The 54,578-nt window shown below is 63.2% G+C and carries 64 protein-coding genes and 1 tRNA gene (1 of these 65 cut by a window edge); 6 read left to right on the top strand and 59 right to left on the bottom strand.

The genetic code is table 11. The features are described from left to right. Window positions 1-259: the beginning of a glycosyl hydrolase family 28-related protein gene (locus C8N34_RS07855; RefSeq protein WP_108128410.1), read on the bottom strand. The gene continues 2,027 nt to the left of window position 1, outside the view; 259 of the gene's 2,286 nt are visible here — the first part of the coding sequence; it begins with the start codon at window positions 257-259; its stop codon lies beyond the left edge, outside the window. Between the two features lie 219 nt (window positions 260-478). Here C8N34_RS07855 and C8N34_RS07850 point away from each other — a divergent pair, with 219 nt between their 5' ends. After that, complete coding sequence (locus C8N34_RS07850) at window positions 479-1,360, top strand: CHAD domain-containing protein (protein WP_054301588.1); 882 nt, start codon at window positions 479-481, stop codon at window positions 1,358-1,360. A 51-nt stretch (window positions 1,361-1,411) separates the two neighbouring features. Here C8N34_RS07850 and C8N34_RS07845 read toward each other — a convergent pair whose 3' ends face one another. After that, on the bottom strand, window positions 1,412-2,992 hold the full coding sequence (locus tag C8N34_RS07845) for a lysine--tRNA ligase (RefSeq protein ID WP_054301589.1): 1,581 nt from the start codon (window positions 2,990-2,992) through the stop codon (window positions 1,412-1,414). 115 nt (window positions 2,993-3,107) lie between these two features. Here C8N34_RS07845 and C8N34_RS07840 point away from each other — a divergent pair, with 115 nt between their 5' ends. Next, on the top strand, window positions 3,108-3,530 hold the full coding sequence (locus tag C8N34_RS07840) for a tellurite resistance TerB family protein (RefSeq protein ID WP_054301590.1): 423 nt from the start codon (window positions 3,108-3,110) through the stop codon (window positions 3,528-3,530). Between the two features lie 39 nt (window positions 3,531-3,569). Here the strand turns inward: C8N34_RS07840 and C8N34_RS27225 are convergent, their stop codons facing one another. The 4 genes from C8N34_RS27225 to C8N34_RS07820 all read right to left on the bottom strand — a co-directional run bounded on the left by C8N34_RS27225 (window position 3,570) and on the right by C8N34_RS07820 (window position 7,869). Beyond that, window positions 3,570-4,145, bottom strand: coding sequence for a hypothetical protein (locus C8N34_RS27225; RefSeq protein WP_108128409.1), 576 nt, complete (start codon window positions 4,143-4,145; stop codon window positions 3,570-3,572). A 21-nt stretch (window positions 4,146-4,166) separates the two neighbouring features. Then, entirely contained in the window at window positions 4,167-5,615 is a 1,449-nt protein-coding gene (locus tag C8N34_RS27110) for an OmpA family protein (RefSeq protein ID WP_145693592.1), read from the bottom strand. An 83-nt stretch (window positions 5,616-5,698) separates the two neighbouring features. After that, the gene (gene dacB / locus C8N34_RS07825; RefSeq protein ID WP_108128407.1) at window positions 5,699-7,180 is read right to left on the bottom strand and encodes a D-alanyl-D-alanine carboxypeptidase/D-alanyl-D-alanine endopeptidase; all 1,482 of its coding nucleotides are present in this window, start codon (window positions 7,178-7,180) and stop codon (window positions 5,699-5,701) included. Between the two features lie 65 nt (window positions 7,181-7,245). After that, the gene (locus tag C8N34_RS07820; RefSeq protein ID WP_054301594.1) at window positions 7,246-7,869 is read right to left on the bottom strand and encodes a nicotinate-nucleotide adenylyltransferase; all 624 of its coding nucleotides are present in this window, start codon (window positions 7,867-7,869) and stop codon (window positions 7,246-7,248) included. Window positions 7,870-7,945: 76 nt separating this feature from the next. On the opposite strand from C8N34_RS07820, the gene C8N34_RS07815 reads away from it, so the two are divergent. Next, window positions 7,946-8,425, top strand: a complete 480-nt coding sequence (locus tag C8N34_RS07815) for a GNAT family N-acetyltransferase (RefSeq protein ID WP_108128406.1) — start codon at window positions 7,946-7,948, stop codon at window positions 8,423-8,425. A gap of 135 nt (window positions 8,426-8,560) precedes the next feature. Continuing rightward, window positions 8,561-10,216 (top strand): energy-dependent translational throttle protein EttA, encoded by a 1,656-nt coding sequence (gene ettA / locus C8N34_RS07810; protein WP_054301596.1) that lies wholly within the window; start codon window positions 8,561-8,563, stop codon window positions 10,214-10,216. Between the two features lie 51 nt (window positions 10,217-10,267). On the opposite strand, the gene C8N34_RS07805 is transcribed toward ettA, so the two are convergent. The 10 genes from C8N34_RS07805 to rplO all read right to left on the bottom strand — a co-directional run bounded on the left by C8N34_RS07805 (window position 10,268) and on the right by rplO (window position 19,137). After that, window positions 10,268-10,975, bottom strand: a complete 708-nt coding sequence (locus tag C8N34_RS07805; RefSeq protein ID WP_054301597.1) for a VIT1/CCC1 transporter family protein — start codon at window positions 10,973-10,975, stop codon at window positions 10,268-10,270. Between the two features lie 65 nt (window positions 10,976-11,040). Beyond that, a complete protein-coding gene (locus C8N34_RS07800) occupies window positions 11,041-12,348 on the bottom strand; it encodes a replication-associated recombination protein A (RefSeq protein WP_108128405.1) in 1,308 nt (435 codons plus the stop codon). Between the two features lie 37 nt (window positions 12,349-12,385). Next, complete coding sequence (locus tag C8N34_RS07795; RefSeq protein ID WP_108128404.1) at window positions 12,386-13,774, bottom strand: trypsin-like peptidase domain-containing protein; 1,389 nt, start codon at window positions 13,772-13,774, stop codon at window positions 12,386-12,388. Window positions 13,775-13,929: 155 nt separating this feature from the next. Next, entirely contained in the window at window positions 13,930-14,349 is a 420-nt protein-coding gene (gene rplQ / locus C8N34_RS07790) for a 50S ribosomal protein L17 (RefSeq protein WP_054301600.1), read from the bottom strand. Window positions 14,350-14,475: 126 nt separating this feature from the next. After that, window positions 14,476-15,492, bottom strand: a complete 1,017-nt coding sequence (locus C8N34_RS07785; protein WP_054301601.1) for a DNA-directed RNA polymerase subunit alpha — start codon at window positions 15,490-15,492, stop codon at window positions 14,476-14,478. Between the two features lie 115 nt (window positions 15,493-15,607). After that, window positions 15,608-15,997: a 30S ribosomal protein S11 gene (rpsK, locus tag C8N34_RS07780; protein WP_054301602.1), complete on the bottom strand. Its 390-nt coding sequence runs from the start codon at window positions 15,995-15,997 to the stop codon at window positions 15,608-15,610. A gap of 14 nt (window positions 15,998-16,011) precedes the next feature. Further along, window positions 16,012-16,380, bottom strand: a complete 369-nt coding sequence (gene rpsM, locus C8N34_RS07775) for a 30S ribosomal protein S13 (protein WP_054301603.1) — start codon at window positions 16,378-16,380, stop codon at window positions 16,012-16,014. 209 nt (window positions 16,381-16,589) lie between these two features. Next, on the bottom strand, window positions 16,590-17,174 hold the full coding sequence (locus tag C8N34_RS07770) for an adenylate kinase (protein WP_054301604.1): 585 nt from the start codon (window positions 17,172-17,174) through the stop codon (window positions 16,590-16,592). A 22-nt stretch (window positions 17,175-17,196) separates the two neighbouring features. After that, window positions 17,197-18,555, bottom strand: a complete 1,359-nt coding sequence (gene secY / locus C8N34_RS07765) for a preprotein translocase subunit SecY (RefSeq protein ID WP_054301605.1) — start codon at window positions 18,553-18,555, stop codon at window positions 17,197-17,199. A 102-nt stretch (window positions 18,556-18,657) separates the two neighbouring features. Then, window positions 18,658-19,137, bottom strand: a complete 480-nt coding sequence (gene rplO, locus C8N34_RS07760) for a 50S ribosomal protein L15 (RefSeq protein ID WP_054301606.1) — start codon at window positions 19,135-19,137, stop codon at window positions 18,658-18,660. Window positions 19,138-19,333: 196 nt separating this feature from the next. On the opposite strand from rplO, the gene C8N34_RS07755 reads away from it, so the two are divergent. After that, window positions 19,334-19,933 carry a DUF998 domain-containing protein gene (locus C8N34_RS07755; RefSeq protein WP_108128403.1) on the top strand — a complete coding sequence of 200 codons (600 nt, stop codon included), beginning with the start codon at window positions 19,334-19,336 and terminating at the stop codon, window positions 19,931-19,933. Between the two features lie 50 nt (window positions 19,934-19,983). Here C8N34_RS07755 and rpmD read toward each other — a convergent pair whose 3' ends face one another. The 36 genes from rpmD to C8N34_RS07575 all read right to left on the bottom strand — a co-directional run bounded on the left by rpmD (window position 19,984) and on the right by C8N34_RS07575 (window position 49,098). Then, window positions 19,984-20,175, bottom strand: a complete 192-nt coding sequence (rpmD, locus tag C8N34_RS07750; RefSeq protein WP_054301608.1) for a 50S ribosomal protein L30 — start codon at window positions 20,173-20,175, stop codon at window positions 19,984-19,986. 10 nt (window positions 20,176-20,185) lie between these two features. Next, window positions 20,186-20,743 (bottom strand): 30S ribosomal protein S5, encoded by a 558-nt coding sequence (gene rpsE, locus C8N34_RS07745; RefSeq protein WP_082400730.1) that lies wholly within the window; start codon window positions 20,741-20,743, stop codon window positions 20,186-20,188. Window positions 20,744-20,753: 10 nt separating this feature from the next. Further along, the gene (gene rplR / locus C8N34_RS07740; RefSeq protein WP_054301630.1) at window positions 20,754-21,113 is read right to left on the bottom strand and encodes a 50S ribosomal protein L18; all 360 of its coding nucleotides are present in this window, start codon (window positions 21,111-21,113) and stop codon (window positions 20,754-20,756) included. Window positions 21,114-21,124: 11 nt separating this feature from the next. Then, a complete protein-coding gene (rplF, locus tag C8N34_RS07735; protein ID WP_054301610.1) occupies window positions 21,125-21,658 on the bottom strand; it encodes a 50S ribosomal protein L6 in 534 nt (177 codons plus the stop codon). Between the two features lie 10 nt (window positions 21,659-21,668). Then, the gene (rpsH, locus tag C8N34_RS07730) at window positions 21,669-22,067 is read right to left on the bottom strand and encodes a 30S ribosomal protein S8 (protein WP_054301611.1); all 399 of its coding nucleotides are present in this window, start codon (window positions 22,065-22,067) and stop codon (window positions 21,669-21,671) included. 12 nt (window positions 22,068-22,079) lie between these two features. Then, complete coding sequence (rpsN, locus tag C8N34_RS07725; RefSeq protein ID WP_054301612.1) at window positions 22,080-22,385, bottom strand: 30S ribosomal protein S14; 306 nt, start codon at window positions 22,383-22,385, stop codon at window positions 22,080-22,082. Window positions 22,386-22,403: 18 nt separating this feature from the next. Further along, entirely contained in the window at window positions 22,404-22,964 is a 561-nt protein-coding gene (gene rplE / locus C8N34_RS07720) for a 50S ribosomal protein L5 (protein WP_054301613.1), read from the bottom strand. Further along, window positions 22,964-23,269 carry a 50S ribosomal protein L24 gene (rplX, locus tag C8N34_RS07715; protein ID WP_054301614.1) on the bottom strand — a complete coding sequence of 102 codons (306 nt, stop codon included), beginning with the start codon at window positions 23,267-23,269 and terminating at the stop codon, window positions 22,964-22,966. The genes rplE and rplX overlap by 1 nt, the downstream gene beginning before the upstream one ends. Before the next feature lies 1 nt (window position 23,270). Continuing rightward, a complete protein-coding gene (rplN, locus tag C8N34_RS07710) occupies window positions 23,271-23,639 on the bottom strand; it encodes a 50S ribosomal protein L14 (protein ID WP_023666245.1) in 369 nt (122 codons plus the stop codon). Between the two features lie 85 nt (window positions 23,640-23,724). Next, the gene (gene rpsQ, locus C8N34_RS07705; protein WP_054301615.1) at window positions 23,725-23,958 is read right to left on the bottom strand and encodes a 30S ribosomal protein S17; all 234 of its coding nucleotides are present in this window, start codon (window positions 23,956-23,958) and stop codon (window positions 23,725-23,727) included. A gap of 11 nt (window positions 23,959-23,969) precedes the next feature. Continuing rightward, window positions 23,970-24,170, bottom strand: coding sequence for a 50S ribosomal protein L29 (rpmC, locus tag C8N34_RS07700; RefSeq protein ID WP_054301616.1), 201 nt, complete (start codon window positions 24,168-24,170; stop codon window positions 23,970-23,972). Between the two features lie 220 nt (window positions 24,171-24,390). Then, window positions 24,391-24,804, bottom strand: coding sequence for a 50S ribosomal protein L16 (rplP, locus tag C8N34_RS07695; protein WP_054301617.1), 414 nt, complete (start codon window positions 24,802-24,804; stop codon window positions 24,391-24,393). A gap of 14 nt (window positions 24,805-24,818) precedes the next feature. Then, window positions 24,819-25,529: a 30S ribosomal protein S3 gene (gene rpsC, locus C8N34_RS07690; protein WP_054301618.1), complete on the bottom strand. Its 711-nt coding sequence runs from the start codon at window positions 25,527-25,529 to the stop codon at window positions 24,819-24,821. After that, window positions 25,529-25,909, bottom strand: coding sequence for a 50S ribosomal protein L22 (gene rplV / locus C8N34_RS07685; RefSeq protein ID WP_054301619.1), 381 nt, complete (start codon window positions 25,907-25,909; stop codon window positions 25,529-25,531). The genes rpsC and rplV overlap by 1 nt, the downstream gene beginning before the upstream one ends. 3 nt (window positions 25,910-25,912) lie before the next feature. Next, window positions 25,913-26,191: a 30S ribosomal protein S19 gene (gene rpsS / locus C8N34_RS07680; protein WP_054301620.1), complete on the bottom strand. Its 279-nt coding sequence runs from the start codon at window positions 26,189-26,191 to the stop codon at window positions 25,913-25,915. Between the two features lie 3 nt (window positions 26,192-26,194). Then, entirely contained in the window at window positions 26,195-27,034 is an 840-nt protein-coding gene (rplB, locus tag C8N34_RS07675) for a 50S ribosomal protein L2 (RefSeq protein WP_054301621.1), read from the bottom strand. Between the two features lie 172 nt (window positions 27,035-27,206). Then, window positions 27,207-27,506 (bottom strand): 50S ribosomal protein L23, encoded by a 300-nt coding sequence (locus C8N34_RS07670; RefSeq protein WP_054301622.1) that lies wholly within the window; start codon window positions 27,504-27,506, stop codon window positions 27,207-27,209. Next, window positions 27,503-28,123, bottom strand: a complete 621-nt coding sequence (gene rplD / locus C8N34_RS07665; protein WP_108128402.1) for a 50S ribosomal protein L4 — start codon at window positions 28,121-28,123, stop codon at window positions 27,503-27,505. Before rplD ends, C8N34_RS07670 begins: the two co-directional genes overlap by 4 nt. Further along, window positions 28,120-28,836 carry a 50S ribosomal protein L3 gene (rplC, locus tag C8N34_RS07660; protein ID WP_108128401.1) on the bottom strand — a complete coding sequence of 239 codons (717 nt, stop codon included), beginning with the start codon at window positions 28,834-28,836 and terminating at the stop codon, window positions 28,120-28,122. Before rplC ends, rplD begins: the two co-directional genes overlap by 4 nt. Before the next feature lie 15 nt (window positions 28,837-28,851). Continuing rightward, window positions 28,852-29,157, bottom strand: coding sequence for a 30S ribosomal protein S10 (rpsJ, locus tag C8N34_RS07655; protein WP_054301625.1), 306 nt, complete (start codon window positions 29,155-29,157; stop codon window positions 28,852-28,854). 203 nt (window positions 29,158-29,360) lie between these two features. Further along, window positions 29,361-29,873, bottom strand: coding sequence for a hypothetical protein (locus C8N34_RS07650; RefSeq protein ID WP_145693591.1), 513 nt, complete (start codon window positions 29,871-29,873; stop codon window positions 29,361-29,363). A 178-nt stretch (window positions 29,874-30,051) separates the two neighbouring features. After that, window positions 30,052-31,227, bottom strand: coding sequence for an elongation factor Tu (tuf, locus tag C8N34_RS07645; protein ID WP_108128399.1), 1,176 nt, complete (start codon window positions 31,225-31,227; stop codon window positions 30,052-30,054). Between the two features lie 88 nt (window positions 31,228-31,315). Further along, window positions 31,316-33,433, bottom strand: a complete 2,118-nt coding sequence (gene fusA, locus C8N34_RS07640; protein WP_054303069.1) for an elongation factor G — start codon at window positions 33,431-33,433, stop codon at window positions 31,316-31,318. A gap of 12 nt (window positions 33,434-33,445) precedes the next feature. Continuing rightward, window positions 33,446-33,916, bottom strand: a complete 471-nt coding sequence (rpsG, locus tag C8N34_RS07635) for a 30S ribosomal protein S7 (protein WP_054303068.1) — start codon at window positions 33,914-33,916, stop codon at window positions 33,446-33,448. 11 nt (window positions 33,917-33,927) lie between these two features. Beyond that, window positions 33,928-34,299 (bottom strand): 30S ribosomal protein S12, encoded by a 372-nt coding sequence (gene rpsL / locus C8N34_RS07630; protein ID WP_054303067.1) that lies wholly within the window; start codon window positions 34,297-34,299, stop codon window positions 33,928-33,930. A gap of 269 nt (window positions 34,300-34,568) precedes the next feature. Then, complete coding sequence (locus C8N34_RS07625) at window positions 34,569-35,441, bottom strand: DMT family transporter (protein WP_338419733.1); 873 nt, start codon at window positions 35,439-35,441, stop codon at window positions 34,569-34,571. A 63-nt stretch (window positions 35,442-35,504) separates the two neighbouring features. Next, window positions 35,505-36,311, bottom strand: coding sequence for a glycosyltransferase (locus tag C8N34_RS07620; protein WP_054303065.1), 807 nt, complete (start codon window positions 36,309-36,311; stop codon window positions 35,505-35,507). Between the two features lie 115 nt (window positions 36,312-36,426). Further along, on the bottom strand, window positions 36,427-40,668 hold the full coding sequence (rpoC, locus tag C8N34_RS07615; RefSeq protein ID WP_054303064.1) for a DNA-directed RNA polymerase subunit beta': 4,242 nt from the start codon (window positions 40,666-40,668) through the stop codon (window positions 36,427-36,429). Between the two features lie 46 nt (window positions 40,669-40,714). Beyond that, window positions 40,715-44,848 (bottom strand): DNA-directed RNA polymerase subunit beta, encoded by a 4,134-nt coding sequence (rpoB, locus tag C8N34_RS07610; RefSeq protein ID WP_108128568.1) that lies wholly within the window; start codon window positions 44,846-44,848, stop codon window positions 40,715-40,717. A gap of 255 nt (window positions 44,849-45,103) precedes the next feature. Further along, the gene (gene rplL, locus C8N34_RS07605; protein WP_054303062.1) at window positions 45,104-45,481 is read right to left on the bottom strand and encodes a 50S ribosomal protein L7/L12; all 378 of its coding nucleotides are present in this window, start codon (window positions 45,479-45,481) and stop codon (window positions 45,104-45,106) included. A 68-nt stretch (window positions 45,482-45,549) separates the two neighbouring features. Beyond that, on the bottom strand, window positions 45,550-46,065 hold the full coding sequence (gene rplJ / locus C8N34_RS07600) for a 50S ribosomal protein L10 (protein ID WP_108128398.1): 516 nt from the start codon (window positions 46,063-46,065) through the stop codon (window positions 45,550-45,552). Window positions 46,066-46,295: 230 nt separating this feature from the next. After that, window positions 46,296-46,994, bottom strand: a complete 699-nt coding sequence (gene rplA / locus C8N34_RS07595; protein ID WP_054303060.1) for a 50S ribosomal protein L1 — start codon at window positions 46,992-46,994, stop codon at window positions 46,296-46,298. A gap of 4 nt (window positions 46,995-46,998) precedes the next feature. Beyond that, window positions 46,999-47,451 (bottom strand): 50S ribosomal protein L11, encoded by a 453-nt coding sequence (gene rplK, locus C8N34_RS07590; protein ID WP_054303059.1) that lies wholly within the window; start codon window positions 47,449-47,451, stop codon window positions 46,999-47,001. A gap of 89 nt (window positions 47,452-47,540) precedes the next feature. After that, window positions 47,541-48,074, bottom strand: a complete 534-nt coding sequence (nusG, locus tag C8N34_RS07585) for a transcription termination/antitermination protein NusG (protein WP_054303058.1) — start codon at window positions 48,072-48,074, stop codon at window positions 47,541-47,543. A 196-nt stretch (window positions 48,075-48,270) separates the two neighbouring features. Next, the gene (gene secE / locus C8N34_RS07580) at window positions 48,271-48,471 is read right to left on the bottom strand and encodes a preprotein translocase subunit SecE (protein ID WP_054303057.1); all 201 of its coding nucleotides are present in this window, start codon (window positions 48,469-48,471) and stop codon (window positions 48,271-48,273) included. A 90-nt stretch (window positions 48,472-48,561) separates the two neighbouring features. Then, the gene (locus C8N34_RS07575; protein WP_108128397.1) at window positions 48,562-49,098 is read right to left on the bottom strand and encodes a peroxiredoxin-like family protein; all 537 of its coding nucleotides are present in this window, start codon (window positions 49,096-49,098) and stop codon (window positions 48,562-48,564) included. 70 nt (window positions 49,099-49,168) lie between these two features. Between C8N34_RS07575 and C8N34_RS07570 the strand changes: the two genes are divergently transcribed. After that, window positions 49,169-49,927, top strand: coding sequence for a helix-turn-helix domain-containing protein (locus C8N34_RS07570; protein ID WP_199750776.1), 759 nt, complete (start codon window positions 49,169-49,171; stop codon window positions 49,925-49,927). 29 nt (window positions 49,928-49,956) lie between these two features. Here C8N34_RS07570 and C8N34_RS07565 read toward each other — a convergent pair. From C8N34_RS07565 to tuf (C8N34_RS07535), 7 genes are all read right to left on the bottom strand, one after another. Beyond that, window positions 49,957-50,032 (bottom strand) — tRNA-Trp (locus tag C8N34_RS07565). Between the two features lie 69 nt (window positions 50,033-50,101). Next, complete coding sequence (locus C8N34_RS07560) at window positions 50,102-50,743, bottom strand: CatB-related O-acetyltransferase (RefSeq protein WP_054303054.1); 642 nt, start codon at window positions 50,741-50,743, stop codon at window positions 50,102-50,104. A 75-nt stretch (window positions 50,744-50,818) separates the two neighbouring features. After that, window positions 50,819-51,061 carry a DUF6525 family protein gene (locus tag C8N34_RS07555; RefSeq protein WP_308430007.1) on the bottom strand — a complete coding sequence of 81 codons (243 nt, stop codon included), beginning with the start codon at window positions 51,059-51,061 and terminating at the stop codon, window positions 50,819-50,821. A 50-nt stretch (window positions 51,062-51,111) separates the two neighbouring features. Then, window positions 51,112-52,329: a GTP-binding protein gene (locus C8N34_RS07550; protein ID WP_108128566.1), complete on the bottom strand. Its 1,218-nt coding sequence runs from the start codon at window positions 52,327-52,329 to the stop codon at window positions 51,112-51,114. An 83-nt stretch (window positions 52,330-52,412) separates the two neighbouring features. Further along, entirely contained in the window at window positions 52,413-52,808 is a 396-nt protein-coding gene (locus C8N34_RS07545; RefSeq protein WP_108128396.1) for a VOC family protein, read from the bottom strand. 13 nt (window positions 52,809-52,821) lie between these two features. After that, window positions 52,822-53,250, bottom strand: a complete 429-nt coding sequence (locus C8N34_RS07540) for an HIT family protein (protein WP_108128395.1) — start codon at window positions 53,248-53,250, stop codon at window positions 52,822-52,824. A gap of 142 nt (window positions 53,251-53,392) precedes the next feature. After that, on the bottom strand, window positions 53,393-54,568 hold the full coding sequence (gene tuf, locus C8N34_RS07535; protein ID WP_054301627.1) for an elongation factor Tu: 1,176 nt from the start codon (window positions 54,566-54,568) through the stop codon (window positions 53,393-53,395). Window positions 54,569-54,578: the final 10 nt, after the last annotated feature.

Below are 54,578 nucleotides of genomic sequence, written 5' to 3'. Positions count from 1 at the left end.
CTTTCACCCGCGCGGTGACCCGCAGATACAGCCCCGGCTCGATGGGCGTCTGCCCCATGTAGCGCAGACGCTGAACCGTTTCGGCCTTCTGCAATTCCAGACAGCCTGCGAAATCCTGATCGGACGGCACCAGCGCCGCGTTGGGCTGCCCGGCATAGGTCGCGGTGCCCGGCGTGCCATCCTCGCGCGACCACTGGTTCAGCCCGGCCGAAAACGGCGGCGGCATCAGCACCAGACCATCGGTAATCGCCTTGTTCATCTCAGACCCTCGCCTTTGTTCCCGCGCCTGCCGCGCATACCGGGCACAGGGGTAGCAAGACGGGGTTAATCCGGGCTGTGGCCGCCGCGCGTAGCAGGCACCCCGCGCGCAACAGTCTGCATCGGCAGGGTTCCGCCGCCGTTACAAAACCGTCATATCATGGTTACAACTGCCGGTTAGGTCGGGGCGACAAGGCAGTTCTGCCGGACCGGAGCCCCCATGACGACCTATCAATTCGATCTCGCCGACGGATCGTTGCAGGACAGCCTGCGCCGCATCGCCCTGGCCGAGATCGCGCCCCTGCGCAGCCATCTGGACAGCGCGGAGCCGCTTGACCCCAAGGCAGTGCACGACATCCGCAAGCGGATCAAGAAGTTGCGCGCCCTGCTGCGGCTGACCCGCAGCGGCCTGCGCCGCGTGCAACCGGCCGAGAATGTGCTGCTGCGGGACGCCGCGCGCCAGCTTGCGGCCCAGCGCGATGCCGCAACCCGGCTGAAGACCTTCGACATGATCGCGGGCGATGATCCGTCCCCGGCGCTGGGGGCACTGCGCGCGCAGCTGGTGGCCGAAGCCGCCGTCGCCACCGCCCCGCCCCCGGATCTGGGTGAATTCTTCGCGTCGCTGTCCTTGCGCGTCGAAAACTGGGAGCTTTCGGGTTCAGATCGCAGCATCCTGACCACAGGGCTGGCCGACACACGCGAACGCGCCCGCCAGGCGATGCGCGAGGCCCGTGACAGCGGCGGGGCCGAGGCGCTGCACGACTGGCGCAAACGGGCCAAGGATTTCTGGTATCAGGCGCGGCTGTTCCAGCCGGTCTGGCGCGATGTCATGCGCCCTTTCGTCACCTCCGCCGATATGCTGGGGGAAATGCTGGGCCAGCACCATGATTTCGAGGTTCTGGCCGAACATGTCGCGGCCATGCCCGAGGGCGACGTCAAGCCCGAGGCGCGCGAGACCGTGGCGACCCGCTGCCGCGAGGCGCAGCTTGGTATCGAAGTCGAAGCCTATCCGCTGGGCGCCCGCCTGTTTGCCGGCGATCCCGAGGAAATGGCAGCGCTCTGGGTCAAATGGTGGCGGCTCTGGCGGGCGCAGGTCGCCTGAATGCAAAAGGGCACGCCAAGGCGTGCCCTTCCCGTTTGATAAACCGCGTCCTCAGGCCACCAGTTCGCCCGCAAGACCGCGGTCGATCAGCGCGACGGTCTCCCCGACACCGTAAAGTGCGACGAAACCCCCAAAGCGCGGCCCGTCCGAGGCGCCCAGCAAGACCTCGTAAAGGGCCTTGAACCAGTCGCGCAGCGGCTCGAACCCGTGCTCCTTGCCGACGGCAAAGACCATGCTTTGCAGCGCCTCGTCGTCCAGCCCGCCTTCCCACGCCACCAGACGCGCCCGCAGATCCATGATCGCCGCGCGTTCCTGATCTGTCGGCAGACGGAACACACGGGTCGGCGCGATCTTGTCGGTGAAATAGCGCACTGCGAAGCCCGCCGCCGCATCCAGATCCGGGTTGCCCTCGGGGCTGGCCTCCGGCGCATAACGCTTGATGAAGCCCCACAGCCCCTTGGCATCCGTCGCCCCGGCCACGCTCGCGAGATTGAGCAGCATCGAGAACGGCACCACCATCTTCGATTCCGGCGGGTTGCCGCCATGGATGTGCCAGACCGGATTGTTCACCTGCTGGTCCACATCCTGCGTCGGATAGGCGCGCAGTTGCTGGTGGTATTCATCCACCGCGCGCGGGATCACATCCCACCACAGCCGCTTGGCCGTCTTGGGCTTCTGATACATGAAATAGCTCAGGCTTTCGGCCGAGGCATAGGTCAGCCATTCGTCGATGGTCAGCCCGTTGCCCTTTGACTTCGAAATCTTCTGGCCGTGCTCATCCAGGAACAGCTCATAGGTGAAGTGTTCCGGCTTCTTGCCACCCAGCACTTCGCAGATCCCGTCATAGATCGGGGTATTGGTGGAGTGGTCCTTGCCATACATCTCGAAGTCCACATCCAGCGCCGCCCAGCGGGCGCCGAAATCGGGCTTCCATTGCAGTTTCACATGGCCGCCCGTCACCGGCAGCGTCCATTCGCGGCCATCCTCGTCGTCGAAGGTGATGGTGTGATTCACCGGATCGACGTTCTTCATCGGCACATACAGCACCCGCCCGGTTTCCGGGTGGATCGGCAGGAAGCAGCTGTAGGTCTGCTGACGCTCCTCGCGCAGCGATTTCAGCATGATCGCCATGATCGCGTCATAGCGTTCCGTCGCCAGCTTCAGCGTGTCGTCAAAGCGGCCGGACTTATAGAACTCGGTCGCGCTGATGAACTCGTATTCGAAGCCGAAAGTATCGAGGAACCGCCGCAGCATCGCGTTGTTGTGGTGGCCAAAGCTCTCATATTCCCCGAACGGATCAGGGACCGAGGTCAGCGGCTTCTGGATATTGGCATGCAGCATCTCCTGGTTCGGCACGTTTTCCGGCACCTTGCGCATACCGTCCACATCGTCGGAAAAGCAGATCAGCCGCGTCGGAATGTCGCTGATCACCTCAAACGCGCGTCGGATCATCGTGGTGCGCGCCACTTCGCCGAAGGTGCCGATATGCGGCAGGCCCGAGGGGCCATAACCCGTCTCGAACAGGACGTAGCCCTTTTCCGGCGCCTTCTTTTCATACCGCTTGAGAATCTTGCGGGCCTCTTCAAAGGGCCAGGCTTTCGATTTCATCGCGGCGTCACGAAGGGCGGACATCGGCGGATCCTTTCATACTGCGGGCCCCATGCCCGCGCAGAACCCGCCTGTCCTATTGCCGCCCCTGCCCCGCGTCAATATTCTCAGGGCCGATACAGTTCAAAGGACGACTCCCGTGCCCGATACACCGGCCTCTCTTTCCCCGCAGGATGCTCTTGTCGCCGTGATGATCGCGGTTTCCGCCTCGGACGAGAACATGCGCACCTCCGAGCTGGTGGCGATTCAACGCATGGTGAATCACATGCCGGTCTTCGCCGACTACGATACCGACCGCCTGCGCCCCGTCGCGCAGACTGTCTTCGACCTGTTCGAGGAAGAGGACGGGCTGGATGCGCTGTTCGGCCTGATCCGCGACGCCCTGCCCGACCGGCTGTTTGAAACCGCCTATGCACTGGCCTGTGACGTGGCCGCCGCCGACGGCCAGCTCAATGAAGTTGAGCTGCGCATGCTGGAAGAAGTACGCAACGAGCTGTCCATAGACCGCCTGCATGCCGTGGCGATCGAATGGAGCGCGCGGGTTCGGCATCTGAAACCCTGAAATCGTAAAGGCCCGGAAGAACGATCCGGGCCTTTCATCTTATCCCTCGCCGCCGGGGCGCGGCGGCAGGCCAGCCGCCAGATCGCGCGCCTGAATCACCCATTGATCGCGGGTAACGCGACCCCTGAAGCCTTCAAGGTTCTCGTCCACCCAGGCAATTTCCGCCGCCGTCCAGTTGGCGATCTGGTCAAAGTGATAGAAGCCCAGCCGGTGCAGCAGCGCCTCCAGCTTCGGCCCGACGCCCTTGATCAGCTTCAGATCATCTGCCGCGCCGTTTCGGGGGGCCGACAGCGCCTCCGGGCGCTTGGCCTCCGCCGGACCCGGGTCAGCCATCGCAGCAGGCGCGGCCATGGCAGAAGCCTCGGCCCTGATCGTCGCCTGGCGCGCGGCCTCAAGATCTGCCGTCAAGGCTGCGATGCGTGAAGCCTGGTCACGCCCCTGCGCCTCGCAGGCGGCAAGGCTGTGGCGCAGCCGGTCGGCCGCGCCGTCATCCACGGTCACCGTGACCGGCGCGCGGCGCCCCCAGATGATCCAGCCCGCCAGCAGCCCAACCAGAGTGGCCAGCAGCAACAGCACCCAGATTTCACCGACAAGGAACCCCCAGTTCCTGAACATACCCGCTCTCCTCTGTCCCGATCACTCAGACCACAGCACTGTGGTGCGCCGGTTTCTGGCCCGGCCTTCATCCGTCGCGTTGTCTGCCACCGGGCGCGAGGCCCCGTAGCCCCAGGCCCGCAACATCGCCGCAGGCACACCACGCGCCACCAGTGCGGCCCGCACAGCCTCGGCCCGCCGCTGGCTCAGCGCGATATTGCCCAGCGGATCGCCCGAGGCATCGGTATGCCCGCCGATTTCCGCCTTCAGCCCGACCGCCGCACAAGGGGCAATCACCGCAGCAAGCCGGTTCAGCACCCGTTGCGCGTCGGCATCCAGCCGGTCCGAGCCGGTGACGAAGTTCACCGTCGTCCCCTCCAGCACGTTTTCGGCCTGCGCCTGACAACTCGCCCGGTCGGCCGCGAAACTGGCAACCGGCAGCCAATAGCCCGCCGACAGCCGCTCCGCCTGCCCGGTCGCGGCATTCATACGCTCCGCCCCCTCCGGTGCCTCACTTTCCACCACGTCGATATCCAGCGCCACATCCGGCCCCAGCGCCTCGGCCAGCCGACCGGAGATCAGCTCGCGGTCGGCCCCGGCACCAAACCCGGCCTCGATGCGGCTGCCGCCCGGCCCGATTCGCACACGCAACCGCTCAAAATCCGCCATCCACCCCTTCAGGATCCCGAAAATTGCCGGGACCTCAGGCATCGGCTCTCCGATCAGGGCAGATTTCGCCTCGTTATCTATCCGCGCCAGCCCCAGCGCGCCCGCAACTGCCGCGACCTCCAGCCCCTTGGGCAGCTTGCCGGTCAGGACCGCGCCCTGCATCGCCGAATAATCCAGCGTCCAGTCGGGCGGCGTGCCATCATCGCGCAGCGTCAGATCCAGAGAAACCGCGCCCTCCGGCAATCCCGCAAGCGCCAGCAGAACAGCGCCCCGCTCCCCCGGCCCAAGAACATCGCCCGAGACGTGCAGCTTGCCGTCACTGACCTCCGCCGCGCCGGAAATCATCGGGCCAAGCGCCGCGATCCCCGCGATCACGGCAGGCATCTGCCCCTCCGGTGCGCCCGAAGCAAGGACCAGTGCCGAAGCCGCCTCGCCCAGTGCCGGCGTCAGCAGGGCGCGGGCCTTCTCGGTCGGGACATGCCCGCTGGCAGAAAGCCCGCCCTCCGCCGATTTGAACACAGCCGTTTCAAAGGGCGAGACGGCAGGCAGCAGTTGCAACTCGCCCCGCACCACACGACGGCCCGGCACGTTGTTGAGAGCGGCCATCAGCGCATCCCGCTCGGCCGCGCTGTCGGCCAGCCCGGCAATATTGATATCGCGCCCCGAGACCATGGTTGAAATACCATGCACCGATCCGCCAGCCACCTGCGCCGCCCCCGCCGCGATCCGGCTTTGGAGGGCGGGCGCTTCGTGACTGTTCGCCCAAAGCCCCAGCACCGCGACGCCCAGAAGCATCACCCCGATCCCCAGAACCTTGCGCAAGCCGACCTCCACCTCAAGACCGCGGCAGTCTTGACCGCCCGCCCCCCGTGATCAAGGGGGAAGGCGGCGCAAAATGTCACAGATCAGCCGTGCAGCGTCGCCCAGCGGGTGATCAGCGCCGCTTGCAGCCGCCGCGCGCGCTTCTGATAGTCCAGCCCGCCCGCAGGCTGCTCCCGCGCCTCGGGCGGCAGGGCTGCGCGCCGGGCCGTATCGGCGGCGAAGATCGCAAAGGCCAGACGGCGCCCCCCCGGCGGCGCGATATAGCCCGCCAGTGACGAAACGAAGTTGAGCGTACCGGTCTTGGCATGAACCTGCACCGGGTGCCCCTTGATGATCTGTCCCTTGTCATCACGCATGCCGTGGTTCTTCAGCAAGCCCGGCAGCGCGCTGGCCTGAACATCCCCAAGCAACCGCACCATATCTGCGGGCGAGATTCTGCTTTGCCCGCCAAGACCCGAATGGTCGACGAAATGCGCCGACATGCCATGCCGCAACCGCGCCCATTCCTGCATCGCCAGCGCCGAAGCCCGCAGGCTGGCCGCCTGCGAGGCCGACATCCCGGCCACCTCGGCAGTAAGGTTCGTCGAATGCTTCAGCATGTCTTTCAGGATGCCTTCCAGCACAGGGCTGTCATGGCGCGCCAGCAGTTCGGCACCGTCAGGCAGGCTCTCGATCACCTCGGGCGCAGGCAGGGCAATACCCTGCGCCGCCACAAGGGTGCGGAACACATCGCCCGCATAAAGCGCCGGATGACGGACCGGCAGCCACCGCGCACCGCCCTTGCCCAAAGCCTCGGAGGCCACGGTCCAGCGGTCGGCCCCACCATCGCCCTCGTAAGTGAACAGCGGGCGCGCCCGCGTGGCGATACGGACGCTGGCCATATGGACCTCGGGCACGAAACGCTCGGCCCGTGCATCCATGGTCAGCCGCCAGTCAGCCCCGGCCCGGCGCCATTCGAAATGCACGCGGTTGAAATTGAGGTTCAGCCCGGCCACGGCGGGATTGTAGCCGACGAAATCGGGCTGCTCGCCGTCGATGCGCGGCAAAAGCGGCAGCGCGCCGCCCCAGACCAGAAGCCGGCCCGTCGCGCCCCTGATCCCCTGCGCCGCCAGCTTCGCCGCCAGATCCCCCAGCATGTCGGTATCCAGTACCGGATCACCGCCCCCCGCGAGGATCAGATCACCCTGCACCACCCCCTGCACCACCGGCCCACGCCGCAGCACACGGGTCTGGAAGCGATGCACCGGCCCCAGCCGGTCCAGCGCGAAGGCCGCCGTCACCGATTTCAGCACACTGGCAGGCGGCATCGCCTGATCGGCGTCCCGCGCCTCGATCACCGCGCCGGTCACGGCATCGGCCACGATGAAGCCCACCGCCCCGCCCAGCTTCGCCGCTTCCACCAGCTGCCCGGCGCTTTGCGGCTCGGCCCGGACCGCGCCACCATCCCCCCGGCGACGCGGCAACAGCGAGGTGGCGGGCGCTTCGGCCCAGAGCGGCGTCGCCGCCCCGGCCAGAAGCCCGCCAAGCACAAATCGCCGCGTCGGGGAAAAGGGAGGGCGGGACATGGGGACTCACTCCTGTTCAACGCTCATAGCCATAGCGCCAGCGCGATCCGCACGAAACCCCGTGCTCAGCCCGGCGGCGCGTTGCCGCCGCGCCCCCATTCCCCGCGCGCCCGGATCGCGCTTGAGGACATGTCGTTCAGCGGCACATCGGCCAGCACCCAGACCGGCGGCCTGAGCAGACCCAGATCGCCCGCCGCACCTTCGGTCACGCGCTCGCGGGCATACACGCGGGCAGCCCGCCCCATCCGGCCCTTCACGCCCCAGCCGGGCCGCGCCAGCACCCCCACGGGCACCGCCTGCATGATCTGCTCCCAGCGGTCCCAGCGATGGAACTGCACCAGATTGTCCGCGCCCATCAGCCAGACGAAGTTCACCCCCGGATAGATCGCCTGCAACCGCCGGATCGTCGCCGCCGTGTAGCGGGTGCCCAGATGCGCCTCCAGATCGGTGACCACGACGCGCGGATGCCGCATCAGGGCCCGCGCCCGCGCCAGCCGCTCGGCCATTGGCGCCGGCTGACGCGCCTTCAGCGGGTTGCCCGGCGTCACCAGCCACCAGACCCGGTCCAGCCCGAACCGGCGCAGCGCCTCGCGCGTGATATGCACATGCCCCTCATGGGCCGGATCGAAAGATCCACCCAGAAGCCCCACGGTCATGCCGCGCGTCGCGATCGGAAACCCCTGGCGCATCCCTGTCTCCCCCATTCGCGTTCAAACCACGCAGGCACAGGCTTGCCAAGGGCCGATGCGCGGGTAACAACACGGTATGACACCGATCCGTCCTTTTCCCGTTGACGCGCCCGAGGCAACCGCCTGTCTCGTCGCCTATTTCGCTGAACTCAGCGCGCGGTTCGGCCAGACCTTCGACCCCTATGCCGATGCCGACCCCGCCGCGCTGCAACCGCCGCGCGGGCTGTTCCTGATCGCAGGAACCGGGATGCCCATGGGCTGCGTCGCCCTGCGCACCGGCGCCGAGGGCCTGCCCCCCGGCACGGGAGAGGTAAAACGTCTCTGGGTGGCACCTGCCGCGCGTGGGCAAGGCCTTGCCCGCCGCCTGATGGCAGAGGTGGAAACCGCCGCACGCGGCATGGGGCTGAGCCACCTGCGGCTCGATACCAGCCGCCATCTGCCCGAAGCGCAGGCGCTTTACCTGCGCGATGGCTGGACCGGGATCCCACGCTACAACAGCAATCCCTACGCCGATCACTGGTTCGAGAAACAGCTGGGTCCGGCGCAGATTTCCTGAAAGAAATTCGCAAAAGGTTCCCCGAAACCTTTTGCCCGCACCGTCCGGCGGCCTGCGCCTGACCTGACGCGCGCGCGTTGCCCTTCGGCTGCTTCTCCGCTACATACGCGCCAACCCGCGATACGGAGATCCGCAATGGCCAGCTATCAATACGTTTACCACATGGATGGCGTCTCCAAGACCTATCCCGGCGGCAAGAAGGTGTTCGAGAACATCCGCCTGAACTTCCTCCCCGGCGTGAAGATCGGTGTGGTCGGCGTCAACGGCGCCGGCAAATCCACCCTGCTGCGCGTCATGGCCGGCTGGGACAAGGATTTCACCGGCGAGGCCTGGGCCGCCAAGGGCGCAACCGTGGGCTATCTGCCGCAGGAGCCGCAGCTCGACGAAGCGCTGTCTGTGCGCGAGAATGTGAAGCTCGGCGTCGCCGCGAAGCAGGCCAAGCTCGACCGCTACAACGAACTCGCCATGAACTACTCGGATGAAACCGCCGACGAGATGTCGCGGTTGCAGGACGAGATCGACGCCGAAAACCTGTGGGATCTGGACAGCCAGATCGACATCGCGATGGAAGCCCTGCGCTGTCCGCCGGACGACGCCAATGTCGCGACGCTCTCGGGGGGCGAGCGCCGCCGGGTCGCGCTGTGCAAGCTGCTGCTTGAAGCGCCCGACATGCTGCTTCTGGACGAACCGACCAACCACCTCGATGCCGAAACGATCGCCTGGCTGCAAAAGCACCTGATCGAATACAAAGGCACCATCCTGACTGTCACCCACGACCGTTACTTCCTGGATGACATCACCACTTGGATTCTGGAACTGGAACGCGGCCGCGGCATCCCGCATGAGGGCAACTACTCCTCGTGGCTCGACGCAAAGGCCAAGCGCCTCGCGCAGGAAGCCCGTGAGGACAAGGCCAAGCAGAAAGTTCTTGAAAAGGAACTGGAATGGATCAGGGCCGGGGCCAAGGCCCGTCAGGCGAAATCGAAAGCCCGTATTCAGGCCTATGAAAAGATGGCCGACGAGTCGGTCAAGGAACTGGTCGGCCGCGCCCAGATCATCATTCCGCACGGCCCGCGCCTTGGCTCCAAGGTCATCGAATTCGAAAACGTCTCCAAGGCGATGGGCGACAAGCAGCTGATTGAAAACCTGTCCTTCATGCTGCCGCCCGGCGGCATCATAGGTGTGATCGGTCCCAACGGCGCGGGGAAATCCACGCTGATGAAGATGATCACCGGGCAGGAACAGCCCGACAGCGGCACCATCACGCTGGGCGATACCGTGCAACTGTCCTATGTCGATCAGTCACGCGACAGCCTCGACCCGAACAAGAACGTCTGGGAGGAAATCACCGACAGCCTCGACATCGTGGTTCTGGGTGATGCCGAGGTGAACAGCCGCGCCTATTGCTCCTCCTTCAACTTCAAGGGGTCTGACCAGCAGAAGAAGGTCGGCATCCTGTCGGGCGGTGAGCGCAACCGCGTTCACATGGCCAAGCTGCTGAAATCGGGCGGCAACGTCCTGCTGCTTGACGAACCGACCAACGACCTTGACGTTGAAACCCTTCAGGCGCTTGAAGCGGCAATCGAAGAATTCGCGGGCTGCGCGGTTATCATCTCGCACGACCGTTTCTTCCTTGACCGCCTCTGCACCCATATCCTCGCCTTTGAAGGCGATGCGCATGTGGAGTTCTTCGAAGGCAACTTCGACGATTACGAACAGGATAAGATCCGCCGCCTCGGCCCGGATTCCGTGAACCCCAAGCGTGTGAAATACAAGAAGTTCACCCGCTGAACCAAAAACGGCGCGCCCCTGGCGCGCCGTTCCTCTTTCCGGCCCGCTGCCTCAGACAGCAATACCGAAGACATGGCCAACCCCGGCAGTAATCGCCATGGCCGCCGCCCCCCAGAACAGCACCCGCAAAGTCGCCCGCAGTTTCGGCGCGCCGCCCGCCTGCGCCCCCAGCGCACCCAGCACCGCAAGGCAGACCAGCGTCGCGATCACCACCACGGGGATCACCAGCCCTTCCGGGGCCAGAATCGCCGCCAGCAACGGCATCGCCGCCGCGATCGAGAAGGTCAGGCCCGAAGCGAAGGCCGCCTGCAAGGGGTTGGCGGCGTGCACCTCGCTTAACCCCAGCTCCTCGCGCACATGGGCGCCAAGCGCATCCTTCTCGGTCAGCTCGCGCGCCACAAGCGCCGCAGTCGCCGGTGAAAGCCCCCGCGCTTCGTAGATCGAGGCCAGTTCACGCTCTTCCTCTTCGGGCATGTCGATCTGTGCCTGCCGTTCGCGCGCGATATCGGCACGCTCGATATCGGATTGCGAACTGACCGAGACATATTCGCCTGCCGCCATCGACATGGCACCTGCGGCAAGTCCGGCGGCGCCTGCGATCAGCACGGCCGAGGGCGAGGGATCGGCCGCCGCCACCCCCACGATCAGCGAAGCTACGGAAACGATGCCATCATTCGCCCCCAGAACGGCCGCGCGCAGCCAGCCGGAGCGGTTGATGAAATGCAGTTCTTCATGGGCAGATTGGTAGGGAAGGCTCATCTTGTCCTCACATGTCACATCCTGAATGTGTCATGCCGCACCAGCCGCCACAAGCCCGCCTGCTGTCACACCCCGTTGCGCCGGGCGCGCAGCTTCGCAAAATAATCCACCCGCTTTTTCAGCTCGCGCTCGAAGCCACGTTCCGGTGGCGCGTAGAACACGGGGCGTTTCATGCCTTCGGGGAAATAATCCTGCCCTGAAAAGCCGTCCTCAGCATCGTGATCATAGGCATATCCTGCACCATAGCCGATCTCTTTCATGAGCTTGGTCGGCGCGTTGCGGATGTGCAGCGGCGGCGGCAGGCTGCCGGTGTCGCGCGCAGCCACCCGCGCCGCCTTGTAGGCGACGTAAACCCCGTTCGATTTCGGTGCCAGCGCCAGATAGACCACAGCATTGGCGAGCGCCAGTTCCCCCTCGGGACTGCCCAGACGCTCATACGTCTGCCAGGCATCAATGCAGACCGCCTGCGCCTGCGGATCGGCGAGGCCAATATCCTCCACCGCCATACGGGTCAGGCGGCGAGCCAGAAAGCGCGGGTCTTCGCCACCTTCCAGCATGCGGGCAAACCAGTAAAGCGCGGCATCCGGGTCACTGCCGCGCACCGATTTGTGCAGGGCCGAGATGAGGTTGTAATGCTCTTCGCCCGACTTGTCGTATTTGGTCGCCCGTCGCATCAGGCGTTGGCCAAGCTGTTCCGGCGTCAGCGTGCCGCCCTTGTGGGCCGCCACCTGCTCGATCAGGTTCAGCAGCGCCCGGCCATCGCCATCGGCCATCTCCAGCAGCGTCTCGCGCGCCTCGCCGGTCAGCGGCAGCGCGCGGCCCAGCTCTTTCTCGGCCCGCTGTGCGAGGCGCTCCAGATCGGCAAGGCTCAGCCGTTCCAGCACGATCACCTGCGCCCGGCTGAGCAATGCGGCATTCAACTCGAAGGACGGGTTTTCAGTGGTAGCACCGACCAGAAGGATGGTGCCGTCTTCCATATGTGGCAGAAACCCGTCTTGCTGCGCCTTGTTGAAGCGGTGGATCTCATCCACGAACAGCAGCGTCCCCTGCCCGTTGCCGCGCCGGATCTTCGCTTGCTCGAATACCTTGCGCAGCTCCGGCACCCCGGTGAAGATCGCGCTGATCTGCACGAAGGCCAGATTGGTCTGATCGGCCAGCAGCCGCGCGATGGTGGTCTTGCCCACCCCCGGCGGCCCCCAGAGAATCAGCGACGACAGACTGCCCGCCGCCAGCATGGCGCCCAGTGGCCCGTCAGGACCAAGCACATGACCCTGCCCGATCACCTCGTCCAGACTGCGCGGACGCAGCCGGTCCGCCAGCGGGCGCGGCGCCTCGGGCTTCGGGGCAGAGGGGGAGTCGAACAGATCGGCCATGGTGCAAGATTACGCCGCCTGCACGGGCGGCGAAAGGTCAGATGCGGAAACGCAGCAAAAGCTGCTGCCCGCCGCGCTGCACCTCGATACCCCAGCGGCGCGGACCAGGCGCGGTCAGCCGCATCACATCGCCGGGCACCTTGACCGCCTCGCCATTGATCGTCCGCAGCACATCGCCCGGCCGCAACCCGGTGCGTGCCGCCAGCCCTTCTGCATTCGTCACGATCACGCCGTCGGTTGGGCTGTCGCTCAGTTCCAGTTCGTCCAGCACCGCCGGATTGATGCGCGCCACCTCCAGCCCCTGCAACACGCTGCTTTCGCCCAGCGTCACCGCCTCGCGCGGCGGGCTGTCGGGCGGCGCGACCAGCGCGACCCTCGCCTGACGCGCCTCGCCCCGATGCAGGTAATCCACCGTAATCTCACGACCCACCCCAAGCGCCGCCAGCCGGAACATCACACCCTGCGGCGTATCCGTCGCCTCGCCATCGACCGACAGGATGATGTCACCGACCTCCAGCCCCGCCGCCCTGAACGGGCTGTCCGGGTGCAGTGCCGACAGAACTACCCCTTCGGGCCGCGGCAGACCCAGCGCCTCGGCCATGGCCGAATCCATCGCCTGCCCGGTCACCCCGGCCCAGGGCCGTTTGAACCGCGTCTCGCCCGCCTTGGCCTGATCAATGAAGTTACGCACCAGATTGGCGGGAATCGCAAACCCGATCCCGTTGGACCCGCCGCCCTTGGTGACGATGGCGGTATTGATGCCGACAAGCTGCCCTTTCATATCGACCAGCGCACCCCCCGAATTGCCGGGGTTGATGGCCGCATCTGTCTGCACGAAATAGCTGCGCCCGCCGCCCACCGCCAGCGACGACCGGCCAAGCCCCGAGACGATGCCCGAAGACACCGTCTGCCCGACGCCGAACGGGTTGCCGATGGCCAGAACCAGATCGCCCACCTCCAGATCATCGGAATTGCGCAACAGCAGCGAGGGCAGATCGGCCGCGCCTTCAAGTTGCAGCACCGCAAGATCGGCCTGCTCATCCGCCAGCAGCACATGCGCGCGATATTCACGGCGGTCCGACAGCTCCACCCGGATCTCGGTGGCCTGCCCGACAACGTGGTAATTGGAGACCACGATCCCCTCGGGGCTGACGATCACCCCCGAACCGAGCGAGTTCTGCACGCGCGGGGTAACACGGCCGAAATCCTGAAAGAACTGCTCGAAGAACGGATCGCCGGCAAATGGCGTCTCGCGCCGCTGCACCACGACTGTTGCATAGATATTCACCACCGCCGGGGTCGCGGCCTTCACCACGGGCGCGAAGCTCATGGTGATCTCCGCCTGCGAGCCAGGCACGGTATCGGCGGGTGCGGTGACGGGAAGCAGCATCAGGCAGGCGGCGAGGGCGACTGGCAAACGAGGCATCAAAAGGCTCCGGCTTCAGGCTGTTCATCCCGATATGGCGCGATGCCCGCCGAAGGTGCAAGGCGCGCGGCCTCACAAAACCGGGACCGCCCCCCAGCAAATGCAAAAGGCCCGCCGTTACGGCGGGCCTTCCTGTGCCTGAAACGGCGGGAGGATCAGTCCTCCGCAGCCTCTTCGGCCTCAGCGCGGGCGCGGTCGGCAGCGCCTTTGGCCGAGGGGTCACGATCCACGAATTCGATGATCGCCATCGGTGCCATGTCGCCATAGCGGAAACCGGCTTTCAGGATACGGACGTAGCCGCCCTGGCGGTCCTTGTAGCGCGGGCCGAGGATGTCGAACAGGCGCGCAACGTGCTTGTCTTCTTTCAGCTGGGCAGCAGCCTGACGACGGGCGTGCAGATCGCCGCGCTTCGCCAGCGTGATCAGCTTCTCGATGATCGGACGCAGTTCCTTCGCTTTCGGAAGGGTGGTCTTGATCTGCTCGTGCTCGATGAGCGAGCCGGACATATTGGCGAACAGCGCCTTGCGGTGTTCGTGGGTGCGGTTCAGACGGCGGTAGCCGCGAGCGTGACGCATGGTGGTCTCCTACGGTTTTGCTTTGTGTTGCAGCCCTGCGTTGGGGCCGCGTCGTTGGGGCGGAATTGCCCAGGGTTCCCCGCCAGTGCGGGCATTGCAGGAGGGCGTTACCGCCCCCCTTTAACCTCAGAACTGGTCTTCGAAGCGCTTGGCCAGATCTTCGATGTTCTCCGGCGGCCAGTCCTCGACATCCATGCCAAGGTGCAGACCCATGCCCGAGAGCACTTCCTTGATCTCGTTCAGCGACTTGCGGCCGAAGTTCGGGGTGCGCAGCATCTCGGCTTCGGTTTTCTGGATCAGATCGCCGATATAGACGATGTTGTCGTTCTTCAGGCAGTTCGCCGAACGGACCGACAGCTCCAGCTCGTCGACCTTCTTCAGCAGCAGCGGGTTGAATTCCAGCCCGTCTTCCACTTCGCTCCGCGAAGCCGATTCCGGCTCGTCGAAGTTCACGAAGATGGCCAGCTGATCCTGAAGAATACGCGCGGCATAAGCCACGGCATCCTCGGGGGTCAGGCCGCCGTTGGTTTCGATCTTCATGGTCAGCTTGTCATAGTCCAGCACCTGACCTTCGCGGGTCGGCTGCACTTCGTAGCTGACTTTCTTGACCGGAGAGAAGATGGCGTCGATGGCGATGAGGCCGATCGGCGCGTCTTCCGGCTTGTTCTTGTCGGCCGAGACATAGCCCTTGCCGGTATTCACCGTCAGTTCCATGTAGACATCGGCACCGTCGTCGAGGTGGCAGATCACATGGTCCTTGTTCAGGACTTCGATGCCATTCGACTCCGAAATATCGGCAGCGGTCACGACGCCCGGCCCCTTGGCCGAGATCGACAGGCGCTTCGGCCCCTCGACTTCCATCTTCAGCGACACGCCCTTGAGGTTCAGCACGATGTCGGTGACGTCCTCACGAACGCCCGCAACGCTGGAAAACTCGTGCAGAACATTGTCGATCTGGACGGCGGTGATCGCGCCGCCCTGCAGCGACGACATCAGCACGCGGCGCAGCGCATTGCCCAGCGTCAGGCCGAAGCCACGTTCCAGCGGTTCCGCGACAACCGTCGCGGTGCGCGAGGCATCAGGCCCCGGCTTCACGACAAGCTGCGTCGGCTTGATCAGTTCCGCCCAATTCTTGTGGATCATGCTTTCGCCTCCATTCCTGTTTTCCGCCCATGACCAAGAAGCGGAAAACGCCCGAGGTTCAGAAATACGAAACCGGGCCGCGCAAACATGGCGCGGCCCGATCGAAACTCATGCGTCAGACGCGACGACGCTTGGGCGGGCGGCAACCGTTGTGCGCCAGCGGGGTCACGTCGCGGATCGAGGTGATGGTCAGGCCAACCGCGGCCAGCGCGCGCAGCGCCGATTCGCGGCCCGAACCCGGACCCTGCACTTCAACCTCGACGGTCTTCATGCCATGTTCCTGCGCCTTGCGGGCAGCATCCTCAGCGGCCATCTGGGCGGCGTAGGGGGTCGATTTGCGCGAACCCTTGAAGCCCATGGTACCCGAGGACGACCACGAGATCGCGTTGCCCTGGACGTCAGAGATCAGGATTTTGGTGTTGTTGAACGAGGAGTTCACATGAACAACGCCAGCAGCGATGTTCTTGCGCTCTTTCCGCTTCATGCGGGTCTTGTCACGAGCCATGTCTCACCCTCCCCTTACTTCTTCTTGCCGGCGATCGGCTTCGCCGGGCCCTTGCGGGTACGGGCGTTGGTGTGGGTGCGCTGACCGCGAACCGGCAGGTTCCGACGGTGACGCAGGCCGCGGTAGCAGCCGAGGTCCATCAGGCGCTTGATGTTCATCGACACTTCACGGCGCAGGTCGCCTTCAACGGTGAAGTTGGCGTCGATGTATTCACGGATGGCCAGAACTTCGGCATCCGTCAGTTCGTTCACGCGACGGGCACGGTCGATCTTCAGGGCTTCGCAGATCTGCTCGGCATAGAAAGCGCCGATGCCATGGATGTATTGGAGTGCGATCGGGACGCGCTTCCCGGTCGGGATGTTGACGCCAGCAATACGTGCCACGCGTATCTTCCTTCATTGTTGCGGTTCCGTAATGCCAGAACCTTTTTTCACAACTCCGGTGCGGCCTGAGGAGTGCATTAACAGCCGCCCGGTTCGAGAGCCCCTGACCGATTCTCCGATACGGAAAACGAAAGCCACGGACGATTCCCTTTCGGGACGCCGTGGCTTAGGGGGTTTTCAGACGCCCGTCAAGGCGTCGGAGGAAAGTTTCACTTGCTGTCAAGCAGTTTCGCAATTGCCACGCCGACATCCGCCATCGGGGCCATGCCATCCACCTGCTTCAGGTCGCCCTTGGCATAGTAGTAGCCCAGAAGCGGCGCTGTCTTCTTATAATACTCGCGCAGACGACCAGCAAAAACCTCGGGGTTATCGTCGGCGCGGACGGGCTGACCCGCCGCCGCCGCTTCCTCGGCCCGGCGGACGATACGGGCAACCAGTGCCTCATCATCCACCACCAGCTCGATCACCGCATCCAGCTTCTGCCCGGTGCGCGCCAGCAGCGCACCCAGGGCATCAGCCTGAGCGAGGGTGCGCGGGAAGCCGTCGAAGATGAAGCCGCCGCCCGCCGGGCCCGCCATCTTTTCCTCGATCAGCCCGATGACGATCTCGTCCGTCACCAGTTGCCCCTTGTCCATCACTTCGGCGACGCGACGGCCCATCTCGGTGCCCGAGGTCTTGGCCTCGCGCAGCATGTCGCCGGTCGACAGCTGCACCATGTTCCGTTCGTCCACCAGCCGCTTGGCTTGCGTACCCTTGCCTGCGCCCGGCGGTCCCAGAAGGATGATATTGACCATGGTGTGCTGTCCCTCGTGTATTTTAGCGACGCGTCGGCGTCTTGGCCCCGCTGCGCTTTCGGCCGCGAAGCTGCGATTTTTCGATCAGCCCTTCATACTGGTGCGCCAGCAGATGCGACTGGATCTGGTTGATCGTATCCATCGTCACCGAAACCACGATCAGCACGGAAGTCCCACCAAAGTAGAAGGGGATCGAAAGCTGATGGCGGATGATCTCGGGCAGCAGGCAGACGAAGGCCAGATAGGCGGCACCGAGCACGAGAACCCGGTTCACGACATATTCCAGATATTCCTCGGTCTTCTTGCCGGGGCGGATACCGGGCACGAAACCGTTCTGGTTCTTCAGGTTCTCGGCCACGTCATCAACCTTGAACGACACGTTGAACGTGTAGAAATAGGCGAAGAACACGATCATCGACGTGAAGAACAGCAGATACAGCGGCTGCCCCGGCCCGAAATAGGCGAGGATGGTCGACATCACCGGCCCCGTCCCCTGCCCCGAGAAGGCGGCGATGGTGGTCGGCAGCAGCAGCAGCGACGAGGCAAAGATCGCCGGGATCACGCCCGCCGGGTTGACCTTGACCGGCAGGTGCGACGAGCCGCCGTCATAAATCTTCATCCCGACCTGACGGCGCGGATACTGGATATGGATCTTGCGCAGGGCGCGTTCCATGAACACCACAAAGGCGATCACGACGACGACCATCACGATCACACCGATGATGACGCCGGGCGAGATCGCACCCGAACGGCCCTGGCTGAAGAATTGTGCCAGCGCAGCGGGAATTTCGGCCACGATGCCGACGAAGATGATGAGCGAGGTGCCGTTGCCGATGCCGCGCGCGGTGATCTGCTCGCCCAGCCACATCAGGAACATCGTGCCGCCTACCAGCGTCACCACGACCGACAGCTTGAAGAACAGCCCCGGATCATGCGCGAGATCCCCGGCCTCAAGACTGACCGCAATCCCCCAGGCCTGAAACAGCGCCAGCGCCACGGTGCCGTAGCGCGTATACTGGTTCATCTTCTTGCGGCCTTGCTCGCCCTCTTTCTTCAGCTGCTCCAGCGCGGGCACCATGGCCGCCAGAAGCTGAACGATGATCGAGGCCGAGATATAGGGCATGATGCCAAGCGCAAAGATGCCCATACGGCTGATCGCGCCGCCGGTGAACATGTTCAGAATGCCGCCCAGACCGGCCGAAACTCCCGACATGAACTCGCGCAGCGCCTGACCGTCGATCCCCGGCACGGGGATGTAGGTGCCCAGACGATAGACGATCAGAAGGCCGATGGTGAAGAAGATGCGTTGGCGAAGGTCCGTGGCCTTGCCAAGGGCGCCCCAGCTGAGGTTCGCCGCCATTTGCTCTGCAGCAGATGCCATGCCCGTGTCTTTCATGATTGCGCCGCCGAACCGGGGTTTTCCGGTCGGCGGCGCGGGAAAACTCTGCACCGATGTAAGCGGTCTGGCGACCGCTCACAACCTTTATTCCGCCGCAGCCGCCGCAGCTTCCGCCACGCTGAGCTTGCCGCCAGCCTTGGCGACCGCGTCGATGGCAGCCTGCGAGGCGCCGGTGACGGTCAGCGTGACTTTCGACTTGATCTCGCCCTTGGCCAGAACGCGGATACCGTCACGCTTGCGCGAGGTGACGCCGGCAGCAACCAGCATGTCTTCGGTGATCTCGGCCTTGGCGTCCAGCTTGCCAGCCTCGATGAACTTCTCGATCAGACCGAGGTTCACAACGGCATAGTGCTTGGCGTTCGGCTTGTTGAAGCCGCGCTTCGGCAGACGACGGTAAAGCGGCATCTGGCCGCCTTCGTAGCCGCCCAGAGCAACGCCCGAACGCGATTTCTGACCCTTGATACCACGACCGGCGGTCTTGCCCTTGCCCGAACCCGGGCCGCGCGCAACGCGCTTCTGCTTGCGGGCCGCGCCTTCGTTGTCGCGCAGTTCATTCAGTTTCATGTCGCTTCTCCTTGGCCGGAAATGCCCCCACAAGCGACAGAGGGGCACACACGGCATATGATGGTGATTCTCGTGGCGTGGACGCCACCGGGGGCGTATAGACGTCATTCCTGCGTCACGCAAGCTTTCGCGCCCGAAACTTGACCTTGGCCGCCCCTGCCCTTTCTATGAGACAGGACGGACGCGGGAGGGCCGGATGTCCAGTCTCTACCTTGCATCAGCTCTGGCTTATCTGGCCGTCATCATCCTGTTTGCGGCGCTGCATCTGCGCGGCGATTACAGCCCGATCCGGCAGGCCCTCAGCGATTATGGTATCGGGCCGTCGCATCCGTTGTTTGTCGGCTATGCGGTGGCGGGGATCGCCGCGAGCAGTCTGCTCGCCGCTGCCGTGCTGGAAGACGGCCGCTTCACCCTGCGCGCCGGTCTGTGCCTTCTGGGCATGGCCGCTCTGCCGCTGGGCGTGGTGGCCTATCCGACGGATATCGAGGGCGAGCCGTCAAGCCGCACGGGCAGGCTGCACCTGGCCTTCGCAGTTGCCAATTTTGCGCTGGCGTATATCGCCATCGACGACCTGTTTCCCGATGCGGAAAGCCTGCCGCCCGCTGCGTTCCGCCACCTGCTTGGCGCGCTTTACTGGGTCGTGACGGCATCGCTGCTCGGGGTCGCGGTCTGCCTCGTTCACGCGCTGCGCCACAGGATCTTTGGACTGCTGGAGCGGCTTTATCTGTTCAGCTCGGCACTGTGGCTTGGTCTCTTTGCCCTTGGAATGGCACTGGCACCACATGGCGCGCAATGAAAACGCCCCGCCGGTTGGGCGGGGCGTTTCCGATCTCGGATGCGTAGCGATCAGCCGCGCTCTTCGATGATTTTCACAAGATGCGAGATCTTGTTGACCATGCCGCGAACCGCCGGAGTGTCCTCCAGTTCACGGGTGCGGCGCAGCTTGTTCAGGCCGAGGCCCTTCAGCGTCGCGGTCTGGATGGCGGGGCGGCGCGCGGCCGAAGCCACTTGCTGCACGACGATGGTTTTCTTGGCCATGGTCTACTCCTTACGCCTCGACAGCTTCATCTTCGGGCTTCTTCAGGATGTCGGCCACTTTCTTGCCGCGACGCTGCGCGACCTGACGGGGGCTCGATTCCTGCTTCAGACCGTCGATGGTCGCGCGGATCATGTTGTAAGGGTTCTGCGAACCCAGCGACTTCGCCACCACGTCCTGGATGCCCAGCATCTCGAACACGGCGCGCATCGGACCACCGGCGATGATCCCGGTACCGGGAACAGCCGCGCGCATCACAACACGACCGGCGCCATGACGGCCTTCCATGTCGTGGTGCAGGGTGCGCGAGTCTTTCAGCGGCACGCGAACGAGCGAGCGCTTGGCCTGCTCGGTCGCCTTGCGGATCGCCTCGGGCACTTCTTTCGCCTTGCCCTTGCCGAAGCCCACGCGGCCGCGCTGGTCGCCGACAACCACGAGTGCAGCAAAGCCGAAGCGTTTGCCGCCTTTCACGGTTTTCGACACGCGGTTGATCGCCACGAGACGATCGGCGAATTCCGGGGTTTCCTCGCGCTCGGCGCGGCGTTCCCGGCGGTTTTCACGTTCTGCCATCATCGTCTCCTTAGAACTTCAGGCCGCCTTCACGGGCAGCATCGGCCAAGGCCTTGATCTTCCCGTGAAAGAGGAAACCACCGCGGTCGAAGTAGCACTCTTCGACACCGGCCGCCTTGGCACGTTCCGCAATCGTGGCGCCCACCTTCGCGGCGGCCTCCACGTTGTTCTTGCCCACGAAGCCCAGCTCTTTCTCCAGCGTCGAAGCCGAAGCGAGCGTCACGCCGCGCACGTCGTCGATCAGCTGAACGCTGATGTTCTTCGACGAGCGGTGCACAGACAGGCGGGCGCGTCCAGCGGACATCGCCTTCAGTTTGTTCCGGACGCGCAGGCGGCGCTTGAGGAACAGCTCTCTTTTGTTGTTCGCCATTTTCGCCACCCTTACTTCTTCTTGCCTTCCTTGCGGAAGATGAACTCACCCTTGTAGCGGATGCCCTTGCCCTTGTAGGGCTCGGGACGTTTCCACTCACGGATGTTCGCAGCGACCTGGCCAACGAGTTGCTGGTCGATGCCTTCCACAACGATTTCGGTCTGCTTCGGGGACGTGACGGTCACGCCCTGAGGCACTTCGAAGTTCACTTCATGCGAATAGCCAAGCGACAGTTTCAGGATATTGCCCTGCATCGCGGCGCGGTAACCCACGCCCTGAATTTCGAGCTCTTTCTTGAAGCCGTCGGTCACGCCGATGACGAGGTTTTCGACCATCGAGCGGGCCATGCCCCACTGCTGGCGCGCACGCTTGGAGGTGCCGCGCGGGGTCACCTTCACAGCGCCGTCTTCCAGCGACAGGGTCACATCGTCGGTCGCGGTGAAGGAACGGGTGCCTTTCGGCCCCTTCACTTCGATCGACTGGCCTTTGATTTCGGCCGAGACGCCCTTGGGAAGCGCGACGGGTTTTTTGCCGATACGAGACATCTAACCCTCCTCAGAACACGGTGCAGAGCACTTCGCCGCCAACATTGGCGGAACGTGCAGCTGCATCGGACATCACGCCCTTGGGGGTCGACACGATGGAAACGCCCAGGCCATTGCGGACCGACGGGATTTCCTTGACGCCCATGTAGACGCGACGGCCGGGTTTCGACACGCGCTTCAGTTCACGGATGACCGGCTCGCCTTCGAAATACTTCAGCGAGATCACCAGCTCGCCCTGACCATTGTCGGTCGAGGCACGCTCGTAACCACGGATGTAACCTTCCGAGGCCAGCACATCCAGAACCCAGGCGCGAAGCTTCGAGGCCGGGGTCGAGACAGTCGATTTACCGCGCGCCTGAGCGTTGCGGATGCGGGTCAGCATATCGCCGAGAGGATCGTTCACAGACATGGTCGCTCCTCCTTACCAGCTCGACTTGACCATGCCCGGGATCTGGCCGAAGGAGGCCAGCTCGCGCAGCATGATCCGCGACAGTTTCAGCTTACGATAGTAAGCATGGGGACGGCCGGTGAGCTGGCAGCGGTTGTGCAGCCGGGTCGCCGACGAGTTGCGGGGCAGTTGGGCCAGCTTCTGTGCCGCTGCGAAACGCTCGGCAACGGGCAGGTCCTGGTTCGAGATGATCTCTTTGAGAGCAGCGCGCTTGGCGGCGTAGACGTCCACCAGATGCTGACGCTTCTTCTCGCGTTCGATCATGGATTTTTTAGCCATAATGATTTCCTCGCGCGATCAGCTGGAGAACGGCATGTTGAAGTGCTTGAGCAGCGACTTCGCTTCAGCGTCGGTCTTGGCGTTGGTGCAGATGATGATGTCCATGCCCAGAACGTCGTCGATCTTGTCGAACTCGATTTCGGGGAACACGATCTGCTCTTTCAGCCCCATGGCATAGTTGCCACGGCCATCGAACGACGTGCCCTTGACGCCGCGGAAGTCGCGGACGCGCGGCAGCGCGACGTTGATGAGACGGTCGAGGAATTCATACATGCGGTCACCGCGCAGGGTCACCTTGCAGCCCAGCGGCATCTCTTCCCGCACACGGAAGCCGGCGATCGACTTCTTGGCGTGGGTGATGACAGCCTTCTGACCGGCAATCGCGGTCAGCTGCTCGGCGGCGGCTTTCACCTTCTTGGTGTCCTTCACCGCTTCGCCAACGCCCATGTTGATCACGATCTTGTCCAGACGCGGGATCTGCATGTCGTTCTTGTAGCTGAATTCTTCTTTCAGCGCGGCGCGGATTCGGGTTTTGAACTCGGCCTTCAGACGCGGGGTGTATTCGGCAGCGTCAAGCATCAGATCACGTCCCCCGTGGTCTTGGCGAAGCGCACTTTCTTGCCGTCTTCCATGCGGAAGCCGACGCGGGTGGCCTTGCCGTTCTTGTCAACGATGGCGAGGTTCGACAGGTCGATCGGCATCGCCTTGGCGATGCGGCCACCCTGCGACGAGGCCGATTGCTTGGTGTGGCGGATGGCGATGTTCACGCCCTCGACAACGGCCTTGTTCGCCGACGGGTTCACCGAGGTGATCTCGCCCTGCTTGCCCTTGTCCTTGCCAGTCAGCACGACAACCGTGTCGCCTTTTTTCAGCTTCGCAGCCATATCACAGCACCTCCGGCGCCAGCGAGATGATCTTCATGAAGTTCTTGGCACGCAGTTCGCGCACGACCGGCCCGAAGATACGGGTGCCGACCGGTTCGCCCTGGTTGTTCAGGATGACGGCGGCATTACGGTCGAAGCGGATCGAGGTGCCGTCTTCACGACGGACTTCCTTGGCGGTGCGAACGACAACGGCCTTGCGGACGTCACCCTTCTTCACGCGACCCTTCGGAATCGCCTCCTTGACCGACACCACGATGATGTCGCCCACGGATGCGTAGCGGCGGTGCGAGCCGCCCAGAACCTTGATGCACTGAACCCGGCGAGCGCCGGAGTTGTCAGCAACATCCAGATTGGTCTGCATCTGGATCATTTGGTTTCTCCCGACCTTTGGAGCGGCTGATCAGCACCGCCCCAGGGTTTCGTTCAGATGACTGAACGATGGGACCGGAGCCTTCTCAGGCCTCGGCCACCACCGTCCAGCGCTTCGTCTTCGAGATCGGCGCGCATTCTTCAATGCGCACGGTGTCACCGACCTTGAACTTGTTATCCGCGTCGTGAGCGCGATATTTCTTCGACTTCCGCACGGTCTTTTGCAGAAGCGGGTGCTTGAAGCGACGCTCAACCAGAACGGTGATGGTCTGTTCGTTCTTGTCCGAGGTGACGACACCTTGCAGGATACGCTTGGGCATGTGCCTACTCCTCAGTTCGCAGCTTCAGCAGCTTGCTGGTTCAGAACCGTCATGATGCGGGCGACTTCCTTGCGGACGGCACGCATGCGGGCGGTGTTCTCAAGCTGGCCGGTCGCCTGCTGGAAGCGCAGGTTGAACGCTTCCTTCTTCAGCGCCACGAGCTGCTCGCGCAGCTCGGCCGGCGCCTTGGCCTTCAGTTCCTTGGCGGTCATACGCCTGTTCCTTTTCACAATCGCCAGACGGCCCCTGTTTTATGGGGTGACCGTTACCCTGGCGGATCAATGACAAATCCGCGAATCTCCGGTCACCCGGAATCCGCAGGATGCGGTTCCTTACCGGAGGGGGCCTGCAAGGGCAAGGGAAACTTTGCCGCAAGCAAAAGCCCCCGGCCTTTCGGACCGGGGGCTTTCAATCTTTCGGGTCAGACCGGGATTACCAGTCTTCGCGAACCACGATGCGCGAGGTGACCGGCAGCTTCATCGCGCCGAGGCGCAGGGCCTCGCGGGCGATGACTTCGGACACGCCGTCGATCTCGAACATCACGCGGCCCGGCTTCACCTTGCACGCCCAGTAGTCGATCGAGCCCTTGCCTTTACCCATCCGCACTTCGGTCGGTTTCGACGAAACCGGAACATCCGGGAAAATGCGGATCCAGACGCGACCCTGACGCTTCATGTGGCGGGTGATCGCACGACGGGCAGCTTCGATCTGGCGCGCGGTCACACGCTCCGGCTCGGTTGCCTTCAGGCCGAAGGTGCCGAAGTTCAGGGCGAAACCGCCCTTGGCTTCGCCGTGGATCCGGCCCTTGTGCTGTTTGCGGAACTTCGTCCGTTTCGGTTGCAGCATCTTTCTCTACTCCCTTACGCGCGCTCGCGGTCGCGGCGCTGCGGACGCGGAGACGGGGTCTCTTCCGACAGACGACGGTCATGCGCTTGCGGGTCGTGCTCAAGGATCTCGCCTTTGAAGACCCAGACCTTCACACCGATGATCCCGTAAGGGGTCTTGGCTTCCGACAGCGCATAGTCGATGTCGGCGCGCAGGGTGTGCAGCGGCACGCGGCCTTCACGATACCATTCGGTCCGCGCGATTTCCGCGCCGCCCAGACGGCCCGAGACGTTCACACGGATGCCGAGGGCACCCAGACGCATCGCGTTCTGCACGCCACGCTTCATGGCGCGACGGAAGGAAACGCGACGTTCCATCTGCTGAGCGATCGATTCGGCCACCAGTTGCGCGTCGAGCTCCGGCTTGCGGACTTCGACGATGTTCAGGTGCAGTTCCGAAGCGGTGAACTTCGACAGCTTCTTGCGAAGCGTCTCGATGTCCGCGCCTTTCTTGCCGATGATGACGCCCGGACGCGCAGCGTGAATGGTCACGCGGCACTTCTTGTGCGGACGTTCGATGATCACTTTCGAGATCCCGGCCTGCTTGACTTCCTCATGGATGAAGTCGCGCATCTTGAGATCTTCGAGCAGCAGATCGCCGTAATCTTTCGAATCAGCGAACCAGCGGCTGTCCCAGGTCCGGTTGACCTGAAGACGCATCCCGATAGGGTTGACCTTCTGACCCATTACGCAGTCTCCCCTTTCTGACGCACCTTGATGGTGATTTCCGAGAACGGCTTCATGATCTTGCCGAACCGGCCACGCGCACGCGGACGGCCACGTTTCATCACCAGGTTCTTGCCGCACCAGGCTTCGGCAACCACCAGTTCGTCAACGTCGAGACCGTGGTTGTTTTCAGCGTTGGCAACAGCCGACTGAAGGCACTTCAGAACGTCCTGCGCAATCCGCTTCTTCGAGAAGGTGAGGTCGGCAATCGCCTTGTCCACCTTCTTGCCGCGGATCAGGCCGGCAACCAGATTGAGCTTCTGCGGCGAGGTGCGAAGCATACGGGCTTTCGCCATCGCTTCGTTGTCCGCCACGCGGCGCGGATTCTTTTCCTTACCCATGGCTTACTTCCTCTTGGCTTTCTTGTCGGCCGCGTGACCGTAGTAGGTCCGCGTCGGCGAATATTCACCGAACTTCTGGCCGATCATTTCTTCGGTCACCGCGACGGGGATGTGCTTCTTGCCGTTGTAGACGGCAAAGGTCAGACCCACGAATTGCGGCAGGATCGTCGAGCGACGCGACCAGATCTTGATCACTTCGTTCTTGCCCGACTCGCGCGCCTTCTCTGCTTTCTTCAGCAGGTAGGCATCGACGAAGGGGCCTTTCCAGATAGAACGTGCCATGGATTAGCGTCCCTTCTTCTTCGCGTGGCGCGACCGGACGATATACTTGTCGGTCTGCTTGTTCGAACGGGTGCGGTTGCCCTTGGTGCCCTTGCCCCACGGAGTAACCGGGTGACGGCCGCCCGAGGTCCGGCCTTCACCACCGCCGTGCGGGTGGTCGATCGGGTTCATCGCGACGCCGCGGACGGTCGGACGCACGCCCTTGTGGCGCATACGACCGGCTTTACCGAAGTTCTGGTTCGAGTTGTCCGGGTTCGACACGGCACCGACGGTCGCCATGCATTCCTGACGCACCATGCGCAGCTCGCCCGAGGACAGCCGGATCTGGGCATAGCCACCGTCACGACCGACGAACTGGGCATAGGTGCCGGCAGCACGGGCCAGCTGGCCGCCCTTGCCGGGCTTCAGCTCGACGTTGTGGACGATCGTACCGATCGGCATACCCGAGAAGGGCATCGCATTGCCCGGCTTCACGTCGGTCTTGGCGCCGGCGACAACGGTGTCACCCACGGCCAGACGCTGCGGAGCGAGGATGTAGGCCAGTTCGCCATCGTTGTATTTCACGAGAGCGATGAAGGCGGTGCGGTTCGGATCGTATTCGATCCGCTCGACGACCGCCGGAACGTCGAACTTGCGACGCTTGAAGTCAACGACGCGGTAGAGACGCTTCGCGCCACCACCCTTGTGCCACATCGTGACGCGTCCGGTGTTGTTACGGCCACCCGTCTTGGTCAGACCCTCGGTGAGGGCTTTGACCGGACGGCCTTTGAACAGCTCCGAACGGTCGATCAGAACCAGCCCACGCTGGCCAGGCGTCGTCGGTTTATACGACTTGAGTGCCATGCTTTCTGTCTTCCGTTAGCTTGCGCATAACGCCCCTCGGTCCTTGCGGCTTTCAGGTCGCTTTCGCGCGGTTGAAGGGCTCCGAAGATCCCCGGTGACATGCGAAATCAGATTCCGCAAAAGACCGGCGGCCCCGGAAATCCCGGGGCCGCGCGATTCGTAGCGGCTTCTATCAGAGGCCCGAGGCCACGTCGATAGTGTTCCCCTCTTCGAGGATCACATAAGCCTTCTTCTTGTCCGAGCGCTCACCCGCGATGCCGCGGAAGCGCTTGTTCTTGCCCTTGGCGACAACGGTGTTCACGGCCTTCACCTTCACACCAAAGACGGCCTCAACGGCTTCCTTGATCTGGGGCTTGGTCGCATCCATCGACACGAGGAACGTCGCCGCATTCGAGACTTCGGCCGCGAGGGTCGTTTTCTCGGTGATGATCGGCTTCTTGATCAGGTCGTAATGTTCGGGCTTGGCGGTCATTTCAGACGAGCCTCCAGAGCTTCGATCCCGGCCTTGGTGATGACCAGCTGGTCACGGCGCAGGATGTCATAGACGTTGGCACCCATCGACGGCAGAACATCGATGGTCTCGATGTTGCGGGCGGCCTTGACGAAGTTCTCGTTCACTTCCGCACCGTCGATGATCAGAACGCGCTTCCAGCCCAGTTCCTTCGCCGCCTTCGCCAGCTGCGCGGTCTTGGCTTCCGCCATGGCCAGCGTATCGACGATGATCAGCTCACCCGCCTTGGCTTTCGCCGAGAGCGCGTGACGCAGACCCAGAGCGCGGAACTTCTTCGGCAGGTCATGGGCGTGCGACCGCGGGGTCGGGCCCTTGTAGACGCCACCGTGACGGAAGATCGGCGCCTTCTTGGAACCGTGGCGGGCGCCGCCGGTGCCTTTCTGGCGATAGATCTTCTTGGTCGAGTAGGACACGTCCGACTTGCCCAGAACCGAGTGCGTGCCAGCCTGTGCTTTCGCACGCTGCCAGCGCACCACACGGTGCAGGATGTCGGCGCGCGGCTCGAGGCCGAACAGCGCTTCGTCCAGATCGATGGAACCGGCCTTGCCGCCGTCCAGCTTGATCACATCAAGTTTCATGCTTCACCCCCTTCGACGGCGGCTTCAGCAGCCGGAGCAGCCGAACGCACGGCAGCCGGCAGCGGCAGACCGGCCGGAGCCGCTTTCTTCACCGCATCCTTGATGGTGACCCAGCCACCCTTGGAACCGGGCACGGCGCCCTTCACCAGGATCAGGCCACGGTCGGCATCGGTCTTCACGACTTGCAGGTTCTGCGTGGTCACACGCACGGCACCCAGATGGCCAGCCATCTTCTTGCCCTTGAACACCTTGCCGGGGTCCTGGCACTGGCCGGTCGAACCGTGCGAACGGTGCGAGATCGACACACCGTGCGAGGCGCGCAGACCACCGAAGTTGTGACGCTTCATCGCACCGGCAAAGCCTTTACCGATCGAGGTGCCCGCGATGTCAACGAACTGACCCGCGAGGTAATGGTCGGCGGTGATTTCCGCGCCCACATCGATCAGGTTTTCGGCCGACACGCGGAACTCGGCCACTTTGCGCTTCGGCGCCACATTCGCTTTCGCGAAGTGACCACGCTGCGCGGCGGTCGTGTTCTTGGCCTTGGCGGAACCGGCACCCAGCTGAACGGCGGTATAGCCATCCTTGTCAGCGGTACGCTGTGCGACCACTTGCAGGGCGTCGAGTTGAAGAACGGTCACAGGAACCTGCTTGCCGTCTTCGAGGAACAGCCGGGTCATGCCCAGCTTCTTGGCGATAACACCAGAACGCATCTGCTTCGCCTCCCCTTACACTTTGATCTCGACGTCCACGCCAGCGGCGAGGTCGAGCTTCATCAGCGCGTCCACGGTCTGGGGGGTCGGATCGACGATGTCGAGAAGACGCTTGTGCGTGCGGATTTCCCACTGGTCGCGCGACTTCTTGTCGATGTGCGGACCACGGAGAACCGTGAATTTCTCGATCTTGTTCGGCAGCGGGATCGGGCCGCGCACTTGCGCGCCGGTCCGCTTGGCCGTGTTGACGATTTCCTGGGTGCTGGCATCCAGCACACGGTAATCGAAGGCTTTCAGCCTGATACGGATAGTCTGGCTCATATGGTGCCCCTTGGGCTCGGCGGGAAGTCTCGGGCCGGCGCACCGCCCCCAAACCCCTCTTCCGTAGGTTTCTTGCACAGGGATGAAAGAAACGAGTCGGCCCCAAGGGACCGACCCGTTCACATCGAGGGCGCGTTTAGACCGCCTGCGACTATAAAGCAAGGGTGGAATCGTCCACGCTGCCAAATTCGGTGGCCGTCCGGCTACGGATCACCCGGAAAACCGAAGATGTCCATCCTGAAGCCACGGCGCCCAAGGCCAAGCCGGAACGGCATCTGCCGGTCCGGCACCCCGGCCAGAATGAACACCGCCTGAATCATGACCAGCAGCCCGACCACGAACACCATCACCCCGCCCCACAGCCATTTGCCACCGGCCTTGTCGCTGCGCATCTCGCCGGTTTCCGGCCTGTATCGTCCCGGGACAACCTCCCCGATCAGATGGATCTTGTGCGACTGCCAATAGGCCTGCGCATATTCCGCCCGCGGCGGGGTCGCCCCCGCCAGCGCAAAGACGGGGCGGTATTCGAAACGCGCATCCGGCTCCGTACCCGACGGAACCTTGCGGGACTGAAAATCCACCACCACCAGCTGCACCGGATCGGACTGGAACAGGAAAACCAGCCCGTTCCATGAAAAGAGATACCCCATGAAACACATCGCCGCGCCCAGCAGCGAATATTTCAGGGCGTTAATAACCATAAATACAAGACGCATGCACTTTTTCCCGAATGTTTGGGAAAGCTCTGCCCGATCCTGACGGCGGGAGTGTGTCATAACCGCGGCCACGGGCGGCAATTGAAAAGGCCGCCCCGAGGGGCGGCCTTTCAATCAGATGATCTGCGAGATTACCCGATGATCTTCGACACGCCTTTTATGGCGCGTCTTTGGATCATCATTCGATGATCTTCGACACCACGCCGGCGCCGACGGTGCGGCCGCCTTCGCGGATGGCGAAGCGCAGCTTCTCTTCCATCGCGATCGGCGCGATCAGCGACACGTTGAACTTCAGGTTGTCGCCCGGCATCACCATCTCGGTGCCTTCCGGCAGTTCCACCGTCCCGGTCACGTCCGTCGTGCGGAAGTAGAACTGCGGACGGTAGTTCGCGAAGAACGGCGTGTGACGGCCACCTTCCTCTTTGGTGAGGATGTAGGCTTCCGCTTCGAACTTGGTGTGCGGCTTCACCGAACCCGGCTTGCACAGCACCTGACCACGCTCGATCCCGTCGCGGTCCACGCCACGCAGCAGCAGGCCGACGTTGTCGCCCGCTTCGCCCTGGTCCAGCAGCTTGCGGAACATCTCGACGCCGGTGCAGACGGTCTTCTTGGAAGCGCGGATCCCCACGATTTCAAGCTCTTCGCCAACCTTCACAACGCCACGCTCGATCCGGCCGGTGGCCACGGTGCCACGACCCGAGATCGAGAACACGTCTTCGACCGGCATCAGGAACGGCTGGTCCACAGCACGCGCCGGAGTCGGGATGTATTCGTCCACCGCCGCGATCAGCGCGCGGATCGCGTCTTCGCCGATTTCCTTGTCGGTGCCGTTCATCGCCGCCAGAGCCGAGCCCTTGATGATCGGAATGTCATCGCCGGGGTAGTCATACGACGACAGCAGTTCGCGGATTTCCATTTCCACGAGTTCCAGCAGCTCCGGGTCATCGACCTGGTCCACCTTGTTCCTGAACACGACCATGTAGGGAATGCCCACCTGACGGCCGAGCAGGATGTGCTCGCGCGTCTGCGGCATCGGGCCGTCAGCCGACGAAACCACCAGGATCGCGCCGTCCATCTGCGCCGCGCCCGTGATCATGTTCTTCACATAGTCCGCGTGGCCGGGGCAATCGACGTGCGCATAGTGACGCGCATCCGATTCGTACTCAACGTGCGCCGTCGAGATCGTGATCCCGCGAGCACGCTCTTCCGGCGCACCGTCAATCTGGTCATAGGCGCGGAATTCACCAAAATACTTGGTGATCGCAGCGGTCAGCGTCGTCTTCCCGTGGTCAACGTGGCCAATCGTGCCAATGTTGACGTGCGGTTTGTTCCGTTCAAACTTTGCCTTTGCCATGGGGGCAAACTCCTCAATTCGTTGCGATGCGGTGCGCGGATGCGCACCCTACGGGCTGGTAGGGCGGGGTTGCCCCCGCCACACCGGATCAGGCGTATTTCTTCTGGATCTCTTGCGAGATGTTTTCCGGCACGGCGTCATAATGATCGAAGATCATGGTGAACACCGCACGCCCCGAGGACATCGAGCGCAGGTTGTTGATGTAGCCGAACATGTTGGCGAGCGGCACCATGGCGGTGATCACGTTCGCATTGCCGCGGCTGTCCTGCCCCTGAACCATGCCCCGACGCGAGGTCAGGTCGCCGATGATGCCGCCGGTGTATTCTTCCGGGGTCACCACTTCGACTTTCATGATCGGTTCCAGCAGCTTCGCGCCGGCTTTCTTCAGACCTTCACGCATAGCGGCACGCGAGGCGATCTCGAAGGCCAGGACCGACGAGTCGACGTCGTGGAACGCACCGTCAACCAGCGCGACCTTGAAGTCGATCACCGGGAAGCCAGCCAGCGGGCCGGAATCCATGACCGATTTGATGCCTTTCTCGACGCCGGGGATATATTCCTTCGGCACCGCGCCACCCACGATCTTCGACTCGAACGAATAGCCTTCGCCCGGCTGGGTCGGGGTGATCTGCAGCTTCACGCGCGCGAACTGGCCGGTACCGCCGGTCTGTTTCTTGTGCGTGTAGTCGATTTCGTGCGGTTGCGAGATGGTTTCGCGATAGGCCACCTGCGGAGCACCGATATTCGCCTCGACCTTGAACTCACGACGCATACGGTCGACGAGGATGTCGAGGTGAAGTTCGCCCATACCCTTCATGATGGTCTGGCCGGATTCGAAGTTGGTCTCGACGCGGAACGACGGGTCTTCGGCAGCCAGACGTGCGAGGGCGAGGCCCATCTTTTCCTGGTCGGCCTTCGACTTCGGTTCCACGGCGATCTCGATCACCGGCTCCGGGAAGGTCATGGTTTCCAGAACAACGGCGTTGTTCGGGTCGCAGAGCGTGTCACCCGTGGTGGTCTCTTTCAGACCGGCCAGTGCGATGATGTCGCCCGCGAAGGCTTCTTCGATTTCCTCGCGGTTGATGGCGTGCATCATCATCATCCGGCCCACGCGCTCGCGCTTGCCTTTGGTCGCGTTCAGCATCGAGTCGCCCTTTTTGAGGACGCCCGAATAGATGCGGGTAAAGGTCAGCGAACCGACGAAGGGGTCGTTCATGATCTTGAACGCCAGCGCCGAGAAGGGCTGGGCATCGTCGGCCGAACGCGCGATGTCGCGGGTTTCGGTCTCGTCACCGGGTTTGAAGCCCATGTAAGCCGGGATATCCAGCGGCGACGGCAGGAAGTCGATCACGGCGTTCAGAACCGGCTGCACGCCCTTGTTCTTGAACGACGAGCCGGCCAGAACCGGAACGAAGGCCATCGCGAGGCAACCCTTGCGGATCAGCTTGCGCAGCGTGTCGACGTCGGGCTCGTTGCCTTCCAGATAGGCTTCCATCGCGTCGTCGTCTTGCTCGACTGCGAGTTCAACCAGCTTGCCGCGCCATTCGTCGGCAACATCCTTCAGCTCGTCGCGGATGTCACGGATGTCCCAGGTCGCGCCCAGGTCTTCGCCGTGATACACCCACTCCTTCATCAGGACGAGGTCGACAATGCCTTCCAGCTTGTCTTCGGCACCGATGGGCAGGGCCACCGGGCACGGAGTCGCGCCGGTGCGGTCCTTGATCATCTGCACACACTTGAAGAAGTCGGCACCGATCTTGTCCATCTTGTTGACATAGACGATGCGCGGCACCTTGTAGCGGTCAGCCTGACGCCACACGGTTTCGGTTTGCGGCTCGACACCGGCGTTGGCGTCGAGAAGGCACACCGCACCGTCCAGAACGGCCAGCGAACGTTCCACCTCGATGGTGAAGTCCACGTGGCCGGGGGTGTCGATGATGTTGAAGCGGTGCTTCGCCGAAGTCGGGTTCTTGCCGTCTACGGTCTTTTCCCAGAAGGTCGTGGTCGCAGCGGAGGTAATGGTGATCCCCCGCTCCTGCTCCTGCTCCATCCAGTCCATCGTCGCGGCGCCGTCGTGGACTTCGCCGATCTTGTGGGACTTGCCGGTGTAGTACAGGATACGCTCGGTCGTCGTGGTTTTACCCGCGTCGATGTGCGCCATGATCCCGAAGTTGCGGTAAAGGTCGAGCGGATATTCGCGTGCCATGATGGCGTCCCCTTACCAGCGGTAATGGCTGAACGCTTTGTTCGCGTCGGCCATCTTGTGGGTGTCTTCACGCTTCTTCACAGCGGTGCCGCGGTTGTTCACCGCGTCAGCCAGTTCGGCGGCCAGACGTTCTTCCATGGTATTCTCGTTGCGCTTGCGGGCAGCGGTGATGACCCAGCGGATCGCCAGGGCTTCACGGCGCTCGGTGCGCACTTCGACCGGAACCTGATAGGTCGCACCGCCCACACGGCGGCTGCGGACCTCGACGGCCGGCTTGACGTTGTCCAGGGCTTCATGGAACGCCTGAACCGGCTCGCGCTTCAGGCGCTTTTCCATGCGCTCCAGAGCGCCATAGACGATCGACTCGGCGACGGACTTCTTGCCGTCGATCATCAGGTTGTTCATGAATTTGCTCAGCACGCGATCGCCATATTTGGCGTCGGGCAGGATCTCGCGCTTTTCGGCGGCGTGACGACGGGACATCTCTCAGTTCCTCACTTCGGACGCTTGGCGCCGTATTTCGAACGACGCTGACGACGGTCTTTGACACCCTGGGTATCCAGGACGCCACGCAGGATGTGGTAACGCACACCGGGAAGGTCTTTTACCCGGCCGCCGCGGATCAGCACCACCGAGTGTTCCTGCAGGTTGTGCTTTTCGCCGGGAATGTAGCTGATGACCTCGAAGCCATTGGTCAGGCGCACCTTGGCAACCTTACGCATAGCGGAGTTCGGCTTCTTCGGGGTCGTGGTGTACACGCGGGTGCACACGCCGCGCTTCTGCGGGCAGGATTCCAAGTGCTGCGACTTGGACCTTTTCACTTTCGCTTCCCGCGGCTTGCGGATCAGCTGTTGGATCGTCGGCATTAAACTAGCCTCTATCTTGCAACCCGTTCAATCACCGCTCGTCAGAGGCGTTTCCGGGGGCATTTCTTCGACATGTGCCCTGCGCGTCCGCAAAACACGAAAACCGCATCCGGCCCCAGCGCGGGGCCGACGCGGTGGAATTTCAGAGGATCGGGGCTGTGGGCCCGGATCGTGACCACATCCATTCTGATACCCCGCCCTGCGCAGGGCACAGGTCGGGGTGAGCGGCGTATAGGGGGAGTCGCTCGGGATGTCAACAGGCGCAGGGTTCAGCGGCGGCGGCGGCGCAGGCTGCCTTCACGCAGCAATGTGTAGATGCCGGTCGCCACAACGATGCCCGCCCCCAGCACGGTCAGCCGGTCGGGAAAGGCACCGAACACGACATAGCCGAGCAGGATCGCCCAGAGCAAGGCCGTATATCGGAAGGGCGCGATGGTGCCAATATCCCCGACCCGCATCACCATGACCACGGTCATGTATCCCACGACCAGACAGGCGGAGGCGAAGACCACGATCAGCCCTTCGCGCAGGGTCATCGGCGCCCAGCCTTCAACGGAAAGGCCGGACAGCCCCAGCAGGGTGACCCCTGCCCCGGCCCAGATCGCGACAGTTGCCGAAGGCACACCCCCACCCAGCGTGCGGGTAGACAGATCCCGCACCACGACGCAGGCCACCGAGGCAAGTCCCAGCAGCGCCCAGCGGTCGAACCCCTCAGTTCCCGGCCGCACGATCAGCAGCACACCGAGAAAGCCGATGCCGATGGCGCTGAGCCGACGCCAGCCGATAGGATCGCGCAGTACCAGCGCCGCTGCCAGTGTCACGGCAAGCGGCAGCGACTGCATGATGGCCGAAAGATTGGCCAGCGGCATATGGGTCAGCGCCAGAAGGAAGGTCAGGGTTGCAAAAACCTCGGCCAGCGTGCGCAGCGCCACGATCCTGCCGTCGCGCCGCCCGGGCCAAAGCCGCAGCCCCCCGCGCGCCATGGCAAGAACAACCAGACCCGCCGTTGTCAGAATGCCGCGCAGGGTAATCGCCTGAAACAGCGGAAGCGTCTCTGCCACCGCCTTCATCGCGGTATCGTTCAGTGTGAAGGCCAGCATGGCGACATTCATCAGCAGCACGCCGCGCATATTGTCCGACATCACCACGGTTCTCCCAGTCCCTTTCGGATCGGTAGCAGTGTGGGCGCGCAGGGGCCAGAGGGGTCAGAGCCCACGCAGCATCGCAGCCTTGAAGGGGAAATGCGTCTCGATCACCGGGCCAACCTCTGACCAGTCCGATTTCTCGATCCGGCCAGAGGCATGGGGGTCGCTGTCATTGTCGGAATGGACGGTGCGGATGAAGGCGGGCTGGTTGGCATCGGTATAGGTATTGTACCACTGGTTCGCGAAACGGTGGTTCCGGCGGAAGATGTTTTCGCTCACGCCCTTCGGCGTGGTCATCGCAAGGCCAAGCCCGATCGGGGCCTTTTCGACCACCTCGAACACCTCGTTGCCGCCGGGTTTGCGCTCCAGAAAATATCCGCGATGGCAGCCGGTCACCAAGGGCAGTTCCGGCCCCGCGACCGGCAGCAGTGCCTCAACCGTGGCCCGCATCCGCGCGACATGATGAATGTCCAGCGCGTCATCATCATCCAGACGGAAGCCGGTGATATGAGTCGCTGTATCCTTCTCAGCCATGGCATAGGCACGCCGCACCGCAAGGTAGTGCGGCAGGGATACCAGCGACACCAGCCGCGCACCCGCCAACGGTGCCACGGCATCCGACAGCCGGTCGCGCCAGACATCCGGCAGATCACGCCCGATCAGGAATACCATGCGGAAATCCTGATCTGATTGCGCCAGCAGCGACGGCAGCGTCAGCTTTTCAAACAGATCAAAACGGCGTTCCAGCCGCGCGGGATCGTAAAGCCGTTTGGCCTGCGCCTCCGGGTCATCGCCCGATTTCACGAAACCGCCTTTGGACGGGTAAGAAAACCGCATCAACCCGATAATCTGGTTTCGGATCTTCACCGCATCCCCCTGATGATCCGCACCAGCATGGCCGGGCCAGAGCCTGCTGTCAAAACGAAAACCCCCGCGACAGGCGCGGGGGTTTCCCAGGTTTCAATGCCCTTGCAGGCAGCGATCACTCGCGGCTTTCGACCGTATCGACCAGACCGCTGTCGCCTTCGGTGTCCATCACATCGAAGGACGGAGCGGCCAGAGCGGCGGCACCTTCAGCCTCGGCACGGCGGGCCTCGATCACCTCGTGATCCCGATCATGCGCGATCTTCTTCACACGGCTGGTGGCACCGCCGGTGCCGGCCGGGATCAGACGACCCACGATGACGTTCTCTTTCAGGCCGACCAGCTTGTCGCGCTTACCCTGAACCGAAGCCTCGGTCAGAACGCGGGTGGTTTCCTGGAACGACGCGGCCGAGATAAACGACCGGGTTTGCAGGCTGGCCTTGGTGATACCCAGCAGGATCGGCTCCGCCTGCGCTTCGCGCAGACCGTGGTTCCGGGCCTTCTCGTTCGCCTCGTCCAGTTCGATCTTGTCGATATGCTCACCCTTCAGCAGCGTCGTCTCGCCCGAGTCCAGAACCTCGTATTTCTGGAGCATCTGGCGAACGATCACCTCGATGTGCTTGTCGTTGATCTTCACGCCCTGCAGTCGATAGACGTCCTGCACCTCGTCGATCATGTAGTTCGCCAGCGCCTCGACACCCATGATGCGCAGGATGTCATGCGGCGCGGGGTTCCCGTCCATGATGTAATCGCCCTTCTGGACGAAATCGCCTTCCTGAACCGGAATATGCTTCCCTTTCGGGATCATGTATTCCTGCGTCGGCAGGGTCTCGTCTACCGGCTCGATGGTGATGCGGCGCTTGGACTTGTAGTCCTTGCCAAAGCGCACATAGCCATCGGTTTCGGCGATGATCGCGTGATCCTTCGGACGACGGGCCTCGAACAGTTCCGCCACGCGGGGAAGACCCCCGGTGATGTCCTTGGTCTTGGCACCTTCGCGCGGGATACGCGCCACCACGTCACCGGCCCGCAGTTCCTGCCCGTCCTCGACCGACAGAATGGCGTCGACCGACATCGGATAGCTGATCGGATGCCCCTGATCGTTGCGCATCGGCTCGCCCGTTTCCGGGTTCATCACGATGACCTCGGGCTTCAGGTCGCTGCCTTTCGGCGCCGACCGCCAGTCCGAAACGATCTTCTGGGTCATGCCCGTCGCATCGTCGGTGTCCTCGCGGACCGAGATGCCCGAGACGAGATCCACGAACTTCGCAACACCGGCCTTCTCGGCGATGATCGGCAGGGTATAGGGATCCCATTCGAACAGCTTGGTGCCGCGCTTGACCTGCGCCTCTTCCTTGACGTGCAGCTTGGAGCCGTAGGTCAGCTTGTGAACCGCCCGCTCGCCGCCATTCTCGTCGATGATCGCAAGCGACATGTTGCGGCCCATGACGATCTGCTCGCCATTGGCGTTCGACAGAAGGTTGGCATTGCGGAACTCGATCCGGCCTTCCTGCGAAGCTTCCAGGAATGACTGCTGGCCACCCTGGGCCACGCCACCGATGTGGAAGGTCCGCATGGTCAGCTGGGTGCCCGGTTCGCCGATCGACTGCGCGGCGATGATGCCGACAGCCTCGCCAATGTTCACCAGCGTACCGCGTGCAAGGTCACGACCATAGCACATGGCGCAGACGCCTTCCTCGGCCTCGCAGGTCAGCGGGCTGCGGATGCGGCAATGCTGCACGCCATGGGTCGAGATGGCATCGGCACGACGTTCGTCGATCAGCTCACCCTTCTTGACGATCACCTCGTCGGTGCCCGGCACCACGATGTCATCGGCAGCCACGCGGCCCAGCACACGCTCGGCCAGCGAAGCCACGACCTCACCGTCATTCACCGCAGCCTCGGCATTGATCGCGCGTTCGGTGCCGCAATCGTGCACGCGCACGATGCAGTCCTGCGCCACGTCCACCAGACGGCGGGTCAGGTAGCCCGAGTTCGCCGTCTTCAGCGCGGTATCCGACAGACCCTTCCGGGCGCCGTGGGTCGAGTTGAAGTATTCAAGAACGGTCAGACCTTCCTTGAAGTTCGAGATGATCGGCGTCTCGATGATCTCGCCGTTCGGCTTGGCCATCAGGCCGCGCATCGCGCCCAGCTGCTTCATCTGCGTGACCGAACCCCGTGCACCGGAGTGGGCCATCATATAGACCGAGTTCGGCTCTTTCTCGGCACCAGTGTCGTCAAACTTCGGCGCCGAGATGGTTTTCATCATGGCGTCGGTGACCTTGTCGTTACACTTCGACCAGGCGTCCACGACCTTGTTGTACTTCTCGCCCTGGGTGATCAGACCATCCAGATACTGTTGCTCGAACCCGGCAACCTGATCCTTCACCTCGTTGACGATCTCCCACTTGTTGTCGGGGATCACCATGTCGTCCTTGCCGAACGAGATGCCGGCACGGAAGGCCTCGCGGAAGCCCAGACCCATGATCTGGTCACAGAAGATCACCGATTCCTTCTGGCCGCAGTAGCGGTAGACGGTGTCGATGACGGTCTGCACGTCTTTCTTCCGCAGCGGGCGGTTCACCAGCTCGAACGGCGCCTTGGCGTTGAGCGGCAGCAGATTGCCCAGACGCAGACGACCGGGGGTCGTCTCATAGCGCTTCCAGACGATGTTGCCCTCGTCATCGACCTGACGCAGACGCGCCTGGATCCTGGCATGCAGATGCACCGCACCGGCGGCCAGTGCGTGTTCGACTTCCTCGATGTCGCGGAAGACCTTGCCTTCGCCAACCATGCCCTTGCGTTCCATGGTGACGTAGTAAAGGCCCAGAACCATGTCCTGCGACGGAACGATGATCGGCGCGCCGTTGGCGGGCGACAGAACGTTGTTCGTCGACATCATCAGAACGCGGGCTTCCAGCTGCGCTTCAAGGCTCAGCGGGACGTGCACGGCCATCTGGTCGCCGTCGAAGTCGGCGTTGAAAGCCGAGCAGACCAGCGGGTGAAGCTGGATCGCCTTGCCCTCGATCAGTTGCGGCTCGAACGCCTGGATGCCCAGACGGTGCAGCGTGGGCGCACGGTTCAGAAGAACCGGATGCTCGCGGATCACCTCATCGAGGATATCCCAGACCTCGGGGCGCTCTTTCTCGACCAGCTTCTTGGCTTGCTTCACGGTGGAAGACAGGCCCTTGGCTTCAAGCCGCGAGTAGATGAAGGGCTTGAACAGCTCCAGCGCCATCTTCTTCGGCAGGCCGCACTGGTGCAGCTTCAGCTCCGGCCCGGTCACGATGACCGAACGGCCCGAGAAGTCGACGCGCTTACCCAGCAGGTTCTGACGGAACCGGCCCTGTTTACCTTTCAGCATGTCGGACAGCGATTTCAGCGGGCGCTTGTTGGTGCCCGTGATCACGCGGCCGCGACGGCCGTTGTCGAACAGCGCATCCACCGCCTCTTGCAGCATCCGCTTTTCGTTGCGCACGATGATGTCGGGCGCACGCAGTTCGATCAGCCGCTTCAGGCGGTTGTTCCGGTTGATGACGCGACGATACAGGTCGTTCAGGTCGGACGTGGCGAAGCGGCCGCCGTCCAGCGGGACCAGCGGGCGCAGTTCCGGCGGGATCACCGGCAGCACGGTCAGGATCATCCACTCGGGACGGTTGCCCGACTCGAGGAACGATTCCACGATCTTCAGCCGCTTGATGATCTTCTTCGGCTTCAGTTCGCCCGTGGCTTCCTTCAACTCTTCGCGCAACTGTTCGGCCGTCGAATCGAGGTCGATATTCGACAGCATCTCGCGGATCGCCTCGGCGCCGATATTGGCGGTGAAGGCGTCGGCGCCGTAATTGTCCTGCGCGTCAAGGAATTCCTCTTCCGTCATCAGCTGGCCATAGGTCAGGTCAGTCAGACCCGGCTCGATGACGACGTAGTTTTCAAAATAGAGGATGCGTTCCAGATCGCGCAGCGTCATGTCGAGCATGAGGCCGATCCGGCTCGGCAGCGACTTCAGGAACCAGATGTGGGCGACGGGGGCGGCCAGTTCGATATGGCCCATCCGCTCGCGCCGCACCTTCTGGAGCGTCACTTCCACGCCGCATTTCTCGCAGACGACGCCGCGATATTTCATGCGCTTGTATTTGCCGCAAAGGCATTCGTAATCCTTGATCGGGCCAAAGATCCGCGCGCAGAACAGGCCGTCACGTTCGGGCTTGAACGTGCGGTAGTTGATGGTTTCCGGCTTCTTGATCTCGCCATAGGACCACGACAGGATCCGCTCGGGCGAAGCCAGCGAGATCTTGATCTCGTCAAAGGTCTTGACGGGGGCAACCGGGTTGAACGGGTTGTTGGTCAGTTCCTGGTTCATCTTGCGTCCTTAAAAAGAGGGATGGGTGAGGAGGGCGCGACCGCCCTCACTCCTCCTCCGCATCCAGGAGTTCCATATTCAGGCCGAGGCCGCGGACTTCCTTGACGAGCACGTTGAAGCTTTCGGGAACGCCCGCTTCGAAATTGTCCTCGCCCTTCACGATCGACTCGTAGACCTTGGTCCGGCCGGCCACGTCGTCCGACTTCACCGTCAGCATCTCTTGCAGGGTGTAGGCGGCGCCATAGGCTTCCAGCGCCCAGACCTCCATTTCCCCCAGACGCTGACCACCGAACTGCGCCTTGCCGCCCAGCGGTTGCTGGGTGACGAGGGAGTACGGTCCGGTCGAACGTGCGTGCAGCTTGTCGTCGACAAGGTGGTGCAGCTTGAGCATGTATTTCACGCCCACGGTGACACGGCGGGCGAATTTCTCGCCCGTGCGGCCATCGAACACCTCCGACTGACCCGACTGGTCGAAACCGGCCCGGCGCAGCGCGTCGTTGACATCCGCCTCTTTCGCACCATCGAAGACCGGCGTGGCAATCGGCACGCCGCGCGTGACGTTCCCGGCCAGTTCAAGGAATTCGTCCTCGTCGCGGTCCGAGAAGGCGGCGTCATAGGTCTCGTCGCCGTAGGCCAGACGCATCGCCTCACGCACCGGAGTCATATCGCCGGAGCGGCGATAGTCCTTCAGCGCCTCGTCGATCTTCAGCCCCAGACCGCGCGCGGCCCAGCCCATGTGCGTTTCAAGGATCTGACCGACGTTCATCCGCGACGGCACACCAAGCGGGTTCAGCACCAGATCGACCGGGGTGCCATCCGCGAGGAACGGCATGTCCTCCATCGGCACCACTTTCGAGATAACGCCCTTGTTGCCGTGACGACCGGCCATCTTGTCGCCCGGTTGCAGCTTGCGCTTCACCGCGACGAACACCTTGACCATCTTCATCACGCCCGGAGGCAGATCGTCGCCGCGACGGACCTTCTCGACCTTGTCCTCGAAACGCAGGTCCAGCGCGCGGCGCTGAGCCTCGAACTGCTCGTGCAGGGCCTCGACTTCCTTGGCCAGATCTTCCTCGCCGACAGCAAGCTGCCACCACTGGCCACGCGACAGCGAACCCAGCAGTTCGTCATCAATGGTCGAACCTGCCTTGATGCCTTTCGGACCCTTGACGGCGACCTTGCCCATGATCAGCGACTTCAGACGCGCATAGATGTTGCGCTCCAGAATGGTCAGCTCGTCGTCGCGGTCGCGCGACAGGCGTTCCACTTCTTCACGCTCGATCTGAAGCGCACGCTCGTCCTTGTCCACGCCATGACGGTTGAACACACGGACTTCCACGATAGTGCCATAGGCGCCCGGCGGCAGACGCAGCGAGGTGTCACGCACGTCGCTGGCCTTTTCCCCGAAGATGGCGCGCAGAAGCTTCTCTTCCGGCGTCATCGGGCTTTCGCCCTTCGGGGTGATCTTGCCGACCAGAATATCACCCGGCTGCACCTCTGCGCCGATGTAAACGATGCCAGCCTCGTCGAGGTTGCGCAGCGCTTCTTCACCGACGTTCGGGATGTCGCGGGTGATTTCTTCCGGCCCGAGCTTGGTATCGCGGGCGGCGACTTCGTATTCCTCGATATGGATCGAGGTGAACACGTCGTCGCGCAGGATGCGCTCCGAGATCAGGATCGAGTCTTCATAGTTGTAGCCGTTCCACGGCATGAAGGCCACGATCACGTTCCGGCCAAGCGCCAGTTCGCCCATGTCGGTGCAGGGGCCATCGGCCACCACTTCGCCACGCGCGACCTTGTCGCCCACCTTCACCAGCGGGCGCTGGTTGATGCAGGACGACTGGTTCGACCGCTTGAACTTGCGCAGACGATAGATGTCCACGCCCGGCTCGCCGGGTTCCAGGAACTCGGTCGCACGCACAACGATACGGGTCGCGTCGACCTGGTCGATCACGCCGCCGCGCCGCGCCATGATGGCCGCGCCCGAGTCGCGGGCCACGACGGCCTCGATCCCGGTGCCGACGAAGGGGGCATCCGATTGCAGCAGCGGCACGGCCTGCCGCTGCATGTTCGAACCCATCAGCGCACGGTTAGCGTCGTCATTTTCCAGGAAGGGAATGAGCGAAGCCGCGACCGACACGAGCTGTTTCGGCGACACGTCGATCAGGTCGATGGCATCCGGCGGATTGAGCATGAATTCGCCCGCTTTCCGCGACGAAATCAGATCGTCCTGGAAGCGGCCCTGCTCATCCTGCGCGGCGTTGGCCTGCGCGACGGTATGGCGCATCTCTTCGGTCGCCGACATGTAGACCACATCGTCGGTCACCTTGCCGTCCACCACCTTGCGGTAGGGGGTTTCGATGAAGCCATACTTGTTCACGCGGGCAAACGTGGCCAGCGAGTTGATCAGACCGATGTTCTGGCCTTCCGGCGTCTCGATGGGGCACATCCGGCCATAGTGGGTCGGGTGAACGTCGCGCACCTCGAAGCCCGCGCGTTCGCGGGTCAGACCGCCCGGCCCGAGCGCCGACAGACGGCGCTTGTGCGTCACTTCCGACAGCGGGTTGGTCTGGTCCATGAACTGCGACAGCTGCGACGAGCCAAAGAACTCGCGCACCGCGGCAGCGGCCGGTTTGGCGTTGATCAGATCTTGCGGCATGATCGTGTCGATTTCCACCGACGACATCCGCTCCTTGATCGCACGGTCCATGCGCAGCAGGCCGACGCGATACTGATTTTCCATCAGCTCGCCCACCGAACGCACACGGCGGTTGCCGAGGTGGTCGATGTCGTCGATCTCGCCCTTGCCATCCCGCAGTTCGACCAGCGCCTTGATGCACTGGACGATATCGTCGCGGTCCAGCGTGCGCTGGGTATCCGGCTTCGCCAGATCCAGACGCATGTTCATCTTGACGCGGCCCACGGCCGACAGGTCATAGCGCTCGCTGTCGAAGAACAGTGTGTCGAACAGGGTCGAGGCGGCTTCCACGGTCGGCGGCTCGCCCGGACGCATCACGCGATAGATGTCCATCAGCGCGGTGTCGCGGTTCCAGTTCTTGTCCGCGGCCATGGTGTTGCGGATGTAGGGACCGACGTTAATATTGTCGATGTCCAGCACCGGGATCTCGGTGATGCCCTGATCCAGCAGCACCTTCAGCGTGCCACCCTTCACCTCGCCGTCGCGGTCGTAGTCCATGGTGAGTTCATCACCGGCCTCGACCCAGATTTCGCCGGTGTCTTCGTTGATGATGTCACGCGCGACATAGCGGCCGATGATATGGTCGAACGGGATCAGCAGTTCGGTGATCTGCGCCTCGTCGATCCATTTCTTGACCATACGCGGCGTGGCTTTCTCGCCCGCCTTCAGGATCACCTCGCCGGTGGCCGCATCCACGAGATCATAGCTCGGCCGGGTGCCGCGCACGCGCTCGGGGAAGAACCGGGTCACCCAGCCCTTGTTCTTCTGATACTTGAAGGTGACCGTATCGTAATACGCCTTCATGATGCTTTCCTGATCCATGCCCAGGGCATAGAGCAGCGTCGTCACCGGCAGTTTCCGGCGACGGTCAATGCGTGCGAACACGATGTCCTTGGCGTCGAACTCGAAGTCCAGCCACGAGCCGCGATACGGGATGATGCGGCAGGCGAACAGCAGTTTGCCCGAGGAATGGGTCTTGCCCTTGTCGTGGTCGAAGAACACGCCGGGCGAACGGTGCATCTGGCTGACGATCACGCGCTCGGTGCCGTTCACGATGAACGTACCGTTCGCCGTCATCAGGGGCATGTCGCCCATGTAGACGTCCTGTTCCTTGATGTCCTTCACCGACCGGGCGCCGGTGTTTTCATCGACATCGAACACGATCAGACGCAGCGTCACCTTCAGCGGCGCGGCATAGGTCATGTCGCGCTGCTGGCACTCGTCGACGTCATATTTCGGCTTTTCCAGCTCGTATTTCACGAATTCCAGAACGGCGGTCTCGTTGAAGTCCTTGATCGGGAAAACCGACTGGAAGACGCCCTGAATGCCCTCGCCATCCTGCGCCTTCGGGCCGTCGCCCGATTTCAGGAACAGGTCATACGAGGATTTCTGAACCTCGATGAGGTTCGGCATTTCAAGGACTTCACGGATTTTGCCAAAGTAGCGGCGGATCCGCTTCTGGCCAACGTAGCTCTGAGCCATGCTCATCGTCACCTTTCTGTTTCGCCGACGCGCGGCCTGTCGGGGCTCAGGCGCGTGCCGATTGCGATCAGGGGGCAGGTTCCATTCATGCGGCCCTTCCCGACGGGCCGCTCCCGAACCTCGAACCACGCCTGGGAAGAAGCTGCGCACAGCACCTTCCGAGCCGGGGTCCCTTGAGACGGCTCAAGCTGGGCCTGACGCATGGTCAGACCCAGCCCGATCCGTAGACCTTTCAGTGCCAGGGCACCGGAAGGATTACTTCAGCTCGACCTTGGCGCCAGCCTCTTCGAGCTTCTTCTTCATCGCTTCGGCATCAGCCTTGGCAACGCCTTCTTTCACTTTGCCGCCGGCTTCCACCAGGTCCTTGGCTTCTTTCAGGCCAAGACCGGTGATCGCGCGCACTTCCTTGATCACGTTGATCTTGTTGGCGCCGGCGTCGGTCAGAACGACGTCGAACTCGGTCTTTTCTTCTTCAGCCGGAGCAGCCGCACCAGCAGCCGGGCCAGCAACCATCACCGCGCCGCCAGCAGCCGGCTCGATGCCATACTCATCCTTCAGGATGTTCTTCAGTTCCTGGGCTTGCAGGAGGGTCAGACCGACGATTTGTTCGGCGAGAGCTTTAAGATCAGCCATTTTTCAGTTCCGTTCAGTTAAGATGGGGGTTCCAACGGGATTGGGCAACCCACGCGAATATCCCAAGGTCAGGCCGCAGCCTTGTCCTCGATGGTCGAAAGGATGCCAGCGATGTTCGAAGCAGGCGCGCCAATGGCCCCGGCGATGCTGGACGCGGGCGCACCGATCATCGACACGATCTGAGCAATGAGCTCTTCGCGCGACGGCAGGGCGGCCACGGCTTTCACACCGGCCTGGTCCAGAACCGTGTCGCCCATGGCACCGCCCAGAAGCACGAACTTGTCGTTCTTCTTGGCGTAAGCCTCGCAGACCTTCGCCGCAGCGACGGGGTCTTCCGAGAAGGACATCACGGTCATGCCCGTGAGCAGGTCACCCATCTTCGCAGCGGGTTTCCCTTCAAGGGCGATCTTGGCGAGCTTGTTCTTGGCAACGCGAACGGAACCGCCGACGGCGCGCATTTGCGCCCGCAGGTCCTGCATCTCTGCAACCGTGATACCCGCGTAGTGTGCAACCACAACCACGCCAGAGCTTTCGAAGATCTGGCCGAGTTCCTCGACCACTTTCTCTTTCTGGGCTCTATCCACAGTTTCACTCCAAGTTTGGGGGTTTCCCCCCGGCTCGTATCTGCCCCTGTCACCAAGGGCGTTCGGGTCCGCTTGGGGCTCCCGAAACCAAGACCGCCGAGGCGCTCTTCAATCCCGATCCCCATCTCAGGCAGGACATTAAGGCGTTTGCGCGCCACCCGCCGTCTCGGACAGGACGGGGCGTTACCGCCCCGCCATCCCCTTGTCACCAAGGGGAATTTCGTAAGGCCTCAGTTACCCGAAGCCGAAGCGAGGTCGATCGACACGCCCGGACCCATGGTCGAGGACAGCGAAACCTTCTTCACATAGGTGCCTTTGGCCCCTGCCGGTTTGGCGCGGGTCACGGCATCAACGAAAGCGCGGACGTTTTCGGACAGCTTGCCGTCCTCGAACGAGACCTTGCCGATACCGGCATGGATCACACCGGCCTTTTCGACCTTGAACTGGACTTCGCCGCCCTTCGCCGCTTCGACAGCCGTTTTCACGTCCATCGTCACGGTGCCGACTTTCGGGTTCGGCATCAGGTTGCGCGGGCCAAGGATCTTACCCAGACGGCCGACCAGCGGCATCATGTCCGGGGTGGCGATGCAGCGATCGAATTCGATCTTGCCCGACTGGATGGTTTCCATCAGGTCTTCGGCGCCCACGATGTCGGCACCGGCGGCCTTGGCTTCATCAGCCTTGGCGCCACGGGCGAACACCGCCACGCGCACGGTCTTGCCGGTCCCGTTCGGGAGCTGGACAACACCACGAACCATCTGGTCAGCGTGACGCGGGTCAACACCGAGGTTCATCGCGATTTCAAGGGTTTCGTCGAATTTCGCCGTGGCAGCCGACTTGATCAGCTTCACCGCATCCTCAACCGAGACCAGTTCCTTGCCAACGAAAGCTTCGCGGGCGGCTTTGGTACGTTTACCGAGTTTCGCCATGATCTCAGCCCTTCACTTCGATGCCGCAGGACTTGGCCGAGCCGAGGATGATCTGCATCGCGGCCTCGACGGAGTTCGCGTTCAGGTCTTTCATCTTGGTTTCGGCAATCTGGCGGATCTGCGCCGCGGTCACCTTGCCAGCCACTTCACGGCCCGGCTTCGACGAACCCTTCGGACGGTTCCGCTTGCCGACGGCCGGCAGACCAGCAGCGACCTTCAGCAGGTAGGAAGCCGGCGGGGTTTTCAGGTCGAGCGAGAACGACTTGTCCTGATAGTAGGTGATCACCGTCGGGATCGGGGTGCCCGGCGCGAAATCAGCGGACTTCGCGTTGAATTCCTTAACGAAGGCCATAATGTTCAGACCGCGCTGACCCAGCGCCGGACCGACCGGCGGGGAGGGGTTGGCCTGCTGGGCCTTCACTTGCAGCTTGAGGCTGCCGATAATCTTCTTGGCCATCTGGCCGTCTCCTTTGTCACCGCACCCTTGGGGGCGCATGGTTTAGTGGTCCGGTCCGGGGCGCACCCCTCGCCTCCCACGCACAGCACTCAGATCTGCTTGGAGACCTGAGTGAATTCCAGTTCGACCGGGGTCGCACGGCCGAAGATCGACACCGTGACCTTCAGGCGCTGATGATCGTCGTCCACACCCTCGACCATACCGTCGAAACCCTCGAACGGGCCGTCGGTCACCTTGACCTTCTCGCCCACATCGAAACGGATCAGGGTGCGCGGCGCCTCCTGCCCCTCCTCGACGCGGTTCAGGATGGTGTTCACCTCAGCATCGCGCATCGGCATCGGCTTGCCCTGCGGGCCAAGGAACCCCGTCACCCGATTGATCGACGAGATCAGATGGTAGCCGCGATTCGACATCTCCATGCGCACGAGCACATAGCCCGGCATGAAGCGACGCTCGGAGGTCACCTTCTTGCCGCGGCGCACCTCGATCACCTCTTCGGTCGGAACGAGAACTTCCTCGATCTCGTCCTCAAGGCCGTTTTCCGCCACGGCTTGCTTGATCTGCTCGGCGACCTTCTTCTCGAAATTCGAGAGGACGGAAACCGAATACCACCGCTTCGCCATGCTGCCTTCACCACCTTCGTCGCACGGGTAAGGCCGCAGCCCGGCCCGTGAAATTCCTGCCAAATCAGGGCGATAGCTCACCCCGGACGGAACAAAAAACAGCGCGCAACTCGAATCGCTGCGCGCCGGTTTCCCATTCGTTGCGGCGGACATAACGGTCCGCGCCCCGGAATACAAGGAAAAACGGCGTTATCGCTCAGCCGCCGAAGCCGCCGACGACAGCGGAAAGCCCGCTGCGGATCGCCAGATCGACCAGGCTGAAGAAGGTTGCCGACAGGGCGGCCATGATGAACACCATGATCGTCGTCAGCACAACTTCGCGACGCGACGGCCAGACAACCTTGCCCACCTCGGTGCGCACCTGCTGGATGAACTGGAGAGGGTTGACCTTTGCCATGCGTGAAGTCCTGCCAATGCGCGTGCGCCGTTTCAGGGGGCGGAGATACGCGCTTGCGCCCCGGATTTCAAGCGCAAGCCGTGCCGCAGCCTAAACCGCACCCGTATATTCGCCCCGCGCCGGGTAGTCAGCCTTGATGGCGAAGTCCAGCGCCCCCACCAGTTCCGAGAAATGCGGGCGCACGAAGGGCATGGTCTGCACCGATCCGTAGTAAAGTGTTTGCTGCGCCGTCACCAGAAACAGGCCCGGTTCGGAGAATACCGCAGGCTCCTCCAACCCGATGGAGGTCTTGCCCCGCGATGTGGACAGATAAAGCCCCCAGTCCCGCGCACCCCACAGCGGCAGATCATATCCGATGCGCAAGGTATCGGCTCCGATTTTAGCGGCCATACCCCGCGCGCGCTCCGCCGTGTCAGAGCTGACCGCAACGATGCCAACACCGCGCGCCACAAAATCGGCAACGCGTTTCTGCAACTCGGTCAGATAGGTCGCGCAGATCGGGCAGTGCAGGCCGCGATAGAAACAGACCAGCGTACCACGCTCATTCCGCTCCGCCGCCAGATCGAAGGCCCCATGGTCCAGCGTCGGAACAGCAAGATCCGGGGTTTTCTGGCGCGGCATCAGCATCGGGTATCCTTTCTTGGCTGTGATACCGGGTGGGTATATCCAGTGTTTTCATCCTGAAAATCCGAATAACATGACAGAAACCCCCGAAACCTGCCCCGACCGCCTGTCCAGCCTGATGGCGCGCTTCACATTGTCCGTCAGCCCCGCACCTGTGGGCACGGGAAACCTGATCGTGCTGGCAACACAGGACGGCACGGCAGATCACGCACTGCTGTGCCTGCGCGGCAAGGCGCTGCACAGCGGCGAGCGGGCGCCGCTGCTCTCGGCCCGCGTCGATTGGGGCGGGGTGGCCAACCCGCTGGCCAGCGCTCTGCCAGATCCGGTACGCGTCGATCTGCGGCAGGATGCTGAAGGCGCCACGCTGATCCGCCTGCTTCAGGCCGAGATCACCGGCCCGCGCTGTGGCAGTGCATCCGTCATCGCGCGGCTGACCGAAGTTCTGATTGTACGGATGCTGCGGGACTGCATCGCCTCGGGCTCTGCCACACCCGGCCTTCTGGCAGGCCTGGCAGACCCCCGGCTCAGCCGCGCCATCGTCGCCATTCACGACCAGCCCGAAAAGACTTGGCTGAATGACGATCTCGCCGTCATCGCGGGCCTCTCGCTGAGCCGGTTCGCAGACCTGTTCACTGTAACCATGGGCGAAACGCCCGGGGCCTATGCCCGCCGGTGGCGGCTGTTGCTGGCCCGGCAGGATCTGGCGCGCGGCCAGCGGGTTGAGCGTGTGGCGCATCGTTACGGTTATGGCTCGGCCGAAGGCTTCAGCCGCGCCTACCGGCAGCATTTCGGCACAGCGCCCATAGCAGAGCGCAAGCGCCACAGCGCCTGAACACTTCACACATCATATCTGGAAGGGCCTGGCAGGGGCAGCAGGACTTGAACCCGCGACCCTCGGTTTTGGAGACCGATGCTCTACCAACTGAGCTATACCCCTAGGCCTGCGGCGGGAATTACGGCACCCATGGGGGGAAATCAAGGGGCAACCTGAGGCTGCCCCGAATTTTCAGCACCGCTCCAGTGCGTCGATGTCATCGGTCATCAAAGCGGGCAAAGCCGCCTCGATCCGATGGGCGGACCAGTCCCACCACGCCAGCGCCAGCAGGCGTTCGACCACATCGGGGGCAAAGCGATAGCGGATCACCCGCGCCGGGTTGCCCGCGACAATCGCATAAGGCGGCACCTCACCGCCCACCACCGCCCCGGCACCAACGATCACCCCGGCACCCAGACGCGCGCCAGGCAGGATCAGCGCGCCGTGGCCGATCCAGACATCCGGACCGATCACTGTATCTGGCAGACCCTTCACCTGCCCCAGCATCAGGGGCAGCGTCGCCGGATCGAAAACCGCAAAAGGATAGGTACTGAACCCGCCCATCAGGTGATTGGCCGAGGCGGTGATGAAACGCACACCATGCGCGATCTGACAGAAGGCCCCGATCAGAAGCCGTTCCGGCGCACCGGGATAAAGATAGGGCGCCAGCCGCGCCGCCCAGTCCTCCGGTGGATCGAAGTCATTGGCATAGGCGTGGCGACCGACGGTAATGTTCGGATGGTCGATGACAGCGGCCAGATGCACCATCGACAGGTTTTCAGACCCGTCGGCAAAACGCATCGGATGCCGCAAGGCGGGATTAGGGAAGGGCATGGCAAGACCTTTGGCTGATGTTTATGGAAACAGGCTCAGGCGGTCTTGTTCATCTTTCCCTCCATCGGTGTGGTTCTATCCTGCCACAGGTTGCACCGCACCACCAGCCATCGGATGCCCCGCCCCCCAGATGCGCGCCGCATCCCGCGCCACCAGCCGCGCTTCGGCGATCGTCAGACGGTCCAGCGCCGCTGCCTCGCTGCCGGTTTCGGCCAGCGTGCGCCGCCACAGCCGCAAGGCGCTGGCGGCGCTCCACGGCAGAAGCGCCCCGGCCAGCCAACGCCGCAACGGTGGCGGCAGCCCGTCGTAGACCGCCATCGGGGCACCCTTCTGCGGACGCCGCCGCAGCCGTGTTGCCAGATTGCGCCTCATGCCGCCCCGGCGCCCCAGCGCGGGAAGGGGTCGGCCATGCCGGCCCAATCTTCCGGCCGGAATACCTGCGCAGGCACCAGCGCCGCATCCAGCGCCGCCGTCAGCGCGGCCCGGTCCAGCCCCATACCGATGAACACGATCTCCTGCCGCCGGTCGCCCCATGGCTCGACCCATTGCGCAGCAATCTCGGCCCGCGCCTCGGGATGGCTCGGCAAGCGTTCCGTCGGAACCGAGGCCCACCACCGCCCCAAGGGCCGCACCGATGATATCGCCCCCGCAAGCGAGAACTCCGCCGCCCAGTCCGGTCGCGTTGACAGCCAGAAATGCCCTTTCGCGCGGATGACACCCGGCAGATCACCATTCAGCACCCGATACACACGGCCCGGATCAAAAGGCGCCCGCGCCCGGTAAACGAAAGACGAAATGCCGTATTCCTCGGTCTCCGGCACATGATCGGCAAAACCGTAAAGCTCCTGCGCCCAAAGCGGGTGCTGATGGGCGCGGTCAAAATCGAAAAGCCCGGTATCCAGCACCTGCCCCGCATCAACCCGCGAGAAGTCGGTCTCGATGATCCGCGCATCGGCATTCAGCGACCGCACGATGGCGCGTGCCTCCGCCAGGGCGAGGGGCGCGGCATCGGAGACCTTGTTCAGCACAATCACATCGGCAAATTCAATCTGCTCGGTCAGCAGTTGCACGATGCTGCGATCATCCTGCGGCCCCAGCACCTCACCCCGGTCGCCCAGCAGATCATGCGAGGCGAAATCGCGCGGCAGGTTCACCGCATCGACCACGGTCACCATGCAGTCCAGCCGGGCGACATCGGACAGGCTCTCCCCCTCCGCATCACGGAAGTCGAAGGTAGCGGCCACAGGCAGCGGCTCAGCGATGCCGGTTGATTCGATCAGCAGATAGTCGAAACGGCCCTCCTCCGACAGGCGACGCACCTCGGTCAGCAGGTCTTCGCGCAGGGTGCAGCAGATGCAGCCGTTCGTCATCTCGACCAGCTTTTCCTCCGCCCGGCTCAGGTCGCTGCCAGCACGCACCAGATCGGCGTCGATATTCACCTCGGACATGTCATTGACGATGACTGCAACACGGCGGCCTTCGCGGTTGTTCAGGACAGCATTCAAAAGGGTAGTTTTGCCCGCCCCCAGAAAACCGGACAGAACGGTGACGGGCAGGCGGGAATCGCGGGTCTGACTCACGGGCATCTCCATTACGTTATATCATAACATAAATGGATCAGGCTGCCCCCGCAATGACAAAGGCCGCCCCCAGGGCGGCCTTCCGGCGATCAGAGGTAACGCCCGCCGCGCTGCAAGACCTCTATCTTGTAGCCATCAGGGTCCGTGACGAAGAAAAATCGCGCGATGACGGTGCCACCCGGCGCGAACTCCACCAGCTTGCCGGGGTTCAACCCGGCCGTCGTGAACCGCGCATGTTCGGCGGCAATATCCTCAACCGAAAAGGCGATATGACCGTAGCCGTCGCCCAGATCATATGGCTCTGTCCGGCCCCGGTTCACCGTCAGCTCCAGTTCCACCTCGGATTCGGCATTAGACAGGTAGATCAGCGAGAAATCGGGAAAATCCAGCCGCTCGGCCACGCGCAGCCCGAAGGCCATGTCATAGAAGGCCAGCGCGCGCGCCTCGTCCAGCACGCGGATCATGGAATGGATGTAACGGGGCATCGGAAACTCCGGGTCAGGAAAAGGCGGGTCGAAGGGCGGCGGCGATGGCGGCCATCTCCTCGGCGGGCAATTGCGGCGGCGCGCTGAACACACCCGGCCCATCGGCCAGATAGGCGGCCGAGGTCACGTCATGCTGATCCTGCATGGGCACCACATGGGCGTGGGCATGCGGCACATGAATGCCGGTGTAGAACATCGCCACGCGCGGCACGCCGTAAAGCGCCTTCATCCGGCGTGCAAGCTGTTGCGCACAGGTGGTCACGCAGGTCGCAAGGTCGGGCGGCAGATCCTCGAACCAGACGTGATGCGCCTTCGGGATCACCAGCGCATGACCGGGCCGGATCGGATGCAGATCGAGAAAGGCGAGGATGTGATCATCCTCATAAAGCTTGTGCGCAGGCAGCGCACCGGCGGCGATCCGGCAGAACAGGCAATCGGTCATGGGCGGGTTCCTCGGATCCGGGCACGTCTACCCTAGCCGCCTCCCGTCGCGCGTCCACCGCGAAAGCAGAAGGGCCGCCCTTTTGGGCGGCCCTTCGTATCTGAGACCTTCGACACGCCGTTGCGGGCGTGCCTTTGGATCATCATTCGATGATCTTCGACACCACGCCGGCGCCGACGGTGCGGCCGCCTTCGCGGATGGCGAAGCGCAGCTTCTCTTCCATCGCGATCGGCGCGATCAGCGACACGTTGAACTTCAGGTTGTCGCCCGGCATCACCATCTCGGTGCCTTCCGGCAGTTCCACCGTCCCGGTCACGTCCGTCGTGCGGAAGTAGAACTGCGGACGGTAGTTCGCGAAGAACGGCGTGTGACGGCCACCTTCCTCTTTGGTGAGGATGTAGGCTTCCGCTTCGAACTTGGTGTGCGGCTTCACCGAACCCGGCTTGCACAGCACCTGACCACGCTCGATCCCGTCGCGGTCCACGCCACGCAGCAGCAGGCCGACGTTGTCGCCCGCTTCGCCCTGGTCCAGCAGCTTGCGGAACATCTCGACGCCGGTGCAGACGGTCTTCTTGGAAGCGCGGATCCCCACGATTTCAAGCTCTTCGCCAACCTTCACAACGCCACGCTCGATCCGGCCGGTGGCCACGGTGCCACGACCCGAGATCGAGAACACGTCTTCGACCGGCATCAGGAACGGCTGGTCCACAGCACGCGCCGGAGTCGGGATGTATTCGTCCACCGCCGCGATCAGCGCGCGGATCGCGTCTTCGCCGATTTCCTTGTCGGTGCCGTTCATCGCCGCCAGAGCCGAGCCCTTGATGATCGGAATGTCATCGCCGGGGTAGTCATACGACGACAGCAGTTCGCGGATTTCCATTTCCACGAGTTCCAGCAGCTCCGGGTCATCGACCTGGTCCACCTTGTTCATGAACACGACCATGTAGGGAATGCCCACCTGACGGCCGAGCAGGATGTGCTCGCGCGTCTGCGGCATCGGGCCGTCAGCCGACGAAACCACCAGGATCGCGCCGTCCATCTGCGCCGCGCCCGTGATCATGTTCTTCACATAGTCCGCGTGGCCGGGGCAATCGACGTGCGCATAGTGACGCGCATCCGATTCGTACTCAACGTGCGCCGTCGAGATCGTGATCCCGCGAGCACGCTCTTCCGGCGCACCGTCAATCTGGTCATAGGCGCGGAATTCACCAAAATACTTGGTGATCGCAGCGGTCAGCGTCGTCTTCCCGTGGTCAACGTGGCCAATCGTGCCAATGTTGACGTGCGGTTTGTTCCGTTCAAACTTTGCCTTTGCCATGGGGGCCCTC

Source organism: Gemmobacter caeni (assembly GCF_003054195.1).
Classification (GTDB): Bacteria; Pseudomonadota; Alphaproteobacteria; order Rhodobacterales; family Rhodobacteraceae; genus Gemmobacter; species Gemmobacter caeni.
The sequence above is the reverse complement of the archived record's forward strand: the minus strand, read 5'-3'. Positions and strand labels throughout refer to the sequence as shown.

Coding starts and splice junctions, on each gene's coding strand:
- C8N34_RS07850 (WP_054301588.1), top strand. CDS start 479: ATGACGACCTATCAATTCGATCTCGCCGACGGATCGTTGCAGGACAGC.
- C8N34_RS07845 (WP_054301589.1), bottom strand. CDS start 2,992: ATGTCCGCCCTTCGTGACGCCGCGATGAAATCGAAAGCCTGGCCCTTT.
- C8N34_RS27225 (WP_108128409.1), bottom strand. CDS start 4,145: ATGTTCAGGAACTGGGGGTTCCTTGTCGGTGAAATCTGGGTGCTGTTG.
- dacB (WP_108128407.1), bottom strand. CDS start 7,180: ATGTCCCGCCCTCCCTTTTCCCCGACGCGGCGATTTGTGCTTGGCGGG.
- C8N34_RS07820 (WP_054301594.1), bottom strand. CDS start 7,869: ATGCGCCAGGGGTTTCCGATCGCGACGCGCGGCATGACCGTGGGGCTT.
- C8N34_RS07815 (WP_108128406.1), top strand. CDS start 7,946: ATGACACCGATCCGTCCTTTTCCCGTTGACGCGCCCGAGGCAACCGCC.
- ettA (WP_054301596.1), top strand. CDS start 8,561: ATGGCCAGCTATCAATACGTTTACCACATGGATGGCGTCTCCAAGACC.
- C8N34_RS07805 (WP_054301597.1), bottom strand. CDS start 10,975: ATGAGCCTTCCCTACCAATCTGCCCATGAAGAACTGCATTTCATCAAC.
- C8N34_RS07800 (WP_108128405.1), bottom strand. CDS start 12,348: ATGGCCGATCTGTTCGACTCCCCCTCTGCCCCGAAGCCCGAGGCGCCG.
- C8N34_RS07795 (WP_108128404.1), bottom strand. CDS start 13,774: ATGCCTCGTTTGCCAGTCGCCCTCGCCGCCTGCCTGATGCTGCTTCCC.
- rplQ (WP_054301600.1), bottom strand. CDS start 14,349: ATGCGTCACGCTCGCGGCTACCGCCGTCTGAACCGCACCCACGAACAC.
- C8N34_RS07785 (WP_054301601.1), bottom strand. CDS start 15,492: ATGATCCACAAGAATTGGGCGGAACTGATCAAGCCGACGCAGCTTGTC.
- rpsK (WP_054301602.1), bottom strand. CDS start 15,997: ATGGCTCGTGACAAGACCCGCATGAAGCGGAAAGAGCGCAAGAACATC.
- C8N34_RS07770 (WP_054301604.1), bottom strand. CDS start 17,174: ATGGTCAATATCATCCTTCTGGGACCGCCGGGCGCAGGCAAGGGTACG.
- secY (WP_054301605.1), bottom strand. CDS start 18,555: ATGGCATCTGCTGCAGAGCAAATGGCGGCGAACCTCAGCTGGGGCGCC.
- rplO (WP_054301606.1), bottom strand. CDS start 19,137: ATGAAACTGAATGAACTGCGCGACAACGAAGGCGCGGCCCGCAAGCAG.
- C8N34_RS07755 (WP_108128403.1), top strand. CDS start 19,334: ATGTCCAGTCTCTACCTTGCATCAGCTCTGGCTTATCTGGCCGTCATC.
- rpmD (WP_054301608.1), bottom strand. CDS start 20,175: ATGGCCAAGAAAACCATCGTCGTGCAGCAAGTGGCTTCGGCCGCGCGC.
- rpsE (WP_082400730.1), bottom strand. CDS start 20,743: ATGGCAGAACGTGAAAACCGCCGGGAACGCCGCGCCGAGCGCGAGGAA.
- rplR (WP_054301630.1), bottom strand. CDS start 21,113: ATGGCGAACAACAAAAGAGAGCTGTTCCTCAAGCGCCGCCTGCGCGTC.
- rplF (WP_054301610.1), bottom strand. CDS start 21,658: ATGTCTCGTATCGGCAAAAAACCCGTCGCGCTTCCCAAGGGCGTCTCG.
- rpsH (WP_054301611.1), bottom strand. CDS start 22,067: ATGTCTGTGAACGATCCTCTCGGCGATATGCTGACCCGCATCCGCAAC.
- rpsN (WP_054301612.1), bottom strand. CDS start 22,385: ATGGCTAAAAAATCCATGATCGAACGCGAGAAGAAGCGTCAGCATCTG.
- rplE (WP_054301613.1), bottom strand. CDS start 22,964: ATGCTTGACGCTGCCGAATACACCCCGCGTCTGAAGGCCGAGTTCAAA.
- rplX (WP_054301614.1), bottom strand. CDS start 23,269: ATGGCTGCGAAGCTGAAAAAAGGCGACACGGTTGTCGTGCTGACTGGC.
- rplN (WP_023666245.1), bottom strand. CDS start 23,639: ATGATCCAGATGCAGACCAATCTGGATGTTGCTGACAACTCCGGCGCT.
- rpsQ (WP_054301615.1), bottom strand. CDS start 23,958: ATGCCCAAGCGTATCCTGCAAGGTGTCGTCACCTCGGACAAGAACGAA.
- rpmC (WP_054301616.1), bottom strand. CDS start 24,170: ATGACCGCCAAGGAACTGAAGGCCAAGGCGCCGGCCGAGCTGCGCGAG.
- rplP (WP_054301617.1), bottom strand. CDS start 24,804: ATGCTGCAACCGAAACGGACGAAGTTCCGCAAACAGCACAAGGGCCGG.
- rpsC (WP_054301618.1), bottom strand. CDS start 25,529: ATGGGTCAGAAGGTCAACCCTATCGGGATGCGTCTTCAGGTCAACCGG.
- rplV (WP_054301619.1), bottom strand. CDS start 25,909: ATGGGTAAGGAAAAGAATCCGCGCCGCGTGGCGGACAACGAAGCGATG.
- rpsS (WP_054301620.1), bottom strand. CDS start 26,191: ATGGCACGTTCTATCTGGAAAGGCCCCTTCGTCGATGCCTACCTGCTG.
- rplB (WP_054301621.1), bottom strand. CDS start 27,034: ATGGCACTCAAGTCGTATAAACCGACGACGCCTGGCCAGCGTGGGCTG.
- C8N34_RS07670 (WP_054301622.1), bottom strand. CDS start 27,506: ATGACCGCCAAGCCCGAACATTACGACCTGATCAAGAAGCCGATCATC.
- rplD (WP_108128402.1), bottom strand. CDS start 28,123: ATGAAACTTGATGTGATCAAGCTGGACGGCGGCAAGGCCGGTTCCATC.
- rplC (WP_108128401.1), bottom strand. CDS start 28,836: ATGCGTTCTGGTGTTATCGCCAAGAAGCTGGGCATGACCCGGCTGTTC.
- rpsJ (WP_054301625.1), bottom strand. CDS start 29,157: ATGAGCCAGACTATCCGTATCAGGCTGAAAGCCTTCGATTACCGTGTG.
- C8N34_RS07650 (WP_145693591.1), bottom strand. CDS start 29,873: ATGCGTCTTGTATTTATGGTTATTAACGCCCTGAAATATTCGCTGCTG.
- tuf (WP_108128399.1), bottom strand. CDS start 31,227: ATGGCAAAGGCAAAGTTTGAACGGAACAAACCGCACGTCAACATTGGC.
- fusA (WP_054303069.1), bottom strand. CDS start 33,433: ATGGCACGCGAATATCCGCTCGACCTTTACCGCAACTTCGGGATCATG.
- rpsG (WP_054303068.1), bottom strand. CDS start 33,916: ATGTCCCGTCGTCACGCCGCCGAAAAGCGCGAGATCCTGCCCGACGCC.
- rpsL (WP_054303067.1), bottom strand. CDS start 34,299: ATGCCGACGATCCAACAGCTGATCCGCAAGCCGCGGGAAGCGAAAGTG.
- C8N34_RS07625 (WP_338419733.1), bottom strand. CDS start 35,441: ATGTCGGACAATATGCGCGGCGTGCTGCTGATGAATGTCGCCATGCTG.
- rpoC (WP_054303064.1), bottom strand. CDS start 40,668: ATGAACCAGGAACTGACCAACAACCCGTTCAACCCGGTTGCCCCCGTC.
- rpoB (WP_108128568.1), bottom strand. CDS start 44,848: ATGGCTCAGAGCTACGTTGGCCAGAAGCGGATCCGCCGCTACTTTGGC.
- rplL (WP_054303062.1), bottom strand. CDS start 45,481: ATGGCTGATCTTAAAGCTCTCGCCGAACAAATCGTCGGTCTGACCCTC.
- rplA (WP_054303060.1), bottom strand. CDS start 46,994: ATGGCGAAACTCGGTAAACGTACCAAAGCCGCCCGCGAAGCTTTCGTT.
- rplK (WP_054303059.1), bottom strand. CDS start 47,451: ATGGCCAAGAAGATTATCGGCAGCCTCAAGCTGCAAGTGAAGGCCCAG.
- nusG (WP_054303058.1), bottom strand. CDS start 48,074: ATGGCGAAGCGGTGGTATTCGGTTTCCGTCCTCTCGAATTTCGAGAAG.
- secE (WP_054303057.1), bottom strand. CDS start 48,471: ATGGCAAAGGTCAACCCTCTCCAGTTCATCCAGCAGGTGCGCACCGAG.
- C8N34_RS07575 (WP_108128397.1), bottom strand. CDS start 49,098: ATGCTGATGCCGCGCCAGAAAACCCCGGATCTTGCTGTTCCGACGCTG.
- C8N34_RS07570 (WP_199750776.1), top strand. CDS start 49,169: ATGACAGAAACCCCCGAAACCTGCCCCGACCGCCTGTCCAGCCTGATG.
- C8N34_RS07560 (WP_054303054.1), bottom strand. CDS start 50,743: ATGCCCTTCCCTAATCCCGCCTTGCGGCATCCGATGCGTTTTGCCGAC.
- C8N34_RS07555 (WP_308430007.1), bottom strand. CDS start 51,061: ATGGCGGTCTACGACGGGCTGCCGCCACCGTTGCGGCGTTGGCTGGCC.
- C8N34_RS07550 (WP_108128566.1), bottom strand. CDS start 52,329: ATGCCCGTGAGTCAGACCCGCGATTCCCGCCTGCCCGTCACCGTTCTG.
- C8N34_RS07545 (WP_108128396.1), bottom strand. CDS start 52,808: ATGCCCCGTTACATCCATTCCATGATCCGCGTGCTGGACGAGGCGCGC.
- C8N34_RS07540 (WP_108128395.1), bottom strand. CDS start 53,250: ATGACCGATTGCCTGTTCTGCCGGATCGCCGCCGGTGCGCTGCCTGCG.
- tuf (WP_054301627.1), bottom strand. CDS start 54,568: ATGGCAAAGGCAAAGTTTGAACGGAACAAACCGCACGTCAACATTGGC.